Origin of the sequence: Streptomyces gardneri (assembly GCF_006539185.1) — a bacterium.
Taxonomy (GTDB): Bacteria; Actinomycetota; Actinomycetes; order Streptomycetales; family Streptomycetaceae; genus Streptomyces; species Streptomyces gardneri.
Map to the genome: position 1 here is coordinate 1 of NZ_BJMN01000025.1, position 54406 is coordinate 54406.

The window sequence follows — 54406 nt, forward strand, 5'->3', positions numbered from 1 at the left end:
CCGTCAGGCCGGTGTCACCAGTTGGGTGTCGTAGGCCAGGATGACCGCCTGGACGCGGTCGCGGGCGCCCGTCTTCGCGAGGATGCGGCCGATGTGGGTCTTCACCGTGGACTCCGCGAGATGGAGACGTTCGGCGATCTCCGTGTTCGTCCAGCCCTGGCCGACGACCGTGAGGATCTCGCGCTCCCGTTCCGTGAGGGAGGAGAGACGCGGGTCCTCCTCGGGCGGGGCCGCCTCCGCGGCGGGCTGCGGCAGGTGGTGGATGTAGGCGTCCAGAAGACGGCGCGTCAGGCTCGGGGCCACGACCGCGTCGCCGCTCGCGACCGCGCGGATGCCGGCGAGGAGCTCCTCGGGCTGGGCGTCCTTCACCAGGAAGCCGCTCGCTCCGGCGCGCAGTCCCTCGTACGCGTACTCGTCGAGGTCGAAGGTGGTGACGATCAGGATCCGGGTGCGGGCGCCCGTCGTGACGATGCGGCGGGTGGCCTCGATGCCGTCGAGGCCGGGCATCCGGATGTCCATCAGGACGACGTCGGGGTGGTGACGGTCGACCAGGCGGATCGCCTCCGTGCCGTTCGAGGCCTCGGCGACGACCGTCATGTCGTCCTGGCTCTCGAGGAGCATGCTGAAGCCGAGGCGCTGCATCGGCTGGTCGTCCGCGATGAGTACGGTCGTCACGAGGGGGAGCCTTCCAGGGGGAGTCGGAGACGGACGTGCCAGCCGCCGGCCGACAGGGCGCCGCAGGTGAGCAGGCCGTCGTAGAGGGCGGCGCGTTCGCGCATGCCCGTGAGGCCCTGGCCCTGTCCCTGGTGGGGTCGGGCGGTCGTCGGAGTGCCCGTGTCGACCACCTCCACCAGGAGTTCCTTCGGGGCGTAGGCCAGGAGGACGGTCGCCCGGGCCGAGTGGCCCGCGTGCTTGAGGGTGTTGGTCAGGGCTTCCTGGATCACGCGGTAGACCGTCAGCTGGGCGCCAGGGGCGAGGGGTTGAGGGGCCGGCTCGTCGCGGACCTCCAGCTCCACCGCGAGGCCCGCCTTCCGTACGCCGGTGAGGAGCGTGTCCAGATCGGCCAGGGTGGGCTGGGGGTCGCGGACGGCCTCCTGTTCGTCGTCGCGCAGGACGCCGAGGAGGCGGCGGAGGTCGTCGAGGGCCTGGCGGCTCGTCGTACCGATGGCGTCGAGGGCCTGGGTGGCGCGCTCGGGGTTCTTGGCCGCCGCGTACCGGCCGCCGTCCGCGAGTCCGGTGATGACCGAGAGGTTGTGGCCGATGATGTCGTGCATCTCGCGGGCGATCCTGGTGCGTTCGGCGGCGGCGGCGAGCCGGACCTCCTGGTCGCGTTCGACCTCCAGGCGTCGGGCCCGGTCGACGAGGCCGGCGGTGTGGTCCCTGCGGGAGCGGACCACGAAGCCGAGGAGGGCGACGAGCGCGTACGCCCAGAGGGCGGGGATGACGCGCTGGTCCCAGGTCTCCTGGGGGAAGCGGACCGCGCCCGTCACGAGCGGCGGCAGGATGAGGGCGAAGGCCCAGAGGAGTGCGCGGGGCTGGCGGGTGAGCGCGAGGTGGAAGACCGGGATCGCCTGGAGGTACGCGGCCTGGAGGAAGGCCCCGGAGGCGTCGCTGACGAGGGCCGCGCAGGCCATCACGGCGAGCGCGGTCATGGGGCGGCGGCGGCGCCAGTACAGCGGCAGGGAGAGGGCCAGGCTGAGGACGAGGACGAGCCCGCCCGGTACCGACGGGTCCCGGGCGGTGTTCTGCCAGCCGCCCGCCCCGTCCACGAGGGCCGCCCCGGCCCAGGAGAGCGTCAGCGTGGCGTCCCACACCCAGGGGTGTCGGGCGTCGAAGGCGCGCGTCCGGGTCAGCAGGCGCTGGATGTGCCTGCTGAGGCCCGTCGCCCCGGCGGTGTGCGGTGTCTCCTCCGTGATCATCCGGCCATCATCCTCATACGTCGCGGCGCTTGAGCAACAGGGCGGGGACGGTGAGTGCCGCGGCCGCCCAGAGGAACAGGGCGAGGAGTGCGGCGCCGGGGGAGGCCGCGCCGGGGATCGGGGTGGCGGAACCGAGGGCTCCGGCCGCCTGGGTGGGGAAGTACCGGATGGCCGTGTCCAGGGCGTCGTACGGGAGCATCCCGAGGATCTCGGGGACGATCAGGACCCCGCCGACGAAGGCGCCGATGGCGCCGGGGACGGAGCGGAGGGCGGCGCCGAGGCCGAGGGCGATGACGCCGAGGAGGGTGACGCCCGCCGCGTTGCCCGCGACGGCGGCGAGGACGCCGTCGTCGGTGAGGGAGGCGGCCTGGTCGGTGCCGTCGAGGAAGAACCGGGCCGTCAGGAAGGTCAGCAGGGCGGTGAGGAGGGAGAGCGTGAACACGACGGCGGTGTAGACGGTCGCCTTCGCCCACAGGACGGGGAGGCGGCGCGGGACGGCGGTGAAGGAGGCGTGGGCCATGCCCGTCGCGTACTCGCCGGCGGTGACGAGGATGCCGAGGACGGCGAGGGCGATGCCGCCGAGCTGGGAGCCGTAGAGGGTGAGGACGACGGTGTCGACGTCGGAGTCGCCGCCGTCGGAGGTGTAGGTGGAGCCCATGAGGATGCCGACGCCGAGGACGAACGCCACGGCGGTGAGGACCGTGATCCAGGTGGAGCGGACGGTCCACAGCTTGTGCCACTCCGAGCGGAGGATGCGGGTGGTCGTGAGGCCGTAGGTGGTGGTGGGTGCGGTGGTGGCGGGTGCGGCGGTGGTCGTCATGCGGGGGCTCCCTGGTATTCGACGGAGTCGCGGGTGAGGTCCATGAAGGCCTGCTCCAGCGAGGCGGCCTGCGGGGTGAGTTCGTGGAGGGGGATGGCGTGGGCGGCGGCCGCGCGGCCGATCTCCGAGGCTTCCAGGCCGGTGACGAGGAGGGTGTCGGGGGCCTCCGTGGTGAAGCGCGCGTCCGGGAGGAGGTGGCGGAGGCGGTCCGCTTCCGGGGTGACGACCTTGACCGAGGCGCCGCCGGAGGCCCGTACGAGCTCGTCGACCGTGGTGTCGGCGAGGAGGCGGCCCTTGCCGATGACGATGAGGTGGTCGGCGGTGAGCGCCATCTCGCTCATGAGGTGGGAGGAGACGAGGACCGTACGGCCCTCGGCGGCCAGGGACTTGAGGAGGGTGCGGATCCAGAGCACGCCCTCGGGGTCGAGGCCGTTGACCGGTTCGTCGAGGACGACGGTCGCCGGGTCGCCGAGGAGCGCGGCGGCGATGCCGAGGCGCTGGCCCATGCCGAGGGAGAAGCCCTTCACGCGCTTGCGGGCGACGTGGGTGAGGCCGGTGAGGGCGAGGACCCGGTCCACGCGGGTGTGGGGGATGCCGTGGGTGTGGGCGAGGGCCATGAGGTGGTGGTACGCGGAGCGGCCCGGGTGCAGCGAGCGGGCTTCGAGGAGGGCGCCGACCTTGGTGAGCGGGGCGCTGTGGCCGGCGTAGGGGCGGCCGTCGACGGTGGCGTGGCCGCGGGTGGGGGCGTCGAGGCCGAGGATCATGCGGAGAGTGGTGGACTTTCCGGCGCCGTTGGGGCCGAGGAAGCCGGTGACGGTGCCGGGGCGGACGGTGAAGCTGAGGTCCTGGACGACGGTGGTGTCCCCGTACCGCTTGGTGAGGTTCTCTGCTCGGATCATGTCGACGACGCTACGGAGCGGGCGGCGGCCGGACGTCCGACCGTGGGAGTGTGCCGGGGCGCGGGCGTAGTACCGGGGTACGACGGCGGGTGGCGGGTGGGTGTGTGAGGGAAAAGGCCTTGTCAGGGGGGTCTCGCCGTGGCGAGGATCCATGGCATGGACTATTCGATTCGTACCATCCGCGCCGACGAGTGGGAGCAGGTCCGTGCGCTGCGGCTCGCCGCCCTCCAGGACCCGGTCGCGCACCTGGCGTTCCTCGATACGTACGCGGACGCCGAGGCGCGGCCGGATTCCTTCTGGCAGGAGCGGACGGTGAATTCCTCGGAGAGCGGGCCCGGTGGTGTGCGCCAGTTCGTCGCGGAGGCGCCGGACGGACGGTGGGTGGGCACGGTGACGGTGCTCGTGGAGCGGGCCGCGGCCGAGACGTACTTCGGGGATGTCCCGGTGGTCGAGCAGACGCATGTCGTCGGGGTGTTCGTACGGGACGAGGCGCGTGGCTCCGGGGTGATCGACGCGCTGTTCGAGGCGGCGACGGAGTGGTCCTGGTCGCTGGAGCAGCGGATCGAGCGGGTGCGGCTGTACGTCCACGGCGAGAACGTCAGGGCCCAGGCGGCGTATCAGCGGCTCGGGTTCGTGGACACCGGTGTCAGGGTCGCCCTGCACGGCAGCCCGGTCGCGCAGGAGTTGGAGTACGAGCTGCTGCGGTCGGCGGGGTAGGTCCGTTCCTCAGCGGCTGAGCGAGTTCTCCGGCCAACGGGATCTGGCTTGTTCGGGGGACCGCATCAGGGCCAGGGTCGGGAGGCCCTGGTCGTGGCCGGTGGCGAGGAGCTCCGGGAGGTGGGGGAGCGGGGCCACGGCGGCGACGTCGTCGAGGACGAGCGTCAGTGGTGGGTCGAGCCGACCGTCGGATGACCGTGCGGCCATGCGGCGGCCGTGCTCGACCACGCTTGCGGCGAGGGCCGTGAGGAGCGGCATCGCGCCGGGGTGGGCCCGGGGGTTCTCGATCGGTTCGCCCACCACGTAGAGCGTGCCCCCTTCGGCGAGGAAAGATGCGAGGGCCAGCGAATCCGTTCGATTCGGTACGCAGGCCTCGCGGATGTGGATCGAGGACAGGGCGGCGAGCGCACGGGCCGTCAGTTCCTGGGCGAGCCTGCGGCTTTCGGGGTGGGCGGTGAGCGCCGATTCGAGGAGGCCGGCGAGGCCTGAGGCCGCTTTGGGGTGGCTGCGGAGGATGCGTACGGGCTCGTGGGCGCCGGCTCCCTGGGCCCAGCGGTGGACCTGGCGGAAGGGGCGGCCGTCGACGGCGGCGGCGTGCAGCCAGCAGCGCAGAAGCGTTTCGGCGGTGTCGGCGGTGGCCGCGTCGAGGCGGGAGAGCGGGCGTACGGGGGCGAGCAGGGCGGCTGCCCGCTGCTGCGCGACGGCCGGGTCCTCGCACTGCTCGGACGGGGACCAGTGGAGACGCCCGGGGGTGTCGCAGAGGTGGCCGGGGTCGTGGACGAGGACCGGGCCGAGCTTGCCGCGCGCGTCCTTCGTCGAGGACCAGACCGTGGGGTCGGAGGTGACGACCAGGACGGGGCCCTCGGCGTCGCGGATCGCCTGGACGGCGACGGGGTGGCGGGTTTCCGGGGGGCCGTAGACGAGGCGGGTGGTCGGGCCGGGGGTGGGGGCTGGGGCTGTGTACGTGGCGGGTGCGGGTGCGGGTGCTGTGTACGTGGCCGGTGCGGGGCCGGTCGTCGGTGCCGGTGCGGGTGCTTGTGTGGCGGGGAGTGACTCGTTGGGCGGCTGGGCCGGTGGGGCGGTCGGGGGCGTCTCCGTGCGGGGTGGGGCGATCTGCACGGTCTCGGCGGGTGCCGCCGGGGCCTGGGCCGGGGTCGGGGCCGGTTCCTTCCGTACCCGGGCGGCGGCGGTGTGCGCGTACGCGCCCGCCTTCCGGTTGGTCCTCACCGCGCGCCAGCGGGTGATCGTGCCGAGGGCGAAGATCGCGAGGACCAGCAGGACCATCGCCTCGCCGATGAGGAGGCCCCAGAAGAGCCCGTATCCCGAGAGCTGGTCCGGCGGGGTGGCCGGCCAGGCCGCCGCGAGGTCCGTGGGGGCCGTGGCCAGGGAGCGCAGGGCCGCGGGCGTGCCCATGAAGGCGACGCCCCGCGGCCAGGCCCCGTGGGAGAAGAGGCCGGCGAGGCCGGTCGCCGTCCACACCAGGGCCGTGAGGCAGAGGAGGAGGCCGAACAGGCCGAGCAGCAGCCCGTCGGAGACCCCTCCTCCCTTCCGCGCCGTGTCCGTCCTGTCCATCTATGCCACCGTCGACTGCGAAGTGCCGTTCATCTGCTGCTCGATGAGGATCGCGCGCTGCTCCGTCTCCCACTCCAGCTCGGGATCGACGACCGAGGACTCGGTCATGGCGCGGTCGGTGTAGACGAGGGGGCGTTCCTTCTCGGTGATGAGGTGTTTGACCACCTGCACGTTGCCGTTGACGTCCCAGACCGCGATGCCGGGGGTGAGGGTCGGGATGATCTCGACCGCCCAGCGTGGCAGGCCGAGGACCCGGCCGGTGTTGCGTGCCTCGTCGGCCTTCTGGGCGTAGATGGTCCGGGTGGAGGCCATCTTGAGGATCGCCGCGGCCTCCTTGGCCGCCGCTCCGTCGACGACGTCGGAGAGGTGGTGGACGACGGCGACGAAGGACAGGCCGAGGCGGCGCCCGAACTTGAGAAGGCGCTGGAACAGCTGCGCCACGAACGGGCTGTTGATGATGTGCCAGGCCTCCTCGACGAGGAAGATGCGCTTCTTCCGGTCGGGGCGGATCCAGGTGTGCTCCAGCCAGACGCCGACGATCGCCATGAGGATCGGCATGGCGATGGAGTTGCGGTCGATGTGGGAGAGGTCGAAGACGATCAGGGGCGCGTCGAGGTCGATGCCGACGGTCGTCGGGCCGTCGAACATGCCCCGGAGGTCACCGTCGACCAGCCGGTCCAGGACGAGGGCGACGTCCAGGCCCCAGGCCCGTACGTCGTCTATGTCGACGTTCATCGCCTCGGCCGATGCGGCCTTGGGGTGGCGGAGCTGCTCGACGATGTCGGTGAGGATCGGCTGCCGGTCGGTCTTGTGCTCGGTGACGAAGGCGTGGGCGACCTTGAGGGCGAAGCCGGAGCGCTCGTCGAGGCCGTGGCCCATCGCCACCTCGATGATCGTGCGGAGCAGCGCCAGCTGGCCGGTGGTGGTGATCGAGGGGTCGAGGGGGTTGAGGCGGATGCCGGAGTCGTTGGCGACCATCGGGTCGAGCCGGATGGGAGTTATTCCCAGCTCCTGCGCGATGAGGTTCCATTCGCCGACGCCGTCCTCGCCCTGGGCGTCGAGGACGACGACCTGACGGTCCCGGAAGCGGAGCTGGCGGAGCACGTACGTCTTCTCCAGCGCCGACTTGCCGTTGCCGGACTCGCCGAGGACCAGCCAGTGCGGGGCGGGGAGCTGCTGCCCGTACAGCTGGAAGGGGTCGTAGATGTACCCCTTGCCGCTGTAGACCTCGCGGCCGATGATCACGCCGGAGTCGCCGAGGCCGGGGGCGGCGGTCGGCAGGTAGACGGCCTGGGCCTGTCCGGTGGAGGTGCGGACGGGCAGACGGGTCGTCTCCACCTTGCCGAAGACGAAGGAGGTGAAGGCGTCGGTCAGGACGGACAGCGGATCTCGCATCGGTCGGTGCCCCTTCGGCCTTAGCGGCGGATGCCGGTCGCGAACGGCAGGGTGTTCACAAAGGCCCTGTGGTGCTCGCGGTCGCACCACTCCAGCTTCAGGTACGACTTGCCGGCGGAGGCCCTGATCGTGCGCTTGTCCCGGGCGAGGGCCTCGGGCGAACGCGACGACACCGTGATGTACCCGACCAGGTTGACTCCGGCAGCGCCGCTGGCGAGATCTTCACCCCGCTGGTCGAGCCGGCCGTGGGCGGCGATGTCGCGGGGGTCGACGGTGCGGTTCATCTTGGCGGCGCGGCTGGCGTCGGCCTCGTCGTTGGTCTTCTCGGTGAGCATGCGCTCGATGGCGACCTCGGTGGGCTCCAGGTCCATGGTGACGGCGACCGTGCGGATGACGTCGGGGGTGTGGACGAGGAGCGGGGCGAGGAAGTTGACGCCGACCGGGGTCATCGGCCACTCCTTCACCCAGGCGGTGGCGTGGCACCAGGGGGCGCGCGTGGAGGACTCGCGGGTCTTGGCCTGGAGGTACGTCGGTTCCATCGCGTCGAGTTCGGCGGGCCAAGCGTTTCGTTTCGTCATGGCCTGGATGTGGTCGATGGGGTGGTCCGGGTCGTACATGGAGTGCACGAGGGAGGCGAGCCGGGACTGGCCGAGGGGCTGGCGTACGCGGATGTCGGCCTCGGCGAGGCGGGCGCAGATGTCGGTGAGCTCGCGGGCCATGACGACGGCGAGGCCGGCGTCGCGGTCGAGCTTGCGGGCGCCGGAGGCGTGGCGGGCGGCGCGGGCCATGACGTTGGCCTCGGCGGCGAGTTCGCGGGTGTAGTGCATGCAGGCGACGAGGTAGGCGCGGTGCTGCTCGCTGGAGGTGGAGACCATCGACTGGAGCTGCTCGTACGACTCCTTGAGCCAGGCGGGGGCCGTCGTGTCGCCGCGCTGGGAGACGTCCTTGGCGTGGGCGTCGGGGTCGGCGGGGAGGGTGCGGGCCAGCATCTGGAGGCGGGTCACGAAGCCGTCGCCGTTGGCGACGTGCTTGAGGAGGGTGCCGAAGCGGTCGACGAGGGCTTCCTGGTCCTCGCTGTCGCGCAGGCCGACGCCGGGGCCCTCGATCTCGATGGCGGCGGTGACGGTGCGGCGGTCGGCGTGGAGGAGGACGGCGATCTCGTCGGGGCCGAAGGGGGCGGCGAGCCAGCCGACGCGGCCGATGCCGGGGGGCGGGCCGATCTCGACCTCGCGGCCGTCGAGGTGGGTGCCGGATTCGGCGGCGACGGAGCGGTAGGCCGTACCGCGCTTGAGCATGCGCTTGTAACTGCGGTTGATCTCGAACCACTTGTAGAAGGTGCGGCCCTTGTACGGGAGGTACACGGCGGCGATCGCGACCATGGGGAGGCCGGCGAGGAGCGCGATCCGGAGGGGGAGGACGGGGACGAGGAGTCCGCTCATCATGCCGAGGAACGCGCCGACGATGATGAGGGCGATCTCGCCCGTCTCACGGTTCTTGCCGACGATCGCGTTGGGCCGGGCACGGCCGACGAGATACGTACGGCGGGGCGCGACCGGCTGGGACTGGGTCGTCAACGCCCTCCACCTCCAGAGTTGCGGTTGCTGTGCGGGGTACCCGTGGTGGGACTGCTGCTACGGGGCGCGGGTGGGGGCGTGGCCCCGCCGCCGCGGTTGTCGCCGCCGCGGCTGCTGTGGGCGGCGACGCCGCCGGCGAGGGGGTTGGCGGGGCGGGGGGCCTGGGAGCCCTGGGCGCCGCCGCCTCCGCTGTCGCGGGTGCTGTGGGTCTTGATGCCCTGCGAGACGAGGGAGGCGGGGGAGGAGATGACGGCGGCGGCGGTGTTCTCGCCGGCGCGGTGGAGCCGGTTGTTGCGGGAGGCGGCGATCTCGTCGCCGAAGCCGGGGACGAAGCGGTAGATCACGCCGGAGGCGAAGATGGCGAGCAGGATGATCGCGAGTCCGGACACGACGGCGGAGAACGAGTCGGGGCCGGTGCCGGAGGAGAGTGCTCCGGCGAGGCCGAGGACGATCACGATGACCGGCTTGACGAGGATGACCGCGATCATGATTCCGGCCCAGCGGCGGACGTGGCCCCACATGTTCTTGTCGACGAGGCCGGAGTAGACGACGACGCCGAGGAGGGCGCCGACGTAGAGCATGACGGCGCGGAGGAACAGCTCCAGGTAGAGCACGCCGGCGGCGAGGACGGTCACCAGCGACACGATGATCAGCATGATGGGGCCGCCACCGATGCTGTCGCCCTTCTGGAGGGCCTGTTTGAAGCTGCCGAAGAAGACGTCGGTCTGCTGGCCGGTGCCGGAGGCGATGACCTCGGTGACGGCGTCGGTGGCGTTGACGACGGTGTAGAGGATGAGCGGGGTGAAGGCGGAGGCGAGGACCGTCAGCCAGAGGAAGCCGATGGCCTCGGAGAGGGCGGTGGCGAGGGGGACGCCCCGGATGGCCCGCTTGGCGACGGCGAGGAGCCAGAGGAGGAGGGTGAGGACGGTGGCGGCGGCGAAGACGATCGCGTACCGGCCGAGGAACTCCAGGTTGGTGAAGTCGACGTCGGCGGTTTCCTTGACGGCCTTGGAGAGGTAGTCGATGGTCGCGACGGCGGCGTCGGCGCAGCCGCGGGCTAGGGAGGAGAGGGGGTCGAGGGCGGTGGTGGGGTTGGGCAGGGGTGCCTGGTCACCGCCGCCGGACTCGCTCCTCTCGCAGAGCTGCCGGGCCGTTCCCGTGAGGAGGTCGCACTCCTTGTTGCCCACGGTCGGGGTGGGCGTGGGGGCGGTCGGCGTGGGCGTGGGGGCCGCCTGGGCGGCCGGGGCGAGCAGGAGGGGTACGGCGAGGAAGGCGGCGAAGGCCGCCGTCGACGCGCGCCCGGCCAGGCTTCGGCTAGCGGGCATAGGTGAACCCTCCGTATCCCTCGACGGCCTCGGCGATCTCGTCGGCTGTGGAGGCGCGGCTGTCGCCGTTGACCGGTGTGGGTCCCTCGCTCTGGCTGAAGGACTCCACGCGCCAGTCGTTCCCGACCCACTTGAGCTTCTGCGTGATGGTGAACCAGGTGGAGGTGACGGGCTTGGTCGAGCCCGCTCCGGCGAGGCCGCCCAGGCCGGTGCACCAGACCTCGACCGTCGCGGAGTTCTCCGTGTAGTCCCGGACCTTGGTGCCGATCGGGACGGTGCGTGAGACGAAGGTCAGGCCGGAGGGGGCGGTGCCGTTCTCGTCGAGTCCCATGCCGGCCATGAGGCCGGCGGAGTAGGAGGCGTCGAGCTTCTTCAGGAGGTCCTCCACGACCGCGGGGTCGTGGATGGCGCGCACGATCTCCGCGCGGGGGCCGTCCTGGAACATCTCGGCCGAGCCGAGGACCACCGCGTAGTTCGTCGCCGCGCTCTGCGCGCCCTGCTCGTCGTGGGCGTAACCCGTCGGGATCTGGCCGTTCTTGCCGTTGACCGGGCGGACGCCCGTTGCCGCCGTCGGGGCTGCGGTGCCCGGGGTGCCTGTCGTGGGGGCCGCGTCCGCCGGGTCTCCGCCGCCGCGGTTGGCGAAGGCGATCGCCGCGATGAGGAGGACCACCACGCTCACGACCGTGATCAGGGAGCGGGAGCTGCGGACGGGGCGGCGGGCGCCGCCGTAGACGTCGCCGCTGTTGCCCTCGGGCAGGCGGGTCCGGGTCTGGCCCGAGCCGCCCACGCCGCCGAAGCCGTCGTGCTCGTCGCCGAGGCTCATGCCGGGTACGCCCCCTCACTCGTTCGCGGGTACGACAGTGCTGCAACATGGCTGGGCATCAGGGAACGCAAACACGACATCAGCAGGCCTCAGGGGGATGGAGTCCGACGGGGGATCAGACGGCCATCCCGTACACGATGGTGAACAGCGTCCCCAGCGATCCGATGATGAAGACGCCGGTGAGGCCGGCCACGATCAGGCCCTTGCCCTGTTCCGCGCTGAAGGTGTCGCGGAGCGCGGTCGCGCCGATGCGCTGCTTGGCCGCTCCCCAGATGGCGATGCCGAGGCAGAGCAGGATGGCCACGGCCATCACGACCTCGATCATGATCTTGGCTTCGGCGCCCAGGCTGCCGAAAGGGCCCCAGTTCGGGGCGATTCCACCGATGATGGTGGTGATGTCGCCCTTTTCTGCCGCCAGGTACATGTAACTCACCGCCCCTGTTGGGTAGTTAACTGCCCCTGCCGGACGGCATGGGTCATCGCCCTATCTTCGCTGATGAAACCGCTCGTGTGTGACGCCTTGACGGGTCTCTTTACCCGATCCCCGCACACTTGACCGGTCTGACCGTCTTGACCTGCGGTGGTGTGGCCGGTTTCCATGCGAAGAAGCGTATGGTCACTCTGTGTATCACGGAGGGTGACTCCGGGCAATGATTGTCGTTGTTGCACTCTTGGGGCGCCGTCGCCCCGCCGCCGCCCCGCCGTCGCGTGAGTCTCAGGCGTACGAGGCGATCAGGCGCGACAAGTGACGGCCCGCCAGGAGGAGGGGGTCCTCGCTGCGGGTGACCTGGGCGGTCACTTCCGCGCCTTCGAGCGTGTTGATGACGGTGGCGGCCAGGTCGCGGGCTTCGGGGGAGGGGAATCCGCAGCCGAGGAGCTTTTCGGCGACCAGGTTCTGCCAGGTGCGCAGGGCGTCGGCGCAGGCCTGCTGGATGGGGTTGTCGGAGCCGAGGGTCTCCAGGGCGGCGGCGGTGACCGGGCAGCCGTCGGTCCAGCCGGAGGTGCGGAGTTCGCGGGCCAGGAGGCGTGCGCAGGCGTCGACGGCCTCGGCGGGGCCGTCCTCGCCGTCGAGGGCGGTGCGCAGGAGGTCGGCGAACTCCTCGCGGCCGTGCGCGATGGCCGCGACCGCGACGGCTTCCTTCCCGCCCGGGAAGAAGTGGTAGACGGAGCCGAGGGTGGCGTCCGCCTCCTTCGCGATCTGCTTGATGCCCGTTCCGACGTAGCCCTGGCGCTGGATGAGGCGTGAGGCGGCGACGACGATCCGGTCGTGGGTGCTGCTGGTCTGCATGGGGCGAGTTTAGTCGGTGCAGTGAGTAGAGCGTTCGTTTTAGTGCGTGCTACGGTCCTGCCCAGTCGCTAAGTAGAGCGTTCGTTTTAGAGTGCGTATCGATGGGGGACCCCTGTGCAGAACGACCGTTCCGTCACCACCGCCACTGCCGTCACCGTCATCGGCCTCGGGCCCATGGGGCGCGCCATGGCCGGCGCCTACCTCGACCAGGGGTACGAGGTCACCCTCTGGAACCGGACCCCGAGCCGGGCCGCCGAGCTCGTGCGCCGCGGGGCGTTCCTCGCCGCGAGCCCCTCCGAGGCCGTCGCCGCCAACGAGCTCGTCGTCCTCAGCCTCACCGACTACGACGCCTTCTACGGCGTCCTCGGCGCGGTCGACCCCGCCGTCCTGGCGGGCAAGGTCCTCGTCAACCTCAGCTCCGACACCCCGCTGCGGGCCCGGGAGGCCGCCGCCTGGGTCGCGGAGCGCGGCGCCGTCCAGCTCACCGGCGGCATCCTGACCCCGCCGTCCGGCGTCGGCGACCCGGCGAGCTCCGCCTTCTACAGCGGCCCCCGGGAGGTCTTCGAGGCCCACCGCGGCACGCTCTCCGTGCTCACCGGCACCGACTACCGCGGTGAGGACCCCGGGCTCGCCGCGCTTTTCTACCAGCTCAACATGGTCATGTTCTGGACGGCGCTCTCCGGTTACTGGCAGGCCATCGCCCTCGCCGACGCGCACGGCATCACGGCCGGCGAGCTCCAGCCGTACGCCCGGAGCGCCCTCGACCTCGACCGGTTCGTCGACTTCTACGCACCCAGGGTCGACGCCGGCCACCACGGCGGTGACGTCGACCGCCTCGCGATGGGCCTCGCCAGCGCCGAGCACGTCCTGCACACCGTCACCGACGCGGGCGTGGACGGTGCCCTGCCGGCCGCGATCGTCGACCTGTTCCGGCGCGGGGCGGAGGCCGGGTACGGGGACGGCAGTTCCTCCAGTCTCGTGGAGTTGCTCAAGAAGAACTGACGGCACGTCGCGCAACCACCCCGTCGGACGGCCCGCCGCCTAGACTGGCCCCCGGGGCGTACTGCCATGAACCGAGGGGTGGTTGACGGTGCGTAGGGCTGGCAAGGCGTGGCTGGTGGCCGGAGGGTCCCTCGGGGTCTGCCTCAGCTTTGTCGCACTGCTCGTCGTCGGGACGTACTCCGCGGCGGCCGGTCTCATCGGCGGCGCGGGCAGTGGCAAGAACGGCACCGTGGGTCTGGCCAAGGGCTCCGTTCCCGCCCTCTACCAGGGGCTCGTGCAGAAGTGGGGCAACCTCTGCCCCGCGATCAACCCCGCCCTCCTCGCCGCGCAGCTCTACCAGGAGAGCGGCTGGAACCCGCGGGCCGTCTCCTCCGCCGACGCCCGCGGCATCGCCCAGTTCATCCCCGGCACCTGGGCCGGGCACGGCATCGACGGCGACGGGGACGGCGACCGGGACATCTGGGACCCCCAGGACGCGATCCCCTCGGCCGCCTCGTACGACTGCGAGCTCGCCGGCTACGTGAAGAACGTGCCGGGGGACCCGGCGAACAACATGCTGGCCGCGTACAACGCGGGCGCGTACCGGGTCATCAGGCACGGCGGGGTGCCGCCCATCAGCGAGACCCAGAACTACGTGCGGATCATCCGCTCCCTGGAGCAGAGCTTCGCCCGGCCGGTGGGCCGCGTCGACCCGTCCCGGCAGGCCGCCGGGGCCATCCACTACGCCCAGGGGAAGCTCGGCACCCCCTATCTCTGGGGCGGTACGGGCACGGCCGCGCAGGGTGGCCGGTTCGACTGCTCCGGGCTGACCCAGGCCGCGTACCTGAGCGTCGGCATCGAGCTGCCGCGCGTCGCCAACGACCAGTACAACGCCGGGCCGCACCCGAGCCGGGAGGAGCTCCTCCCCGGCGACCTCGTGTTCTTCTCCGACGACCTGACGAACTCGCGGGCCATCCGGCACGTCGGCATCTACGTCGGCGGCGGGTACATGATCGACGCCCCGCGCACCGGTGCGGTGATCCGCTTCAGCCGGATCGACGGCCCGGACTACTTCGGCGCGACCCGCGTCACGAAGGAAGGCGCCGCCGCGCTGCCCACCCATCTCCCGCAGACGTAGGGGCAGGAGACGGACCGTCGGGTCGCAAGGCAGTCGTAGCAGTCGTAAGGGACATGGCTGGAACTCTCCGTCATGCCCTGGCCCTGAGCTGCGGTGAACCGTCACTCTTCGATAACGTCGTCATGATCCACCGGAGAGAGCGGAACGTACGCCTCAAGCAGTTCGTTCCCTGATCCGAACGCTCTGACCACGGGGGTGGGAAGACAGACACGAGAAGCAAGGGGCCGCAGCACATGGCTGGACTCGCATCGGACGGTGCCAACCCCGATGTCAGCCTGCTCTACGACATCAACGGGCTGGCGAAGGCCGCTCCGCCGTGGTTCGACCGCGTCATGGAGTTCGTCGGCGAGTACGGGATCATGCTCGGGATGGTCCTCGTCGTGCTCTGGTGCTGGTGGAGCGTGCGTCGCAGCGGCACCCTCGCGGACTCCGTCTCGGCAGTCGCCGGACTCGTCTGGGCCCCGCTGGCCGCCGGTGTCGCCCTTCTCGTCAACATCCCCATCCGCGGCTTCGTCGAGCGACCCAGGCCGTTCAACGACCACCAGGGCCTCGAGGTCCTCGTCGCGGGCAAGACCGACTTCTCGTTCGTCAGCGACCACGCCACCATGGCCATGGCGCTCGGCGTCGGCCTCTTCGTCGCCAACCGGAAGTTCGGCCTCGCCGCCATCGGCCTCGCCCTCACCGAGGGCTTCGCGCGGGTCTACATGGGCGTCCACTACCCCACCGACGTCATCGGCGGCTTCGCCCTCGGCACGGCGGTGGCGCTGCTCCTCGCGCCCGTCGCGCTCGCCCTGCTGACCCCCGTCGTCTCCGCCGTCGCCCGCTCCCGCCGCGGCGCCCCGCTCGTCCGCTCCCGCAAGGCCGCGGGACCTCAGCAGCCGGAGACCGTCGGCATCCCCGAGCCCCGGCTCGGCGGCCCCGCCACCGGAACCACCCAGAACGACCTCGCCGCCTAGACCACGGGCAGGGCCCTCATAGGGCAGGGCCCTAATGCTGGGGGCCGCCGGCGGACGTCGTCGCGACGAGGTGTTCCGAGGCGTCCGTGCGGGCTCGCTCCCGCGATCTGCGGGCCGGTCCCGACCAGCCGCAGCTGCACCTGGCCAGCGCGAACGAGCCGCGCTCCGTCGTCGTGGTCGTGTGGGGGGAGGACTCCGCGTGCACACCACCACCGTACTGCGCGTGACGGCTCGCCCGGGCCGTCGTTATCCGGATCGGGTGTCCCCGGTCCCGCGGGACCGGGAGGCGTGCGGGTCCCGAGCAAACAGCGGTGAGGCGTTGGGGGTTGGCAGACGATGGTGGTGCAGGGGTACGGGCGACCGCACGGTCGCGGGAGCGGGGCGTTCGCCGTCACCGCGGCCCTGGTCGGCTCACTCGTCGGGAGCTCGGCGGTCGCCGGCTGCGGCGCCCCTGAGGACCCGAAGCCCGCGGTGGACCCCCTCCGCGCCGTACGGAACGCGGCCGACGTCCTGACCAGGGCCGGCACCTCCAAGGCGAGCACGTCCATGGAGATGGCCGCCGGCGGGACCCGGGTCACCATCCGCGGCGAGGGCGGCTACGACTTCCGCCGCCGCACCGGCCGGCTCCAGGTGGTGCTGCCCAAGGACGCCGCCGGGGCCGACGAGCACCGGCCGATCACCGAGCTCCTCACCCCCGGCGCCCTCTACATGAAGAACCGGGGCGCGGGCGTGCCCGCCGACAAGTGGGTCCGCGTCGACACCACGACCCTCGACGACGGCAACCTCGTCACGGGCGGGGCCACCGACCCGGCGGCCGCGGCGGAGCTGCTGCGGGGCGCCCGGGAGGCCACGTACCTCGGCGAGGTCGATCTGGCAGGGGTGAAAGTCGGCCACTACCGCGGCGTCGCCGACATCGCCCACGCGGCGCGCGTCGCCTCGCCGCAGCTGCGCGGGGCGCTCGCCGCGGCGGCGAAAGGGTTCGCCAAGGACACGGTGCCCTTCGACGCGTATCTGGACGCGGAGGGCCGGCTGCGGAAGGTCCGCCACCAGTTCAGCTTCAGCAATCAGGGCCGTACGGTCGCGGTCGCCTCGACCACCCTGCTGTACGGCTTCGGGGTGTCCGTGCAGGTGACGCTGCCGGACCGGCGGGACATCTACGCCGGGAAGATCAAGGCCTGACCGGGGACGCGACGGGGCCCGGGTGGTTCGGACCATCGCCAAATGGTCCGGACGTGTCATGCGCCCCGAGTGGCCCTCTCCCTACGCTGGGAGACCGCCGGGAACCTGGGAGACAGAAGCCGGCAGGAAGAGGTGACCGCACGTGGCCCCGCCCGGTACAGCGACCGTTTCCGCGGACCCGGACCGCATCGCCCTCGCCGAGATCGAACTGTGCGGCGAACTGATCATCGCCGCCTCCACCGCGGACGGGGAGCGCCTCAGCGCCGACCGGATCGACGAGGTCCTGCGGGTCGCCGCCGAGCGGGCCGTACGGGAACGCTGACCGCACGGCCCCCCGTCTCGTACGACGACGACGGGGACGCCCGCTCAGGTGCGCATCATGCGGGCGATGGCCTTGGTGGCCTCCTCGACCTTGGCGTCGATGCCCTCGCCGCCCTTGGTGGCCGCGTCCGCGACGCAGTGCCGCAGGTGCTCCTCCAGGAGCTGGAGGGCGAACGACTGGAGCGCCTTCGTCGACGCCGACACCTGGGTGAGTATGTCGATGCAGTAGACGTCCTCGTCGACCATCCGCTGGAGGCCGCGAATCTGGCCCTCGATGCGGCGGAGCCGCTTGAGGTGCTCGTCCTTCTGCTTGTGGTAGCCGTGCACGCCGTGGTCGTGGCCGGCCGGCTCGACAGCCTCGACGGGCTCGGGGGTGACCTGGTCCGCCTCGGTGGTCGTCATCGCGTCCTCCCGTTGTCCAGAAAGGGGGTGTATACCCCTCGTGGGTATATGGTACCGATCCCCGCCGATCCGGGCGGGGGCCCGTGCAGTTCACTGTGCCTGATGGGCGACACTGAGAGGACGCCGGTTAGCCGTGGCTGGATGATGCGCCTAGCATCAGCCTGACCGAAACCCAGCACCCCGAGGACCTCACGTGCGATTTCGTCTGACCCCCAGGGAGACGAGCTTCTACGACATGTTCGCCGCGTCCGCGGACAACATCGTCACGGGCTCCAAGCTCCTGATGGAACTGCTCGGAGCGGAGCCTTCCGCCCGGGCCGAGATCGCGGAGCGGATGCGGGCAGCGGAGCACGCCGGCGACGACGCCACCCACGCGATCTTCCACCAGCTGAACTCCTCCTTCATCACACCCTTCGACCGCGAGGACATCTACAACCTCGCTTCGTCCCTCGACGACATCATGGACTTCATGGAGGAGGCCGTCGACCTGGTCGTCCTCTACAACGTCGAGGAGCTCCCCAAGGGTGTCGAGCAGCAGATCGAGGTCCTGGCCCGGGCGGCGGAGCTGACCGCCGAGGCCATGCCGAACCTGCGGACGATGTCCAACCTCACCGAGTACTGGATCGAGGTCAACCGTCTGGAGAACCAGGCCGACCAGATCCACCGCAAGCTGCTCGCGACGCTCTTCAACGGCAAGTACGACGCCATCGAGGTGCTCAAGCTGAAGCAGATCGTCGACGTGCTGGAAGAGGCGGCCGACGCGTTCGAGCACGTGGCCAACACGGTGGAGACCATCGCGGTCAAGGAGTCCTGAGGCTTCGTGGACACCTTTGCTCTGATCGTGACCATCGGTGTCGCGCTCGGTTTCACGTATACGAACGGCTTCCACGACTCCGCCAATGCCATCGCCACCTCGGTGTCGACCCGGGCGCTGACGCCCCGGGCGGCGCTGGCGATGGCCGCGGTCATGAACCTCGCGGGTGCCTTCATGGGCAGCGGGGTCGCCAAGACCGTCAGTGAGGGGCTCATCGAGACCCCGACCGGCGACAAGGGGATGGGCATCCTCTTCGCCGCGCTGGTGGGCGCGATCATCTGGAACCTCGTCACCTGGTACTTCGGTCTGCCGTCCTCCTCCTCGCACGCCCTGTTCGGCGGCATGGTGGGCGCGGCGCTGGCCGGTGGCACCGAGGTGATCTGGGGCGGCGTCCTCGACAAGGTCGTCATCCCGATGTTCATCTCGCCGGTCGTCGGTCTCGTCGCCGGTTACCTGGTCATGTGCGCGATCATGTGGATGTTCCGCAAGGCCAACCCGCACAAGGCCAAGCGCGGCTTCCGTATCGCGCAGACGGTGTCGGCGGCCGGCATGGCGCTCGGTCACGGTCTGCAGGACGCGCAGAAGACCATGGGCATCGTGGTGATGGCCCTGGTCATCGCCGACGTGCAGCAGTCGGGCGACGACATCCCGGTGTGGGTGAAGATCGCCTGTGCCGTGATGCTCTCGCTGGGTACGTACGCGGGCGGCTGGCGCATCATGCGGACGCTCGGCCGCAAGATCATCGAGCTGGACCCGCCGCAGGGTTTCGCGGCGGAGACGACGGGTGCGTCGATCATGTTCGGCTCGGCGTTCATCTTCCACGCGCCGATCTCGACGACGCATGTCATCACCTCCGCGATCATGGGCGTCGGCGCGACGAAGCGCGTCAACGCGGTGCGGTGGGGCGTCGCCAAGAACATCATCCTCGGCTGGTTCATCACGATGCCGGCCGCGGCGCTGGTCGCTGCGGCGAGTTATTACGTGGTCAAGCTCTTCTTCGGCTGACGAGCGGCCGTCTGACTGACGGCAGCCGTTCGGTCGGTGGCCGAAAGTGGTCGGGCCCGGCTCCCCTGTGGGGGAGCCGGGCCCTTCGTCTTACGGTGGCACCGCCATGCAGCACCGCAGGACGAGTCTTTATCCGAAGCGGCCGGAGATGTAGTCCTCGGTCGCCTGGACGCTCGGGTTGGAGAAGATGCGCTCGGTGTCGTCCAGCTCGATCAGCTTGCCGGGCTGGCCGACGGCCGCCAGGTTGAAGAAGGCCGTGCGGTCCGAGACGCGGGCGGCCTGCTGCATGTTGTGCGTCACGATGACGATCGTGAAGCGCTCCTTCAGCTCGCCGATCAGGTCCTCGATGGCGAGGGTGGAGATCGGGTCGAGGGCGGAGCACGGCTCGTCCATGAGCAGGACGTCCGGCTCGACGGCGATGGCCCGCGCGATGCACAGACGCTGCTGCTGACCGCCGGAGAGGCCGGAGCCCGGCTTGTTCAGACGGTCCTTGACCTCGTTCCAGAGGTTCGCGCCCTTGAGGGACCTCTCGACGATGTCGTTGAGCGCGGACTTCTTGTACTTGCCGTTGAGGCGCAGGCCCGCCGCCACGTTGTCGAAGATCGACATGGTGGGGAAGGGGTTGGGGCGCTGGAAGACCATGCCGACCGTGCGGCGCACGGCGACCGGGTCGACGTTCGAGCCGTACAGGTTCTCGTCGTCCAGCATCACCTTGCCCTCGACGCGGCCACCGGGGGTGACCTCGTGCATGCGGTTCAGGGTGCGCAGGAAGGTGGACTTGCCGCAGCCGGAGGGGCCGATGAAGGCCGTCACGGAGCGGGGCTCGACGGTCATCGAGATGTCGTCGATCGCCTTGTGGGTGCCGTAGAAGGCGGAGAGGCCGCTGACGTCGATTCGCTTGGCCATGTGAATCACTTCCAATGAGCCGCGGTCAGCGGCCGGTCTTCGGGGCCTTCCAGCGGGCGATGCCGCGGGCCACCAGGTTGAGGATCATGACGAAGGCGATCAGGACGAGTGCGGCGGCCCAGGCACGGGCCACCGAGGCGTCGGTGCCGACCGCGTACTGCTCGTACACGTAGAGCGGCAGGGAGGACTGGGCGCCTTCGAAGGGGTTCGGGTTGATGAGCTTCGTACCGAACACGAGGAGCAGGACGGGGGCCGTCTCACCGGTGATGCGGGCGACCGCGAGCATGACGCCCGTGGTGATGCCGCCGATCGCGGTGGGCAGGACCACCTTCAGGATCGTGCGCCACTTGGGGATGCCGAGGGCGAGGGAGGCCTCGCGGAGCTCGTTCGGGACGAGCTTGAGCATCTCCTCGGTGGAGCGGACGACGACCGGCATCATCAGGATGGCGAGGGCCATCGCGCCGGCGAAACCGGAGGGGCCGAAGCCCAGCATCAGGTTCCAGGTGGCGAGGATGAAGAGGCCGGCGACGATCGACGGGATGCCCGTCATGACGTCGACGAAGAAGGTGACGGCCTGGGCGAGCTTCCCGCCGCCGTACTCGACGAGGTAGACCGCGGTCAGCAGACCGATCGGGGCCGCGATCAGGGTCGCGATGCCGACCTGCTCGATGGTGCCGAGGAGGGCGTGGTAGACGCCGCCGCCGGCCTCGGTGTCGAGGACGCCGTTCATCGAGTGGGTCAGGAAGTAGACGTCGAGGACGGCCATTCCCTTGCTGATCGTGACCCAGGCGAGGGAGAGCAGCGGGACGACGGCGAGGACGAAGCAGACCCAGACGAGGCTGGTCGCGACGCGGTCCTTGGCCTGGCGGCTGCCTTCGACCTTGGTGGTGACGGCGTACGTCGTGAGGACGAAGAGCAGGGCGGCGAGCATGCCCCACTGGACCTTGCTGTGCCAGCCGGCGGCGAGGCCGATCCCGATGCCCGCGGCGATGGAGAAGACGGCGACGGCGGCCGGGGTCCAGCGCGGGAGGCGGGCGTGGGAGAGGGGTCCGCGCCGGGGGGCGACGGAGACCGGACGTTCCTGTATGGCGTGGCTCATGCCGCGGCCCCCGAGTACTCCTTGCGGCGGCCGATGATCCAGCGGGCGGCGCCGTTGACCAGCAGGGTGATGACGAAGAGGACGAGACCGGACGCGATGAGCGCGTCCCGGCCGTACTCGTTGGCCTCGTTGAACTTGGCGGCGATGTTCTGCGCGAAGGTGCCGCCGCCCGGGTCGAGGAGGTGGCCCGAGATGAGGAAGCTGGGGGAGAGGACCACGGCGACGGCCATGGTCTCGCCGAGTGCGCGGCCGAGGCCCAGCATGGAGGCGGAGATGATGCCGGAGCGGCCGAAGGGCAGCACCGACATGCGGATGACCTCCCAGCGCGTGGCGCCGAGGGCGAGGGCGGCCTCTTCGTGCATCTTCGGGGCCTGGAGGAAGACCTCGCGGGTGACGTTGGTGATGATCGGCAGGATCATGATCGCCAGCAGGATGCCCACGGTGAAGAGCGAGCGGGCGGGGCCCTCGTTGGCCTTGTCGAAGAGGTACGTCCAGCCCAGGTACTCGTCGAGCCACTGGTTCAGGCCGTCCAGGTACGGGACGAGGAAGATCGCGCCCCAGAGGCCGTAGATGATGCTGGGCACGGCGGCGAGCAGGTCGACGACGTACGCGAGCGGCTTGGCCAGCTTGCGCGGCGCGTAGTGCGAGATGAAGAGCGCGATGCCGATCGCGACCGGCACGGCGATGAGCATCGCGATGATAGAGGAGACGATCGTGCCGAAGGCGAGGACGGCGATGCCGAAGACCGGCGGGTTGCCGGCGGGGTTCCACTCGAAGGTGGTGAAGAAGTTGGTGCTGTCCTTCGAGATCGCGAGGATCGCGCGGTAGGTGAGGAAGCCGGCGATCGCGGCCATGATCACGAGGAGGGTGATGCCGGAGCCTCGGGACAGACCGCTGAAGATGCGGTCACCGGGGCGGGACGCGCTCTTGGCGCGCCGGCTCCTCTGTATGTCTGGTGTGGTGGTAGCCATCTGCTTCTCCGGTCTGCGGTGCCCGTACGGGTGTGCGGGCTCCTGGCGGCGGTGCACCGGATGCCGGGGCCGGCCCCTAGGGGAGGGGCCGGACCCGGCCGGGGGTCAGGACAGGGCGGGGACGATCGCGCGGACCTTGGCCGCGATCTCGGCCGGGAGCGGGGCGTAGCCGGCGTCGGCGAGGACCTTCTGGCCCTCCTCGCTCACGGTGTAGTTGAGGAACGCCTTCAGGGTCGGCAGGGTCTCCGCCTTGTTGCCCTTGTCGCAGGCGATCTCGTACGTGACGAGGACGATCGGGTAGGCGCCCTCGGCCTTGGTCTTGTAGTCGAGGGAGAGGGCGACGTCGTTGCCCGTGCCCTTGACCTTGGCGGCGGCGATGGCCTTGGACGCGTTCTCCGAGGAGGCGGCGACCGGGGTGGCGGCACCGGTGGCGATGCTGACCGTGGAGGACTTGTTCGCGGTGGCGTACGAGAGCTCCATGTAGCTGATGGAGCCCTCGGTGTCCTTGACCGCGGTGGCGACGCCGGAGGAGCCGTTGGCGGCCTGGCCGCCCTGGGCGGGCCACGACTTCGACTTCGGGTCGTGCTTCCAGTCGGCCGGGGCGGCGGTGGAGAGGTACTTGCCCAGGTTCTGGGTGGTGCCCGACTCGTCCGAGCGGTGGAAGGCCTGGATCGTGCTGTCGGGCAGCTTGGCGCCCGGGTTCAGCTTGGCGATCGCCGGGTCGTTCCACTTGGTGATCTTGTTGTCGAAGATCTTGGCGATGGTGGAGGCGTCCAGGACGAGGTTGTCCACCCCGTCCAGCTTGTAGGCGATGGCGATGGGGCCGCCGACCATGGGCAGGTTGACGCCCTTGCCGCCGCCGGTGCAGATCTTCTGGGACTCGGCGACCTCTTCGTCCTTCAGGGCGGAGTCGGAGCCCGCGAAGGCGACCTGGCCCTGGTTGAACTTGGTGATGCCGCCACCGGAGCCGATGCCCTGGTAGTTGATCTCGACGCCCTCGCAGGCGGCCTGGAAGTTCTTGACCCACAGGTCCATCGCGTTGCGCTGCGCGCTGGAGCCGGCGGCGAGCAGCTTGCCCTTGGCGCCGGCGCAGTCGATGTTCGAGGCGGCGGCGGAGGTCGTCGTCTTGCCGCCCTCCTTCGCCGGGGTCTCCGTGTTGTTGTCCGAGCCACACGCCGAGAGGACCAGGGCGCCGGAGACGACGAGGGCACCGATCGCGGAGGCGCGAAGCCCGTTCTTGCGCGAAAGCTTCACTTTCGGGTGTTCCTTCCAGAAGCCGCCTTGCCGCGGGCCCGATGTCCCGATCGTTCTACGGCGGCGTGTGTCGGTTGGTGGTGCATCGCAGTGCTCCGTGCACCGTGTGAGTCCGAAATTAGGCAGAACAGGTGAAGCGGTCGACGGAGGAGAGTGAACGGGAAGTGAACCGTGCCGGAAGCCCGGGTGCGGTCGCTCCGGAGGGCGTCAGTGGCGTGAGGTCGCCATGGCGGCGTCCAGCAGCTCGCGGTCGCGCGGCTGGGTGAGGCGTGCGCGGGCCTCGCCCGGCGGCAGCCAGACGAGGAGGTCGATCTCGCTGTTCGGCTCGAACACGCCGCCGAGGGCGCGGGCCGCCCAGTAGACGACCTCCTTGGGGCGGCCGGCCACCGTGTAGCGGGCCGTGGGCAGGCGGGGGCCGAGCGTGCACCGCCGGCCCGTCTCCTCCAGGACCTCGCGCAGCGCGCAGGCCTCCGCGGTCTCCCCGCGCTTCCGCTTCCCCTTCGGGTGCGACCAGTCGTCGTACTTCGGCCGATGCACGAGGGCGATCTCGATGCCGTGGCCGGAAAGCGCCGGGCGCCAGAGCACGCACCCGGCGGCGAGGATCGGCGGTGGCGAGCTCACGGGACCGGGGCTGTCGCTCTTCGCCAGGCGTGCTGGAAGGCGAAGCGGGCCGCTTCGACCTCGTGGCGCTGGTCGGCGTGGAGGACCCCGAGGGCGTACGCCGTCGCCGGGGCGATGCGGGGGGTGCGGGCCGCCGCGGCGGCGGCCGACGCGGCTTCGGCGGCGTCGCGGTGCCGGTCCAGGGCGCGGGCGGACTCGTACAGGACGGGGTCGGGCTCGCCGCCGGTGTGCAGGACCTCGGCGGCGTACCGGTGCAGGCGCAGCAGGTGCCGGGTCCGGTGCCAGGGCGCGTCCTGGGACTCGCCGGTGGCGAGGGCGAGGGCGTCGGCGTTGTACGGGTGGGCAGCCCTGGTCAGCGGGAGTGCGGCCACCGATTCGAGGAGGCGCCGCTCGGCGACCGCGGCGGGCGCGTCGACGACCTCCATGGCGGGGGACGCGCCGGCGGGGCCGAGCGGCACGTCGGAGGCGAGGAGGGCGACGGAGTCGGCGACCGCGTGGAAGCGGGCGGAGCCGAGGGCCTGGAGGGCCGCGGAGTGGGCGCGGGTCCGGGCCAGGGTGAGCTGGCGTTCGAGGAGGGCGCCGGCCCGGGCGGCGCCGACGGTGAGGCCCGCACCGGCCCCCGCCCCTGCCCCCGCACCGGCCCCGGCGGCTGCGCCGGAGCCTGTGCCCGTTCCGGGTCCCGTGCCGCTGCCGCCGCGGGCCGCCGGTACCGGGCCGGCCGTGCTCGACAGGCGGGACAGTGCGTCCACCAGGCGGACGAGCCGGGAGGTGTAGGCCTGCTCCAGGGCCAGGGTCCCGGAGAGCCACGCCAGTTCGGTCCGCAGCTGGTCGGCCCAGGCGGTGTCGAGCAGCGGCCGGAAGGTGTGGAGGGTGCCGCTGATCCGGCGGGCGGCGGCCCGCAGCGTACGGGCGGCCTCCTCCGCTCCGGCCGAGTCGGAGCCGCTCTCGCCGTGGATCCGCAGGCCGCGGAGGAAGTCCGCGGCCCGGGCGTGGAGATAGGGGGCCACGACCTCGCCCGCAGTGACGTCCCGCAGGGGGTCAAGGTTGTGCACGCCGGCGCCTCCGCGCGTCGATGAGCATCTCCTGGACGTGCCGCAGCGGCCGGCCCTCGGGGTCGGTCGCGTGCCGCGTCCAGTTCCCGTCGGGGCCGAGGTGCCAGGAGGAGGTGGTGTCGGACATCCCGGTCTCCAGGAGCCGGGTGAGTGCCGCCCGGTGGGCCGGGTCGGAGACCCGTACGAGGGCCTCGATCCGGCGGTCCAGGTTGCGGTGCATCATGTCGGCGCTGCCGAACCACACCTCGGGTTCGCCGCCGTTGCCGAAGGCGAAGATCCGGGAGTGCTCCAGGAAGCGGCCGAGGACCGAGCGGACCCGGACGTTCTCGGAGAGGCCGGTGACCCCGGGGCGCACGGCGCAGATGCCGCGGACCCAGATGTCGACGGGCACTCCGGCCCGGGAGGCCTGGTAGCAGGCGTCGATGATCGCCTCGTCGACCATCGAGTTGACCTTGATCCGCACGTACGCGGGCCGGCCGGCCCGGTGGTGGGCGATCTCCTTGGTGATCCGGGAGACCAGGCCGTCCCGCAGCGACTTGGGCGCGGTGAGCAGGCGCCGGTACGTCTCGCGGCGGGAGTAGCCGGAGAGCCGGTTGAACAGGTCGGACAGGTCCGCGCCGACCTGGGGGTCGGCGGTGAGCAGGCCCAGGTCCTCGTACAGGCGGGCCGTCTTCGGGTGGTAGTTGCCGGTGCCGACGTGCGAGTACCGGCGCAGGAGCTCGCCCTCCTGGCGGACGACCAGCGACAGCTTGCAGTGGGTCTTCAGACCGACGAGGCCGTAGACGACGTGGCAGCCGGCCTCCTCCAGCTTCCGCGCCCACTTGATGTTGGCCTGCTCGTCGAAGCGGGCCTTGATCTCGACGAGGACGAGGACCTGCTTGCCGGACTCGGCGGCGTCGATGAGGGCGTCGACTATCGGGGAGTCGCCGGACGTCCGGTACAGCGTCTGCTTGATCGCGAGGACGTCCGGGTCGGCCGCCGCCTGCTCCAGGAAGGCCTGGACGGAGGTGGAGAAGCTGTCGTACGGGTGGTGCAGGAGCACGTCCCGCTCGCGCAGCGCCGCGAAGATGTCGGGCGCGGACGCCGATTCGACCTCGGCGAGGTCACGGTGCGTGCCCGCGACGAACTTCGGGAACTTCAGCTCCGGCCGGTCCTGCCCGGCGATCCCGAAGAGGCCGGTCAGGTCGAGCGGGCCGGGCAGCGGGTAGACCTCGGCGTCCGAGACCTTCAGCTCGCGCACGAGGAGGTCGAGGACGTACGGGTCGATGGACTCCTCGACCTCCAGGCGGACCGGCGGGCCGAAGCGGCGCCGCATGAGCTCCTTCTCCAGCGCCTGGAGGAGGTTCTCGGCGTCGTCCTCCTCGACCTCCAGGTCCTCGTTCCTCGTCACCCGGAACATGTGGTGCGCGAGCACCTCCATGCCGGGGAACAGCTCCTCCAGGTGTGCCGCGATGACGTCCTCCAGGGGGACGTACCGCTGCGGGGAGGCCTCCAGGAAGCGGGAGAGCAGCGGCGGCACCTTCACGCGCGCGAAGTGGCGGTGGCCGCTCACCGGGTTGCGTACGACCACGGCGAGGTTGAGGCTCAGGCCGGAGATGTACGGGAAGGGGTGGGCCGGGTCCACGGCCAGCGGGGTGAGGACGGGGAAGATCTGCTGCCGGAACAGGGTGAAGAGCCGCGCCTGCTCCTTCTCCGTGAGCTCGGGCCAGCGGATGAGGTGGATGCCCTCGTCGGCCAGGGCCGGCGCCACGTCCTGCTGGTAGCAGGCGGCGTGCCGGGCCATGAGCTCGCGCGAGCGCGTCCAGATGAGCTCGAGGACCTCGCGGGGCTGGAGGCCGGAGGCGGAGCGGGTGGCGACGCCGGTGGCGATGCGGCGCTTGAGGCCGGCGACCCGGACCATGAAGAACTCGTCGAGGTTCGAGGCGAAGATCGCGAGGAAGTTCGCCCGTTCGAGGAGGGGGGTGGTCGGGTCCTCGGCGAGTTCGAGGACGCGTTCGTTGAACGCGAGCCAGCTTCGTTCCCGGTCGAGGAAGCGTCCCTGCGGCAGCTCGTCGCCGAGTGAGCCGTCGGCGACGTACGTGTCGGGGTCGGCGTCCATGCCGGCGACGGTGGCCGCGTCGTTCGCGTCCGCGGGGAGCGGGCGGTGTGCGGCTATCGAACCGAGGGAGGCCTGGGCGGACGTCTTCGCGGACGACTTCGTGGTCGTCTTCGCGGACGACTTCCCGGAGGTCTTCGCTGACGACTTCGCGGAGGCGTTCGCGGACGTCTGGGCGGACGGCGTGGCGGAGGACTGGACCGGGACCTCGGCGGGCTGCTGGCTCATGGCCCCATTCTTCCGCGCGAAGAGGTCGTCGTGCGCGTCGGAGCGGGCCGTGGGGGAGGGGAGTCTCCCTTTGGGGAGGACCGCCCTGCCGGGCGTGGTCACGGAGCGCTTCATTGCGTGAGCGTCGCAAGCGCGTCTGAATGGCCGGTAACGGCGACATGTCGTACGGGAATCGGGGTCCGATCGGGGGCGGGGCCGTGTGCGGGCCCCCGCCCCCTCATGATCGGTCGAACGCTTTACGGGGTGAACGCTTTACGGGTGCCGGGCGCGCAGGACGCGGAAGGCGGCGTACAGGGCGAGGGCGGCGAGGGCGAGGTAGATGCCCGTCTCGATGAGCTGGATGGGCCAGTAGTGGGAGGAGGGGTGGTATTCCCAGTACTGGCCGACGACGTTCAGGTCGGCCGGGCAGACGTCCCACTCCTTCGTCCGGTTCCAGCAGGCCTCGGCGGGCAGATGGTCGCCCGAGGCGGTGAGGAGCCCGTAGCCGCCTTGCCAGGAGGAGGCGGGCACGCCGGGGAACAGGTTCCCCACGTTGAGCGGTCCGGTCCCGGTCAGGACCGGCATGAGCGACCAGCGCAGCTGCCCGACGAGGAGCAGGGCGAGGCCGGTGACCAGGCCGGTGAGGGCCATGGCGGTCACGGTCCGGCGGATCAGCTGGCCGATCAGGGCTCCGAGGCCGAGGGCGAGCAGGACCTGCCCGACGAGGACGGGGCCGGTGGACACGTAGGTGTCCGGGGCGTACCAGAGGAACGACCAGGTGCCGGCGACGCTCCCCCAGCCGAGGCGGTAGACCCCGATCAGCGCGAGCGTGGCGGGGACGATCACCGCGCCGGCGGTCAGGAGCTTCGAGCCGAGCCAGCGGGCCGGGCTGACGGACTGGGTGAGGGCGAGCTTGTACGTGCCCGATTCCAGCTCCCGGGCGACCATCGGGCCCGCGACGAACGCGCCGACGAGCAGGGGCAGCACCATCATGGCCGTGGCGGCCCAGTCCATGGCGACCCGGAGGACGGCGTGGCCGTTGTCCTGGTTGGTGCCGACGGTCTGACCGTCCCAGTACCGCAGCCAGACCATGCTCACCAGGCTGAGCAGGACTCCGCCCGCCACCAGCCACAGCGTCCGCCGGTACTGCCGGACCGTCACCCAGTAGGGGCCCTTCAGGGTGAGGGTGCTCATGCCGGGACTCCTTCGGGGGTGGTGCGGAGGTGGGCGAGGAGGAGGTCCTCCAGGGAGGGTTCCTGGGTGTCCCAGGGGCCTTCGATCGGGCCCTCGTGGCGGATCAGGGCCGTGAGTTGACGGCCCGTCGTGCGGGACTCGACGACCGTGTGCGGGGCGAGGTCGGCGACGGGGCCCCTGAGCAGGGTGTGGGCGGCGAGGAGGTCGTCCACGGCGCCGTCGAGACGGATCTTGCCGCCGTGGAGCAGGAGGAGGTGGTCGCAGGCGCCCTCCAGCTCGGTGAGGATGTGCGAGGACAGGACGACGGTCGTCCCGTGTTCGGCCGCGTCGGCCATGAGCAGGCCCATGAGCTGGTGGCGGGCGAGCGGGTCGAGGTCGGCCATCGGCTCGTCGAGGAGCAGGAGTTCGGCGCGCTTGCCGAGGGCGAGCGCGAGGGCGACGCGGGTGCGCTGGCCGCCGGAGAGGTCGCGTACGAGCGTGTGGGGGTCGAGCTCGTCGGCCATCACGCGCTGCGCCGCGGTCTCGTCCCAGCGGCCCGGGTTGAGCTCGCGGCCCATGCGGAGGGTGTCGGCGACGGAGAGCCGGGGGTGGAGCGGCTTGTCCTGGGCGACGTACGCGAGGTGCTCGCGGGGCGGGGCCTGGATCGTGCCCTCGGTCGGACGCAGGAGCCCTGCGGCGAGGGCGAGGAGGGTGGACTTGCCGGCGCCGTTCGGGCCGACGAGGGCGCAGACCCGGCCGGCGGGGAGGGCGAAGCCGCATCCCCGCAGCGCCCAGCCGCGGCTCCTCCCTCCGTAGGTCTTGCCCAGGAGATCGGCCTCCAGCGCGATGCCGTCTCTCGTCATGCGTCGTCCCCCTCGAAGTGTTCCTTCAGTACGGATGTGAAGAGCGCGGACACGTCCTCGCGGTCCAGTCCGGCGGCGCGGGCGCGGCGGGCCCAGTCGGTGAGTTCGCCGCGCAGGGGCGAGTCGGCGGGGCCGGTGCCGAGCGTGGCGCGGACGAAGGTCCCGAGGCCGCGGCGGGCCTCGACGAGGCCTTCGCGTTCGAGCTCGCGGTAGGCCTTGAGGACCGTGTTGGGGTTGATGGCCGTCGATTCGACGACCTCGCGTGCGGTGGGCAGTCGGTCGCCGGGCTCCAGGAGGCCCATCCGGAGGGCCTGTTTCGTCTGCTGGACGATCTGGAGGTAGGTGGCGACGCCACTGCGCCGGTCGATGCGGTACTCGACCACGTTCCCTTCCACCACCCTTTCACTAATCAAGTAGTGAAAGGGTGGTGGAAGGGAGGGGGCGGTGTCAACCGCCCCCTGGGAAACAGGTGTTACGACCCGCTGGAAACAGGCGTTACGACCCGCTTCGGTACGTCACGACTCCGTGCGGTACATCAGGTCCACCTCGTGCGTCGCGAAGCCGAGGCCCTCGTAGACCCGTACCGCCGCCGTGTTGTCCGCGTCCACGTACAGCATCGCCGTCGGCAGCCCCTGCGCCGCCAGGTGTCGCAGGCCGATCGCCGTGAGCGCCTTGCCGAGGCCGCCGCCCTGCGCGTCGGGCAGGATGCCCACCACGTACACCTCGCCGAGCTGCTCCTCGGCGTGCGTCTTCGTCCAGTGGTAGCCGATCAGCTTCCCGTCCTTCTCCGCGAGGAAGAAGCCCTTCGGGTCGAACCACGGCTCGGCCGTCCGGTCGTCCAGGTCCCGCTGCGTGAGCGAGCCCTGCTCCGGGTGGTGCGCGAACGCCTTCGCGTTGACGGCGAGCCAGGCCGTGTCGTCCTGGCCGGGGACGAAGGTACGGACGGTGACGCCCTCGGGCAGGACCGGCTCCGGGATGTCGAGGGGCGTCAGGGAGCGCCGCAGCTGGCGGAGTTCGCGGAAGAGCGTCAGGCCGAGGACCTGCGCGAGGTGCCGGGCCGCCGACTTGCCGCCGTGCGCCCAGACGCGCAGCCGCTTGCCGGAGGCGGCGAGCAGCGCGGCGCCGAGCGCCCGGCCGTGGCCGCGGCCGCGGTGGGACGGGTGGACGACGAGCTCGGCGGCCGGGGCCTCGATCGGGTCGGTCTCCTCCAGCTGGGCGTAGCCGTAGAGGTGGGGGCCGACGGAGAGCAGGAAGTGACGCACGCCCTCGCGGCGGCCGTGCCGCAGGTAGAGCCGCCCCTGCTCGGACACGGCGTGCAGGCCGTCGGCCCGGTCGGCGGCCTCGAGGAGCTCCAGTACGTCCTGGACCTGCTCGGGGGAGAGCTCGTCATACGTGTGGATCTGCCGTCCCGGTTCGAGGGCCGGCGCCGCGTCGGAAGTCATGGGTACGAGCCTACGGCGACAGCTCGTCAGCAAGAGGCAACTGTCTTGTAACCGGCTACCCCCTGTTGCGCTACGCGCGTTGACTCTAGGCTGCACGCGCAACGGGGGAGTAGATCAAGGCCGCGAAACGGGGCAAGGGGACTAGGGGAGAGATGGCAGCGACACCGAGGAAGAACAAGACCGGGCGGCGGATTCTGGCCGCGGGCGCGGGACTCGCGACCGTCGGGGCGCTTTTCGCCGCGATGCCGTCGTCGGCGGGGGCCGCCGGGGACGCGTTCGACGCCGAGAGCGGGTACGGGAACGGCAAGGGCTGGGGCCGGATGGTCGACGTCCAGCTGCTGTCCTTCAACGACCTCCACGGCAACCTGGAGCCGCCGACCGGCTCCTCGGGCAGGCTCACCCGCCTCAAGGAGGACGGCACCACCGAGCTCGTCAACAACGTCGGCGGCGCCGAGTACCTCGCCACGCATCTGCGGCAGGCCCGCAAGGGCCACCGGTACTCCGTCACGGCCGCCGCCGGTGACATGATCGGTGCCTCGCCGCTGCTTTCCGGGCTGTTCCACGACGAGCCGACCATCGAGGCGCTGAACAAGCTGAAGCTCGACGTGAGCTCGGTCGGCAACCACGAGTTCGACGAGGGCGCCCGCGAGCTGGCCCGCATACAGAACGGCGGCTGCCACCCGACCGAGGGCTGTTTCGAGGAGGGCAAGACCTTCAAGGGGGCGAACTTCCCCTACCTCGCGGCCAACGTGACGAACGAGAAGAGCGGCAAGCCGCTGCTCGACCCGTACTTCATCTGGGAGCGCGACGGCGTCAAGATCGGCTTCATCGGCGTCACCCTCGAAGGCACGGCGAACATCGTCTCCGCCGAGGGCATCAAGGGCCTGAAGTTCGGCGACGAGGTCGAGACGATCAACAAGTACGCCAAGGTGCTGGAGCGCAAGGGCGTGAAGTCGATCGTCGCGCTGCTCCACGAGGGCGGCCTGCCCGCCTCGGGCGCGTACAACTACGACTGCGACACCCCGGGCGCCGGCGCCGGCATCTCCGGCCCGATCGTGGACATCGCCAAGAACGTCACCCCGCAGGTCGACGCCCTGGTCACCGGGCACACGCACCAGGCGTACGCGTGCACGATCCCGGACCCGTCGGGCAAGCCGCGCACGGTCACCTCGGCGGCCTCCTTCGGCCGGCTCTACACCGACACGACGCTCACCTACGACCGTCGTACGAAGGACATCGTCCGCACCGCCGTCGCCTCCGCGAACCACGTCGTCACCCGTGACGTGGATCCGGCCGATGACATCAGCAAGCTGATCAAGCGCTGGAAGGACCTGGCCGCGCCGATCGCGAACCGTCCCGTCGGCCACATCGCCGCGGACATCGACAACCCCCTCGACGCGGGGGCGTACGAGAAGCCGCTGGGCAACCTGATCGCGGACGCGCAGCTGGAGGGCATGGCCCCGGCGGACAAGGGTGGTGCGCAGCTCGCCCTGATGAACCCGGGCGGCGTCCGCGCGCCGCTGACCCACAAGGCGTCCGGCGCCGAGGGCGACGGGGTCGTGACCTACGGCGAGGCGTACACCGTCCAGCCGTTCACCAACATGATGACGGCGGTCGACCTGACCGGTGCCCAGCTCGTCACCACGCTCCAGCAGCAGGTCAGCGGCCTCAACCTGGCGGCCCCGAAGATCCTCCAGGTGTCGAAGAACTTCACGTACACCCTGGACATGACGAAGACCGGCGCCGACCGGATCGTGGTCGACTCGGTGCGGCTGAACGGTGAGGCGATCGACCCGGCGAAGACCTACCGGGTCGCGATGAACGAGTTCCTGTCCGGTGGCGGCGACGGCTTCGCTGTCCTGAAGGAGCACAAGAACAAGCTGGTCGGCGCGTCCGACCTGGACATGTTCACCGCCTACCTGGGTGCCCACTCCTCGGCCGCCGCGCCGCTGCCGGTGCCGGCGACGGACCGCATCACGGTCATCAAGTAGCCCTTCCGGGCCCCTGAGCGAGGGGGCGGCGGACCGTTCCGACGGGCCGCCGCCCCCTTTCGCGCGCTCCGGAGGCCCTCTGGTGTATTTGTCGTGACCCTGTCATTATCCGGGTCATGGAGCGACGACGCTTTCTCGTGGGGGCCCTCGCCACCGGGGCCGGAGTCATGCTCGGGGCGCCCGCAGCATCCGCCGTGGACGTACAGGCCTGGATGGCGGCACACGGCGACGGGACCGACCTACGGCGGCTCACCATCCCCGGCACCCACGACTCCGGCGCCCGCTTCGGCGGCCCCTGGTCCGAGTGCCAGAACACCACCATCGCCCAGCAGCTGGACAGCGGCATCCGGTTCCTGGACATCCGCTGCCGGGTGACCGGCGGGTCCTTCGCCATCCACCACGGCCCCTCCTACCAGAACATGATGTTCGGCGACGTCCTCGTCGCCTGCAGTGCCTTCCTCGCCGCCCACCCCTCCGAGACCGTCCTCATGCGGGTCAAGCAGGAGTACTCCTCGGACTCCGACGCCACCTTCGGCGCCGTCTTCACCGACTACCTCGACAACCGGGGCTGGCGCTCGCTGTTCCGCATCGGCGACACCGTCCCCACCCTGGGCGAGGCCCGCGGCAAGGTCGTCCTCATCGCCGACAACGGCGGCCTGCCCGGCCTCAAGTGGTGGGACGGCGGGGCCATCGCGATCCAGGACGACTGGAACGCCCTGCCGAACGCCAAGTACCCCAAGATCGAGGCCCACTTCCGCAAGGCCGTCGAACAGCCCGGCAAGCTGTACATCAACTTCGTCAGCACGTCCGCGTCCCTGCCGCCGCGCTGGAACTCCGACAACCTCAACCCCCGGGTGCACGGCTTCCTGGACGGCACGGCGAACACCTGGAAGGGCCTCGGCATCGTCCCCATGGACTACCCGAACACCCGCTCAGGCCTCGTCGCGTCCCTCATCCGCCACAACTGACGGCGGCGGGGTCGGCGCGCCCGGCAGCCGGAGCGTCGCCACCGTGCCGCCGCCCGGGGCCGGGGCGAGGGTCGCCGAGCCGCCCGCCTGGTGGACCGTACGGGCGACGATCGAGAGCCCCAGGCCCGAGCCCGGCAGGCTGCGGGCCGACGGGGAGCGCCAGAAGCGGTCGAAGACGTGCGGGAGCTCGTCCGGCGGGATGCCGGGACCGTGGTCCCGGACCGCCAGCTCGCCCCGCATCAGGGTCACCTCGACCGTGCCCCGGGGCGGCGAGAACTTCACCGCGTTGTCCAGGACGTTGACGAGGGCGCGCTCGATCGCCGCCGGTTCCGCCCGGACGTACCAGGGCGCGAGGTCCGTGACGAAGGTCAGCTCCGGGCCGCGCAGCCGGGCCCGGTCCAGGGCCGAGCGGAGGATGCCGTGCAGCGGTACGACCTCCAGCGGGCCCGGCCGCGCCGTGTCCGGGCGGGCCAGCTCCTGGAGGTCGCCGATCAGCGCCGCCAGCTCCGTCATCTGCGCCTTCACCGAGGCCATCAGGGCCCGCCGGTCGTCCGCCGGGATCGCCCGGCCGGTCTCCTCGCTCCGCGCGAGCAGCTCGACGTTCGTCCGGAGGGACGTGAGGGGCGTACGGAGTTCGTGGCCGGCGTCCGCGATCAGCTGCGCCTGCCGGTCGCGGGAGGTCGCGAGGGCCGCCGTCATCGCGTTGAAGGAGCGCGACAGGCGGGCGATCTCGTCCTCGCCGTCCACCGGGATGCGGACCGTCAGGTCCTCGGTCGCGGCCACGTGCTCGACGGCGCCGGTCAGCCGGTTCACCGGTTCGAGGCCGGTCCGCGCCACCCACAGGCCGGCCGCGCCGGCGCCGACGACGCCGATCCCGGAGACCAGGAGCAGCACCCAGCGCAGGGTGGACATCGAGTTGTCGACCTCGGCGAGCGGGCGGGCGACGGAGACGGCGAGCCCGGGCGGACCCGGCTGCGGGTAGGTGTAGACCCGCATCTCCCGGCCGTCCTCGTCCTTCACCGTGTGCAGCGCGTACGTCAGCCGGCCGCGCGCCACCGCGAGGTCGGCGGGGTCCGCCGGGATCGGGGCCTGGCCGGAGGTGCAGACGAAGCCGTTGGCGAGGATCACCTGCACCGTGTACGAGCCGCCCGCCATCGGCGGCGGCGTCGTGCCCTGGCGGCACAGGGTGAGCAGAGTCTCCACCGAGCCGGAGTCCAGCTTGCTGTTGCGCAGCGAGGAGTCCAGCTCGGCCTCCAGCTGGGCCCGCGTCACGAACCAGCAGGCCAGCGAGACCGCCGCCACCGCGACCGCCACCGCGAAGGCGGTGAGCAGCGCGAGCCGCGACCGCAGGGGCCGCGAGCGGAACCAGGCCAGGGGCCGCGAGCGGAACCAGGCCAGGGGCCGGAAACGCGTCACTCGCCGCCTCCTCCACGCAGGACGTAGCCGACGCCCCGCACTGTGTGCACGAGGCGCGGCTCGCCGCCCGCCTCCGTCTTGCGCCGCAGGTACATCACGTACACGTCGAGCGAGTTCGAACTCGGCTCGAAGTCGAAGCCCCACACCGCCTTGAGGATCTGCTCGCGGGTCAGGACCTGCCGCGGGTGCGCCAGGAACATCTCCAGGAGCGTGTACTCGGTGCGCGTCAGCTCCACCGTCCGCCCGCTCCGGGTCACCTCGCGCGTCGCCAGGTCCATCCGCAGGTCCTCGAAGGACAGCACGTCGTCGTCGGCCGGGGCCGCGGAGGCGGAGGCGTACGAGCTGCGCCGGAGCAGCGCCCGGATCCGGGCGAAGAGCTCGTCGAGCTCGAAGGGCTTCACGAGGTAGTCGTCGGCGCCCGCGTCGAGGCCGGTGACCCGGTCGCCGACGGTGTCGCGGGCGGTCAGCATGAGGATCGGCACGGTCGAGCCGGCGGCCCTGATCCGCCGGGCCGCGGTGAGCCCGTCCATCCGGGGCATCTGGACGTCGAGGACGACGAGGTCGGGGGCGTACGCCTCGATCCGCGCGAGCGCGTCGAGCCCGTCGACGGCGTCCTGCGTGTCGTACCCCTCGAAGGCGAGGCTGCGGCGGAGGGCCTCCCGCACGGCGGGCTCGTCCTCGACGATCAGGATGCGCTCGGCTTCGTTCTGCTGGGCAGTCATGGCGTCAGCCTCGCACGACGCCCGTTCGCCGGTCAGCTGTCGCCGCCCGCGCGCAGGCTGTCGAGGTCGGCCTTCACCGTGTCGACCGGAATGGCGAATCCGAGGCCGACACTTCCGGCCGTCGAACCGTTCGAAGAACTGGGCGAATACATGGCCGAATTGATTCCGATGATCTCGCCCTTCATATTGATCAACGCGCCGCCGGAATTCCCCGGGTTGAGCGAGGCGTCGGTCTGGATCGCCTTGTACGTCGTCTTCGACGTGCCCGTGTCGCCGTTGAACTGCTGCCCGCCGAACTCGAACGGCCAGCCCTGCCGCGGGTCGTACCGCTGCCCCTGCTGCTGGTCCTGGCTGCCGCTGTCGTCGTCCTTGGCGACGGTCACGTCCCGGTCGAGCGCCGAGACGATGCCGCTCGTGACGGTGCCGGTGAGGCCCTCGGGGGAGCCGATGGCCACGACCTCCTCGCCGACCTTCACCTTGGACGAGTCGCCGAGCGTGGCGGCCTTCAGGCCGGAGGCGCCCTGGAGCTTGATCAGCGCGAGGTCCTTGTCGGGGTCCGTGCCGACGACCTCGGCCTCGTACGTCTTGCCGTCGCTGAGCTGGACGGAGGTCGAGGAGGCGCCGGAGATCACGTGGTTGTTGGTGACGATCTCGCCGTCGGAGGTGATGATCACGCCCGAGCCGGTGGACTTGCCGGAGTTCGAGCTCGCGGAGATCTCGACGATGGAGGGGGAGACGGCCTGGGCGACGCCGGCGACCGTGCCCACGCTGCTCGCGGAGACGTTCGTGCCGTTCACGACCGAGGAGGCGGTGACGGGGCTGTCGGAGGTCAGCTGCTGGACGAGGGTCGCCGTGCCGCCGCCGACCGCCGCGGCCGCGATGGCCACGGCCGCGAGGAGCCCGACCCCGCGCTTGGCGCGGCGGCGCGGGGCGCCCATGGCTGCGCCCGGCGGGTCCAGGGGCGGCGGCGGGAGGTGCCCGCCGGCCGGGGGAATGTGCCCGCCGGGCGGGGGGACCTGCCCGCCGGACGGCCAGATCGTGGTCCCCGGCTCGGTGGTGATCGGCCGGGTCGACTCGTACGGCTGCGTGGCGTCGTACGGCTGCCGGTCACCCTGCTGCGGCGTCGGGGCGTACGGGGGCCTCGGGGGCTGCGGCGGGTAGTACGGCTGCTGCGGCTGCTGCTCCTGGAAGTCCGTCATGGCTATGACTCTCGGAGCCGTACATGAGAGCCGTCTGAGGACCGGCTGAGAAGCCCGACAGAACCCTGTATGCCCGAAATAAGGATCCCCCCTGGATGGGGCTCCGTCCGAGCCGTCGTCTACCGTGCGCGGAGCGCCTGGCGCACCGGCGCACGGGCGCGGGGAGGGGATTCGACCTTGCGCAAGACGACCAGAAGACTGCTCGCCTCGCTGACCGGCGTCCTGGCCGGGGGCCTGTTGGCGGCGGCGCTGCCCGCTCAGACGGCCCAGGCCTCGTCGTGGATGGACCGCTGCCCTTCGGGGTACTTCTGCGGCTTCACCGGGACGGCCGGCGACGGCAGCATGTTCAAGACGAACAAGAGCATGGCCACGCTGGGCACCTGGGATAACAAGATCCGCTCGTTCACCAACAAGTCGTCGGAGATCGCGTGTCTCTACTCCGACGCGAACTACTCGTTGAACGGTCCGGACTCCACGTACTGGTCCCAGGGCCCCGGTGGCGCCGGGAGCTACAGTTCGAGCCTCGATCGGAAGATCAGCTCGGTCAAGATGGTGCGGACCGAGCGCGAGTGCACCGGGCGCGCCTACCCGTGGTGGTACGCCGACCCCGCCACCAAGGCCGCCGGCTTCGGCGACCTCGACGGCAATCGCAGGCCTGACCTGCTGGTCCGGGACCTGGTGGGCCGGCTCTGGTTCCTGCCGGGCGACGTTCTGTCGACCGACGGCGCGGGCCGCCTCGTCGGCAGTGGCTGGAACGCCATGACGGCGATGACCCGGCACGGCGACTTCACCGGCGACGGCCGCGAGGACCTGGTGGCCCGCGACCGCGACGGCAGGCTGTGGCTGTACCCGGGCAACGGCGCCGGCGCGTTCGGCGCCCGCAAGAACATCGGCACGGGCGGCTGGAACGGCATGTCCGTCCTGACCGCCGCCGGTGATCTGTCCGGCGACGGCAAGGCCGACCTGGTCGCGCGCGACACGGCCGGGAAGCTGTGGCTCTACCCGGGCCGCGGCAACGGCACCCTGGGCGCCCGCAAGCTCGTCGGCGGCGGCTGGCAGGTCATGAACCGCCTCGTCGGCAGCGGCGATCTGAACGGCGACGGCAAGGCCGACCTGGTGGCGCGGGACACGGCCGGGAAGCTGTGGCTCTACCCGGGCCGGAACAACGGCACCCTGGGCGCCCGCGCGCTCGTCGGCGGCGGCTGGCAGGACATGCAGCACCTGCTCGCGGTCGGCTCGTACGACGGCGGCAGCACCAACGACCTGCTGGCCGTCACCAACGAGCGGTACGCGGGCGGTCAGCCCGGCCGGCTCCTCGGCTACCGGGGCACAGGCACCGCGCCGACCGTCCTCAAGGGCGCGGAGATGATCGACAGCGGCTGGTGGAAGCTGAACGGCGTCTACTGATCCCGCAAACCCGTGCGGGGGCGGCGACGTCCCCGCACGGTACGGGCGGACGCCTCGCCGTGCCCGTACCGGCGTGAAGGACTACTCGCCGCAGCCGCAGGAGCGGCGGACGACCAGGGTCGACGGGAAGAGCTTGAGCCGCTCGCGGCGCGAGCCGGCGACGCGCAGGCCGTCGTCCAGGACCAGGTCCACCGCGGCCCGGGCCATCGCCGGGCGGTCCGAGGAGACCGTGGTCAGCGGCGGGTCGGTGAGCGCCGCCTCCTTCACGTCGTCGAAGCCCGCGACCGCGAGCTCCGTGGGCACCTCGATGCGCAGCTCGCGCGCCGCCCGCAGGACGCCGAAGGCCTGGTCGTCGGTGGAGCAGAAGATGGCCGGCGGCCTGTCCGGGCCGGAGAGCAGCTTCAGGGCCACCTGGTAGGCGTCGTAGCGGTTGTACGGGGCCTGGAACAGCCGGCCCTCGATCGACAGGCCCGCCTCCAGCATGGCCTGGCGCCAGCCCTCCTCGTGGTCGGCGACGGGGTCGCCGACGGCGGGGGTGTTCGGGATGCCGCCCAGGCAGGCCACGTACGCGTGGCCGTGCTCCAGGAGGTGCCGGACGGCGAGCTTGGCGCCGTCGATGTCGTCGGTCACGACGGCCACGTCGTCGATCGCCTCGGGCCGCTCGTGGAGCAGCACCACGCGCGCGTCCCAGGCCTCGATCTCGCTCGCGGCCTGCTCGCTCATGCCCTGGCTGACCAGGATCAGTCCGGAGACCCGCATCCCGAGGAAGGCGCGCAGGTAGTGGATCTCGCGCTCGGTGCGGTAGTCGGAGTTGCCGACGAGGACCATCTTCCCGCGCTCGGCGGCGGCCTGCTCGACCGCGTGCGCCAGCTCGGCGAAGAACGGCTGCCGGGCGTCCGGGACGATCATGCCTATGAGGTCCGTGCGTCGGGACGCCATCGCCTGGGCCACCCGGTCGGGGCGGTAGCCCAGCTCCTTGATGGCGGCGAGGACACGCTCGCGCGTGGCCGGGGCGACCGGCCGGGGTCCGTTGTTGATCACGTAGCTCACGACCGCGGTCGAAGTACCTGCCAGTCGAGCTACGTCATCCCGCGTCACCTTGGCCACGCGCGGCAGTCTACGCGGGGTGACCTACCTACCGGCAGGTCGCACTGTGGCGTCCGCCACGTTCCTGTCCTCCGCAGGAGTGACGTCCCGGTCGGCCTCCTTGACACGGGCGGTGCGGGCGGCCTCCGCCGATCGGGTGTCCTTCGCCCGGGCGTCCTCGGCGGCGCGCTCGACCTTCTCCGGGGTGACGAAGCGATAGCCGACGTTCCGCACGGTGCCGATCAGCGACTCGTGCTCGGGGCCGAGCTTCGCGCGCAGCCGACGCACATGGACGTCGACCGTACGGGTACCGCCGAAGTAGTCGTACCCCCACACCTCCTGGAGGAGCTGGGCCCTTGTGAAGACCCGGCCCGGGTGCTGGGCCAGGTACTTCAGCAGCTCGAACTCCTTGAAGGTCAGGTCCAGGACCCGGCCCTTGAGCTTCGCGCTGTACGTCGCCTCGTCGACCGACAGGTCGCCGTTGCGGATCTCCATCGGGGAGTCGTCGGACACGATCTGCTGGCGGCCCATCGCGAGCCGCAGCCGTGCCTCGACCTCTGCGGGACCCGCGGTGTCGAGGAGGACGTCGTCGATGCCCCAGTCGGCGGTGACGGCCGCGAGGCCGCCCTCCGTGACGACGAGGATCAGCGGACAGCCGGGCCCCGTCGAACGGAGCAGCTGACAGAGGGAGCGGACCTGGGGGAGGTCGCGCCGGCCGTCGACGAGGATCACGTCCGCGCCGGGGGTGTCCACGAGGGCCGGGCCCTCGGCCGGGGCCACCCGGACGTTGTGCAGCAGCAGGCCGAGTGCGGGCAGCACCTCGGTCGACGGCTGGAGGGCGTTGGTCAGGAGCAGCAGAGAGCTCATACCGCGCCACCTGCCATCGGTCGGACGTGCTGCGTTCGCTCGCTCATAACGTCGGTTCCTCCTCGGTCCCTGCGAGGACGTGCACTGCTTCGTACAGATCACTGACGGCTCTCGCGCCCTGAGAGCCTTTGTTCACCTATCCGTAACAACGGTCGGAAAACGCAAAAGGACCCGGGGGCTGCGTTGCCCGGATCCTCTGCCCAGCAGAATAGCCCACATGAGTTCAGAGGGAGAGAGCCGATTTCACATGGTGGATGTCTCATCGCTCACTTCTGTACATCACGGTGATCCGTGTGATGGTCCTCGGCGTGTGATGTTGCGTACGGATGACGGTGTCCGTATCGAGGCGGTTTACGAACCCTCCGCTGCAAGTGTCACCGATACGGCGGTCACCGGGACGGCGGTCACCGGGACGGACGCGGTCGCCGGGACGGACGTCACCGGGACGGACGCGGTCGCCGGGACGGCCGTGGTCGTCGCGCACGGCTTCACCGGATCGGCCGACCGGCCCGCCGTCCGCCGCGCCGCCCGCGCCTTCGCGGAGCGCGGCGCGGCCGTCGTGACCTTCTCCTTCCGCGGGCACGGCGGCTCCGGCGGCCGCTCCACCGTCGGCGACCGGGAGGTCCTCGACCTGTCCGCCGCCGTCCGCTGGGCCCGCGAGCTCGGCCACGCGCGCGTGGTGACGGTCGGCTTCTCCATGGGCGGGTCCGTCGTCCTGCGCCACGCGGCCCTGGAGCGGGGCACGGAGGGCCGCGTGGACGCGGTGGCAGCCGTCTCCGCCCCCGCACGCTGGTACTACCGGGGTACGGCCCCGATGCGCCGCCTCCACTGGGTGGTCACCCGCCCCGCGGGCCGGCTGGTCGGCCGCTACGGGCTCCGCACCCGGATCGACCGGCGGGCCTGGGACCCCGTACCCCTCTCGCCCGTCGAGGCGGTCCCGCTGATCGCCCCGGTACCTCTGCTGATCGTGCACGGTGACCGGGACGCGTACTTCCCGCTCGACCACCCCCGCACGCTCGCCGCCGCCGGGGGCGGGGCCGCGGAGCTGTGGCTGGAGCGGGGGATGGGCCACGCCGAGAACGCGGCGGACGAGGAGCTGCTCGCCCGGCTGGGGGACTGGCTCACGCGCCGATAGCCCATCATGGGGGGCGGCGCGCACACGAACGAAGGGAGCGCCGCTATGGCAGCGGGAACCATCCGCTACTGGGCCGCGGCCAAGGCCGCCGCCGGTGTCGCCGAGGAGCCGTACACCGCCGAGACCCTGGCGGAGGCCCTGGACGCGGCCCGCGAGAAGCACCCCGGCGAGCTCGTGCGGGTCCTCCAGCGGTGCTCGTTCCTGATCGACGGCGACCCCGTCGGCACCCGGAGCCATGAGACCGTACGGCTTGCCGAGGGCGGCACGGTCGAGGTGCTCCCCCCGTTCGCAGGAGGGTGAACCCCAGAGCATGAGCAACGACCAGCAGTACGACCCGTACGCGAACGGGCACGGGCAGCAGGGCCAGCAAGGGCACCCGCAGCAGGGCCACGACGTCACGCAGACGTGGGAGGGCCAGACCTGGGACACCCAGTTCCAGCCCACGGTCCAGCCCGTGGCCCGGCCCGCGGCCCAGCAGCAGCCCGCGGCGTACGAGGCGCCGTACCAGGACCCGTACGCGCAGCCCGCGTACGAGCCGGCCTACGACGCCACGGCGTATCTGACGCCGCAGGGCGTGACATACGAGCAGCAGCCGCACCAGCAGCATCAGCAGTACGCGGAGGCCCCGGCGGCACCCGTGGCGTACGACACGCCGGCGCCGGAGCCCGTGGCCCCCGCGCCTGCCCCCGCTCCCGCCCCCGTGGCCGACGCGGCGGCGCCCGGCTGGTCGTCGCCGACCACCTCCGGGAACACCCGGATCACCGACGCCCAGCGCGCGCGTGCCGAAGGCCGCTCGCCCGTGATCGAGCCCGGGTTCCAGCCGGCGGCCCTGACCGCCGTCCTCGGCCTCCTGCTCGCCGGTGGCGCCGCCCTCGGCTCGTACGGGCTGCTCGTCCCGCTCGTCCTGCTCCAGGGCCTCACCGCCGCCGGCTGGTTCCGGCTCAACGGCATGTGGCCGGCCCGGCAGGGCATCGCCCTCGCCTTCGCCGGCGGTCTCGTCGCCGACGCCGCCCTGCTCGCCGTCGGCCGGGAGCACGCGGCAGCCGCGATCCTGGGCACGCTCGGCGCCTGGGTCCTGCTCTGTCTCGTCCTCCAGCTCCGCAGCCACGCCGACCCGGACGAGCGGATGTACGGCCTGATGGCCACCATCGCCTCGGCCGCGCTGACGGTCGTCGCCGCCGGGCACCTCGGCGCCGACCCGGACACGGTCGTCGTCGGCGGGATCGCGGTCGCCGCGACCGTCGTCGCCCGGGCGCTCCCGCTGCCCGGCCCGGTCTCCCTGATCGTCGCGCTCCTCGCGGGCGCGGGCGCCGGGATCGCGGCCGGCGGCCTGAACGACCTGGGCACCTCCGGGGCGCTGGTCGGCCTCGCGGCCGGGGTCTGCGCGCTGATCGGCCTGCGGGTGGCCAGCTACGACTACCCGTCGCGCTTCGTCCACATGACCGCGGGCATCGCGCTGCCGCTGACGGCCGCCGCGCCCGCCGTCTACCTGCTGGGCCGCGCCCTGGCCTGAGCCCGGCCGGCAGCGGCAGGGGAACCAACCGGCCCCTCGACACGTCGATCTTCGTGTCGGGGGGCCGAATACTTGTCCAGACGCGTAACTGTCTATCGGGGAGACGCACAACGCATGCGAGCACTGCGGATTCTGTTGATCGTGGCCGTCGTGCTGGGCGGGGTGCTCGTCGGGATCGACCGGCTCGCCGTGGCGTACGCCGAGTCTGAGGCGGCGAGCCGGGTGAAGCTCTCCGGGGCGTCCAGCGAATCGTTCGAGGTCGACATCAAGGGCTTCCCCTTCCTCACCCAGGTCGCGGACAAGCGGTTCGGCGAGGTCGACGTGGTGGCGAAGGGCGTCGAGGCGACGGCGGGCAGCCGGAAGATCAAGATCACCGAGCTGACGGCCGACCTCCGGGACGTGACCGTCACCGGCGACTGGGCGGGCGCGCGGGCGGGCTCGGCGTCCGGCACGGCCCTCATCTCGTACGCGGACCTCACGGCGGCCTCCGACCGCGAGGCGACCGTCGCGTACGGGGGCGACGGCAAGCTGAAGGTCACGGGCGGGGTCGAGATCATGGGCCGCACGCTGACCCGTTCGGTGCTGTCCACCGTGACCATCGTGAACGGCGACACGATCAAGGTCCGCGCCGACGAGGTGCCGGGCGAGGGCATCCCGGGTGTGGAGGAACTGGTCCGTCAGCGGACCGACTTCGAGCGGCCGATCGGTCTGATCGCCGGGATGAAGGTGGAGAAGGTCGAGGCGACGCCGGAGGGTCTCGCGGTCGCGGTCTCGGGCAAGGACATCGCGCTGGCGGGCTGAGGCCCCCGGACTCACCGGAACAGCCAGGGGGAGGCCCCCCGACTCGCCGGAACGGCCAGGGGGAGGCCCCCCGACTCACCGGAACGGCCAGGGGCCCTCCGGAAACGGCCCTCTGGCCACATGTTGAGACACCCCCGTCCGATCCGCAGAAACAGAACCGGACAGCGCTGTACGGAGGCGTCCGGAGCCGACTCGTACGGTGATCGCGTCTCGCATCTCGGACGATCGCGTCTCAAAATACGACACACCGGTGACACGGCCGCATGTCCGTCCCTACGATCGAGGGCATGAAGCGACAGGCGGATCTCACGAAGCGGCGGGCAGTAGACCTGTGCCGCGTCGCCGCCATGCTCTGTCGTTCAGTCTGAGCGGGAGCATCGACTCCCGTATTCCCTCAGGCCCTTCGACCGCGGTCGGGGCCGACCTGTGCAGCCGTACGTACGTCCGTCGTACGCCACGCGACGACGCGTACCGCATCACAAACCCGCACCAACCGCACCACACCGCCGCACACTGCCCCGGAGGAGAACAGCATGGCTCGCAGCGACGTCCTGGTCGACGCGGACTGGGTCGAGGCCAACCTCGACAACCCGCAGGTCGCCATCGTCGAGGTTGACGAAGACACCTCGGCCTACGAGAAGAACCACATCCGCAACGCCATCCGGATCGACTGGACCCAGGACCTTCAGGACCCGGTCCGCCGTGACTTCATCGACCAGGAGGGCTTCGAGAAGCTCCTCTCGGCCAAGGGCATCGGGAACGACACCACGGTCGTCCTCTACGGCGGCAACAACAACTGGTTCGCCTCCTACGCCTACTGGTACTTCAAGCTCTACGGCCACCAGGACGTGAAGCTCCTCGACGGCGGCCGCAAGAAGTGGGAGCTCGACTCCCGCGACCTGGTCGACGGCTCCGCCGTGCCGGCCCGCCCGGCCACCGAGTACAAGGCCCAGGCCCAGGACTCCTCGATCCGCGCCTTCCGCGACGACGTCGTGGCCGCGATCGGCGCCCAGAACCTGGTCGACGTCCGCTCGCCCGACGAGTTCTCCGGCAAGCTGCTCGCCCCGGCGCACCTCCCGCAGGAGCAGTCGCAGCGCCCCGGCCACGTGCCGAGCGCCCGCAACATCCCGTGGTCGAAGAACGCCAACGACGACGGCACCTTCAAGTCGGACGCCGAGCTCAAGGCCCTCTACGAGGACGAGCAGGTCGACCTGGCGAAGGACACCATCGCGTACTGCCGCATCGGTGAGCGCTCCGCGCTCACGTGGTTCGTCCTGCACGAGCTGCTCGAGGTCACGAACGTCAAGAACTACGACGGTTCGTGGACCGAGTACGGCTCCCTCGTCGGCGTGCCGATCGAGCTCGGCGCCAACAAGTAGTACCGGTCGCGCGACCCCCGAATCCTCTAGGACAGGACAGAGAACATGTGTGGAGCTCAGGTCGGCGGCCCCGACGTCAGCACGCTCAAGCCCGGTGAGACGGCCATCCAGGGCCAGGTGACCAAGGACGGCGAGCCCGTCACCGGTTACGTGCGCCTCCTCGACGGCTCCGGCGAGTTCACCGCCGAGGTCCCGACCTCGGCCACCGGACAGTTCCGCTTCTACGCGGCCACCGGCGAGTGGACCCTGCGCGCCCTGGTTCCGGGCGCCCAGGCCGACCGCAAGGTCGTCGTCACCGAGGCCGGAAGCCTGACGGACGTGGCCATCGCGGTCTGATCCGCGAGCGCGGTGACACACCGCACCCGAACGGCCGGAGGGCCGTGCCTCCTGGGGGGTTGGACGCCATCACCAGGACTTGAGGCACGGTCCTCCGGTCATTTTCTTCTCCGTGCCCGCCGCGCCGCCCGGACGTACGCTGAAGGTGTGTACGCACGCCGTCGCCACGTCTACTTCTGGATGATGGGCGCCTGCCTGGTGCTTTTCGTGGGCGCCTGGGCCGTCGTGCGGCTCTTCTCGATGCCGGTGGCGGTCGGGATGTGCGTCGTCGCCATGGTCATCCCCCCGTTCGCCGCGATGATGGCGAACCGTCGGGGACCGGAGGACCGCTGGTGGGACGACCCTTCCGGGGACCCGAAGTCGGACGAGTGGTGGGACGAACTCGACGGCAAGAAGCGGCCCCGCGAGCGCTGAGGGCTCGCCGGCGCCGTCAGTAGACGAGGGCCTGGGTCCCGTCCGCCATGACCTCCTGGACGAAGACCTGGGCGCCCGCGATGCGGATGCCGTCCAGGACGTCCTTCTCCGTGATCTCGCGGCGGGTCGCGCACTGCGTGCAGAGCGTCACGCGGCCGGCCGCCAGGACCGCGTCGATCAGGTCCGGCAGGGGCGCGGCGTGCGGCAGCTCGAACTCGGCCGCGCGGCCCGGGAGGGCGAACCACGAGGACTCGCCGGTCAGCCAGAGCGACACCTCGACGCCGCTGGCGACGGCGACGGCGGCCACCGTGAAGGCCTGCGAGCAGCGTTCGGGGGCGTCGGCCCCTGCGGTCACCTTGATCACGAGCTTCTTCGCCATATGCCGAACTGTAATGCGCGCCGCCGCAACCCCTTGTGCCCCTCGCGTGTCAGCTGGGTACGCGGGTGATCGGAAACCGCGCTTCAGGTCTCGTGGGGGGACTCTTGAGCATCGAAGAAAGTATCCAAAGTCCGGATACGGCACCGCCGCCGGAGTCGGAGACGGCGACGGAACCAGCACCTCCGGTCATCCGGCCGCGCCGTCGTGTCCTCCGTACCGTCGGGCTCATCGCCGTCGCCGCCGTCCTCGGCCTCGTCGGCGGCACCGCCGTCGGCTACGGCATCCAGGCCGAGCGCGAACCGACGCCGCTGGCGGCGCTGAACCAGCCGCCCCTCGTCCACCCGAAGCCGCTCCCGAAGGGCCAGGAGCCCGAGCCGCTCCCCGAGGCCGAGGACCGCCAGGCGAAGTGGGACGGAGACCTGCGGAAGCTGTTGGTGCCGCGCCCGAAGGGGGCGCGGGCCGACGGCCAGGACGGGTGGCAGTCGGTGGCCGAGTACGCCAACGGGTTCACCCGGCCCGAATGGACGCTGAGATCCGAACTCGCCCTGGGCGTCCGGCGGATCGCGGCCCGGTCGTGGCGTACCGGCGAGGACCGGTGGGTCAAGGTCAGCCTCGTCCAGTACCGCGCCAAGTCCGTGGTCGGTGCGCTGAGGCACGTGACGCATGAGCAGGCCTTCGCGAGCCGGGAAGAGGAGGCAGGCGACTTCGGCGAAGAGGTGAAGGGCTCCGGGAACGGCCGCTATTACGTCTACCCGGTGCGGCGCAAGGCGGGCCACCTCGACTTCCACCATGCCCGCGCCGTGATCCAGCGCGGGGACATCGCGATCATCATCCTCATGTCCGACTCGCGGAAGATCGCCGAGAAGGACATCCGTTCCCTGGCCGAGCAGCAGCTGGAGCGCCTGTGAGCGAGCAGACCACGGGCCGCACGCGCCGGCTCCTGGCGAACGCCCTGACCGCCGCGCTCGTGCTCGGGGCCGTCGGCGGCGGTGTCGCGTACACCGCCGGCGCCGTCGACCGCGCCGACCGGACGGCGCCCACCGTGGGATGGGCGGAACACTCCGCGCCCCCGACCCCCGAGGATCCGGCCGCCGGCTTCGCCGAGGGCCGGGCCTCGACGCCGCTGAGCAAGCTCCTCCTGCCCGTACCGGACGGCTATGAGCTCGGTGCGGACATCGAGGGGCACGGAAACGACGACGAGATCGCGGCGGAGAAGGCCGTGGCGCTGTTCAAGCAGACCAGCAGGGGCCTCTACGGCAAGGAGCGCCGCGAGTACGAGAAGGAGATCGACAAGCTCGGGATCCAGGGCATGGCGATGCGCTCGTACGCCACGGAGGAAGGGACCCTCCACGCGGAGGTGGAGGTCCTGCGGATGAAGGACAGGAAGGCGGTCCGTGAGTTCTTCGAGTTCCGCAAGGACTTCCTCGACTTCTTGAAGCTGCGCAAGGGGCCGAAGGTCAAGGGCCACACGAAGAACTCCGCCTGCCACCTGGGGCCCGAGCCGAAGGCCCCCGAGGGCAGGGACGGGGAGGTCCCGCTGCAGGAGATGGTCTGCGCGGCGTACGACGGCGAGATCCTGGTCACCGTGAAGGCGGCCGGCGCCGAGCCCTTCGACAAGAAGGCGGTCGCGGAGCTCCTGGAGAAGCAGCTCCGTCACATCGAGTCCCCGGGGGAGTACGTATGACCGAGCAGCTCGCGGAGGAACGGGCGGAGGCGGAGCCGCAGGCCGAACCGGCGGCACCGGCCCCCGCCGCCCCCGGCAGGACCCGCCGCGCCCTGTGGGCCGTCGCCCGCTGGACGGCCGCCGTCGTCGTCTGCGGAGGCGTCGGCGCCGGTACGGCCATGGGGATCACCGCCCTCGACCGGACCGACGTGCCCGGACTCGCGACCGAGAGCGACGGCCGCTGGGAGTACCCGCGGCTCCGGCTGCCCGCCCTCCCGGCGGAGCGGCCGCGCCCTTTCACGGACGGCAACGAGGGCGAGATCCACTACGCCGACGTACGGCAGCTGCTGCTGCCCGCTCCGGCAGGCGCCACCGTCGACCCCGGGCTGAACGGCGGCTGGGTCACCGAGGAGGCCTTCCTCTCCGGATACGGGAAGGAGCAGCGCGCCAGGGTGGCACAGGTCCTGCGGGACTCGGCCCTCCGCCACATCACCGCCCGCGCCTGGACGATGCCGGACGGCACGACGACCCGGGTCCATCTGCTGAAGTTCACCTCCGTGGCCTTCGCCGACCAGTTCAGGGTCGATGCCGTGCAGGCCGGCGAGGCGGAGGAGGCCCTGCCCGCAGGGGTCTCCGAAGGAGAGATCGTCGAAGGGTCGGCGGGTGACGTGCGGATTCCGGACGTCACCGCGTACGCGTACCGGGAGGCGAAGCCGTACGGCCCCGAGCAGACCCTCTGGGCCTACGTCACGGCGGGCGACACGGTCGCGCTGATCACCCAGACCCGGAAGGGCGGGGCGCTCGCCGTGCCCTTCCAGCAGACCCTCGTCCTCCAGGCGCAGCTGCTCGGCTGAGCGAGATCGTGACGCCGCGTCGCTAGACCCACCTCACAGAGTGGGCCGGGCCCCCGCCCACTAAGCTGGGGTCCGGCCCGTTCCGCCTTCACCGCTCAGTCGAGGAGCACCCTGTGATCATTTTCTTCGAAGTCCTGCTGGTCCTCGTCGCTGTCGGCGTGCTCGCCTTCACCGGACTGGCCGTGAAGAAGCTGTACCAGGGCCAGCGCTAACCACTTCTAGAGAACGCCAGAGCTGCTCATGATCGAGATCCCGTCCGACCTCAACCCGGACCTCGTCCCCCTCGCGTTCCTGCTCGGTACGTGGGAGGGCGCGGGCGTCTCCGACTTCCCCGGCGCCGAGAAGTGCAACTTCGGCCAGTCCGTGACGTTCAGCCACGACGGCCGGGACTTCATCGAGTACCACTCGCACTCCTGGGTCCTCGACAACGACGGCAACAAGGTCCGTCCGCTGGAGAGCGAGAGCGGCTACTGGCGCATCGACAAGAACCGCCAGGTCGAGGTCGTCATGGTCCGTGACCAGGGCATCGTCGAGATCTGGTACGGCGAGCTCGCCGACCAGAAGCCGCAGATCGACCTCGCGACGGACGCCGTCGCCCGGACCGAGGCCGCGAGCCCGTACAGCGGTGGCAAGCGTCTCTACGGCTACGTCAAGAGCGACCTCATGTGGGTCGGCGAGAAGGCGACCCCCGAGGTCACGCTCCGCCCCTACATGTCGGCGCACCTGAAGAAGGTCGTGACGCCCGAGGAGGTCGCGGAGATGGCCCGTAACCTCGGCGACCTGCCGGACGACGGCATCGCCTTCTTCCGCTAGGCATCTGGGGGTGGCGCACCGCGCCCTCCTACACTGGAGGGCGTGGTGACCACCGACAGCACCGACTGGAAGAGCGACCTGCGGCAGCGCGGCTACCGGCTGACCCCGCAGCGCCAGCTTGTCCTGGAGGCCGTCGACGCGCTGGAGCACGCGACGCCCGACGAGATCCTGGTCAAGGTCCGCAAGACGGCCTCCGGGGTGAACATCTCCACCGTGTACCGGACCCTGGAGCTCCTGGAGGAGCTCGGGCTCGTGAGCCACGCGCACCTGGGGCACGGGGCTCCGACGTACCACCTCGCCGACCGGCACCACCATCTGCACCTGGTCTGCCGCGACTGCTCCGGCGTCATCGAGGCGGACGTCGAGGTGGCCGCCGAGTTCACCGGGAAGCTCCGCGAGACCTTCGGCTTCGAGACGGACATGAAGCACTTCGCCATCTTCGGCCGGTGCGCCGAGTGCGCCGCGAAGGCCGCGGCCGCGGAAACGACCGTGACCGCCGTGACCGCCGTGACCACCGAGAAGTAGGTCGTCGCCCGGCGGGTCGTAGGCTGGCTTCCATGAAGAGCCCTCTGCTGTCCCTGCCCGGCGCCGTCGCCGCCGAAGGCCGCGACGAAGGCGTCGCCGCCCACTACGGCGATCTGTTCCGCGAGCAGCGCGCCCTCGCCGACGGCTCCGGTTTCGTCGACCTCTCCCACCGCGGTGTCGTCGCCGTCACCGGTGACGACCGGCTGAGCTGGCTGCACCTGCTCGTCACCCAGCACATGACCGACCTGGCGCCCGGGCGGGCGACCGAGGCGCTCATCCTCTCCGCGAACGGGCACATCGAGCACGCCCTGTACCTCGTCGACGACGGCGAGACCGTGTGGGCGCACGTCGAGCCGGGGACGCGGGACGAACTCGTCGCGTACCTGGAGTCGATGAAGTTCTTCTACCGGGTGGAGGTCGCCGACCGTACGGACGACATCGCGGTCGTCCACCTCCCGGCCGGCTCCATCGCCGAGGTCCCCGAAGGCGCCGTCGTACGGGAGACCCCGCACGGCCGCGACCTGTTCCTGCCCCGCGCCGACCTGGAGTCCTTCGCGGCCTCGCACGGCCCCGCCGCCGGCGTCCTCGCGTACGAGGCGCTGCGTGTCGAGGGGCACCGGCCGCGGCTCGGCTTCGAGACCGACCACCGGACCATCCCGCACGAGGTCGGCCTCATCGGCAGCGCCGTCCACCTCCAGAAGGGCTGCTACCGGGGCCAGGAGACCGTCGCCCGCGTGCAGAACCTGGGGAAGCCGCCGCGCCGCCTGGTCTTCCTGCACCTGGACGGCAGCGAGGTCCTGCTGCCCGCCCACGGCGCGCCGGTCCGGCTGGCCGCCGACGGCGAGGAGGGCCGGCAGCTCGGCTTCGTGACGAGCGCCGTCCGCCACTACGAGCTGGGCCCGATCGCCCTGGCGCTGGTGAAGCGGAACGTCCCGGTGGACGCCCCGCTGCTCGTCGGGAACACGGCGGCCGCGCAGGAGACGGTCGTCGAGCCCTGACGGTCACACGTCGATCAGTACCGTGAACGGGCCGTGGTTCGTGAGCGAGACGCGCATGTCCGCTCCGAAGCGGCCCGTTTCCACGCGCGCCCCCAGGTTCCGCAGCTGCGCGACGACCTCGTCGACGAGGGGCTCGGCGACCGGGCCGGGGGCAGCGGCGTTCCAGGTGGGGCGGCGGCCCTTGCGGGCGTCTCCGTAGAGGGTGAACTGGGAGATGACGAGCAGCGGCGCGTTCACGTCGGAGCACGACTTCTCGCCGTCGAGCACTCGGACGGACCAGAGCTTTCTGGCCAATTGGGCCGCCTTCTCCGGGGTGTCGTCATGGGTCACCCCGACCAGGACGCACAGCCCCTCGCCGACGATCTCTCCGACGGTCTCCCCTGCGACGACGACGCTCGCGCCGTCCACTCTCTGCACCACAGCTCGCATGCGTCCCAACGTACCGGCCGGGAATCACGAGGGGCCGAACGGGTGCAGAGCGCCTGCACGTGCACGGGTGGGAGTGGCACGATGCCTGTCAGGCGGTGCGGCTCCGCACCGGTCGAGGGGACGATTCTCATGAGTGCACCTGGCACCGGGCCGACACCGTCCGGTCCCGTACCGCTGTTCCGCGTCGGAAGCGTGGGCCGAAGCCCCGGTGGAGGCGTGGGCGGCAGCCCGATCGTGCGTCCACCCGTGCAGCGGACCGCGGAGCCGGGCCTCGCGGACGGGCCGCAGCCGGACCTGGGCGCGCTGCGGCTGCCCGAGCTGCGCGCGCTGCGGCGCGAGGCACAGAGCGACGAGGCCGACCTGAGCTACGTACGGCGGATGCTCCAGGGGCGGATCGACATCCTGCGGGCCGAGCTGGCGCGGCGGACCGATCCGGAGGCCCCGGTCCTCGACCGGCTCTCCGAGATCCTCGCCGATGTGCCCTCGCGGCACCGCAGCTCGGCCCGGCACGTGACGATGTCGACGCCGCGCGGCGACGAGTACCGGCGGCTGGCGGCCGAGATGCTGTCGGAGGTCGAGCTGTCGGACCTGACGGCCCGCACGGACGAGGAGCTGCACACGGCGATGGGGCGGCTCGCGGGGTACGAGCAGCAGATCTCGCGCCGGCGGCAGCACCTCCAGCGGACCGCCGACGACTGCAGCGGTGAGATCGCCCGCCGCTACCGCGAGGGCGAGGCACAGGTCGACGACCTGCTGGCCTGAGCGTCGAGGGTCGGTGTCCTGAGGGTCGCAGGCCGGTGGCCGGAGGGTCGCGGGCTCGTGGCCTGACGGTCGCTGGCCGCCGGCCTGACGGTCGAGGACTCGTGGAACACCCCTCAGGGCCGGTGGGTGCCTGAGGGGGATGGAGGGGATGCGGGGGCGGCACAGCAGGGGGAAACCCGCGTGCGGTTCCGGTGCGGCGCTGCGTAGGGTCGAGGGATGAGTGTCGACGTGCGCGCGGTGACGGAATCCGACTTCCCGGGCTGGCTCCTCGCCCTGCAGACGGGGTTCCTCCGGCCGCCCCGCGTCCCCGACGAGCTGGTCGCCGACCGGCTCGCGAACGCGGACCTCGCGCGGACCCAGGGCGCCTTCGACGGCGACCGGATCGTCGCCACCTTCCGGTCGTTCCGGCAGGAGGTCAGCACGGTCGGCGGCGGCAGCCTCACCGCCGACGCCATCACCCAGGTCACCGTCTCGCCGACGCACCGGCGCCAGGGGCTGCTCAGCCGCATGATGAGCTCCGACCTCGCCGTGGCGAAGGAGCGGGGCGACGCGATCGCCACGCTGATCGCCGCCGAGTACCCGATCTACGGGCGGTACGGCTTCGGCCCGGCGAGCTGGACCACCGAGTGGAGTGTGGACGTACGCCGGGCCGGGCTCGACCCGCGGCGCACGGGGCGTCCGGACGACGGCGGCCGGATCGACCTGGCCGACGGCGAGGAGATCCGCAAGATCGGTCCCGAGGTGTACCGCCGGCTCGCCGGGGTCCGCGCCGGGATCACCGACCGCACCACGCGCGGCTGGGAGCTCGGCACCGGTCTCGGCTACCAGCTCGACCCGTGGACGGAGCCGTTCTACGCGGTCTACCGCTCCGAGTCCGGTGAGGTGGACGGGTACGTCGCCTACACCGCCGACGACAAGTGGGACGACGCCAAGCAGCCCGTGAACACCGCGTCCGTGCGGGACCTGATCGCCGTCACCCCGGCCGCCGAGCGCGCCCTCTGGCAGTACGTCTGCTCGATCGACTGGATCACCACGGTCCGCTCCGGCTACCGGGCGCCCGACGAGCTGCTGCCGCTGCTCCTGCCGGACCCGCGCGCGGCGAAGACGCTGACGTACGTGGACATGCTGTGGGTCCGGGTCCTGGACGTCGTCCGGGTCCTGGAGAGCCGGACGTATCCGGTGGAGGGGAGCCTCGTCCTCGACCTGCGGGACGGGGACGGCCTGGCGGGCGGGCGCTACCGCCTCGACGCCTCCCCGGCGGGCGCGAGCTGTGTCCGTACCACCGACTCCGCCGATCTCGCCTTCGACGTAGCGGAGTTGGGGACGCTGGCCTTCGGTGACGAGTCGGCGGTACGGCTCGCCCGCCTCGGCCGCGCGGACGAGCTGACGCCGGGCGCCGCGGCCCGCGCCGACCTGCTGTTCCGCACGCCGCTGCGGCCGTTCTCGCCCGACATCTTCTGAGAGGCGGAGCTCACGGCCCCGGGCGCTTCTCCGCGTACAGCGCGGTGAGTTCGGCGCCGATGCGGGCGAGGGCCGTACGGGCCTCCGGTGGGGCGAGGAGCTCCACGCGGGCTCCCAGGCCCGCCAGCCGGGCGGCGACGACCTCGGGGGAGGGGCCGTCGATCTCGACGGGGGTCCAGCCGTCCTGGGCGGGTTCCCCGTACCGTATCCGCGCGCCGAAGAGGCCTTCGAGGAGCGGCTCGGTGCCGGGGGCCACCCGGCCCTGAACCGTCGCGGCGACCATGCGGTCCTCCATGCGGGCGGCGAGCGCGCGCCAGGCGGTGGGCAGGTCGAAGCCCTCCGGGCGTACGGCGGGGGCGCCCGTCTCGGTCGCGGAGGTGACCCGGCCGACGCGGAAGGTGCGCAGGCCGCGGTCGGTGCCCGCGACGAGGTAGCGGGTCCCGGACTTCGTGGCGATCCCCAGGGGGTGGACGGTCC

Annotated in this window: 58 protein-coding genes (1 of these 58 cut by a window edge); 27 read left to right on the plus strand and 31 right to left on the minus strand. The window is 71.4% G+C overall.

The features are described from left to right. Positions 1 to 3: 3 nt before the first annotated feature. Genes SGA01_RS19040 through SGA01_RS19055 form a run of 4 tightly spaced genes read right to left on the minus strand, consistent with a single transcriptional unit; the run spans position 4 to position 3638 of the window. On the minus strand, positions 4 to 675 hold the full coding sequence (locus SGA01_RS19040) for a response regulator (protein WP_141297679.1): 672 nt from the start codon (positions 673 to 675) through the stop codon (positions 4 to 6). Further along, the gene (locus SGA01_RS19045; RefSeq protein WP_141297680.1) at positions 672 to 1919 is read right to left on the minus strand and encodes a sensor histidine kinase; all 1248 of its coding nucleotides are present in this window, start codon (positions 1917 to 1919) and stop codon (positions 672 to 674) included. The genes SGA01_RS19040 and SGA01_RS19045 overlap by 4 nt, the downstream gene beginning before the upstream one ends. A gap of 13 nt (positions 1920 to 1932) precedes the next feature. After that, positions 1933 to 2739 (minus strand): ABC transporter permease, encoded by an 807-nt coding sequence (locus SGA01_RS19050; protein WP_141297681.1) that lies wholly within the window; start codon positions 2737 to 2739, stop codon positions 1933 to 1935. Continuing rightward, positions 2736 to 3638, minus strand: coding sequence for an ABC transporter ATP-binding protein (locus tag SGA01_RS19055; protein WP_141297682.1), 903 nt, complete (start codon positions 3636 to 3638; stop codon positions 2736 to 2738). Before SGA01_RS19055 ends, SGA01_RS19050 begins: the two co-directional genes overlap by 4 nt. 156 nt (positions 3639 to 3794) lie before the next feature. On the opposite strand from SGA01_RS19055, the gene SGA01_RS19060 reads away from it, so the two are divergent. Beyond that, positions 3795 to 4355, plus strand: a complete 561-nt coding sequence (locus SGA01_RS19060; protein ID WP_141297683.1) for a GNAT family N-acetyltransferase — start codon at positions 3795 to 3797, stop codon at positions 4353 to 4355. A gap of 9 nt (positions 4356 to 4364) precedes the next feature. On the opposite strand, the gene SGA01_RS19065 is transcribed toward SGA01_RS19060, so the two are convergent. The 7 genes from SGA01_RS19065 to SGA01_RS19095 all read right to left on the minus strand — a co-directional run bounded on the left by SGA01_RS19065 (position 4365) and on the right by SGA01_RS19095 (position 12332). Beyond that, the gene (locus tag SGA01_RS19065; RefSeq protein ID WP_141297684.1) at positions 4365 to 5927 is read right to left on the minus strand and encodes a type IV secretory system conjugative DNA transfer family protein; all 1563 of its coding nucleotides are present in this window, start codon (positions 5925 to 5927) and stop codon (positions 4365 to 4367) included. Continuing rightward, positions 5928 to 7322: an ATP-binding protein gene (locus SGA01_RS19070; protein WP_141297685.1), complete on the minus strand. Its 1395-nt coding sequence runs from the start codon at positions 7320 to 7322 to the stop codon at positions 5928 to 5930. It lies immediately after the preceding gene. A gap of 20 nt (positions 7323 to 7342) precedes the next feature. After that, positions 7343 to 8896 carry an SCO6880 family protein gene (locus SGA01_RS19075; protein ID WP_141297686.1) on the minus strand — a complete coding sequence of 518 codons (1554 nt, stop codon included), beginning with the start codon at positions 8894 to 8896 and terminating at the stop codon, positions 7343 to 7345. After that, the gene (locus SGA01_RS19080; RefSeq protein ID WP_141297687.1) at positions 8893 to 10221 is read right to left on the minus strand and encodes a hypothetical protein; all 1329 of its coding nucleotides are present in this window, start codon (positions 10219 to 10221) and stop codon (positions 8893 to 8895) included. Before SGA01_RS19080 ends, SGA01_RS19075 begins: the two co-directional genes overlap by 4 nt. After that, positions 10211 to 11044 carry a hypothetical protein gene (locus SGA01_RS41115; protein WP_167534135.1) on the minus strand — a complete coding sequence of 278 codons (834 nt, stop codon included), beginning with the start codon at positions 11042 to 11044 and terminating at the stop codon, positions 10211 to 10213. Before SGA01_RS41115 ends, SGA01_RS19080 begins: the two co-directional genes overlap by 11 nt. 115 nt (positions 11045 to 11159) lie before the next feature. Then, entirely contained in the window at positions 11160 to 11468 is a 309-nt protein-coding gene (locus SGA01_RS19090) for a DUF8827 family protein (RefSeq protein ID WP_017242359.1), read from the minus strand. Between the two features lie 291 nt (positions 11469 to 11759). Next, complete coding sequence (locus tag SGA01_RS19095; RefSeq protein WP_141297688.1) at positions 11760 to 12332, minus strand: TetR/AcrR family transcriptional regulator; 573 nt, start codon at positions 12330 to 12332, stop codon at positions 11760 to 11762. 114 nt (positions 12333 to 12446) lie between these two features. Here SGA01_RS19095 and SGA01_RS19100 point away from each other — a divergent pair, with 114 nt between their 5' ends. The 5 genes from SGA01_RS19100 (at position 12447) to SGA01_RS19120 (ending at position 16908) form a co-directional block, all read left to right on the plus strand. Next, positions 12447 to 13334 carry an NAD(P)-dependent oxidoreductase gene (locus tag SGA01_RS19100; RefSeq protein WP_268257672.1) on the plus strand — a complete coding sequence of 296 codons (888 nt, stop codon included), beginning with the start codon at positions 12447 to 12449 and terminating at the stop codon, positions 13332 to 13334. 115 nt (positions 13335 to 13449) lie between these two features. Continuing rightward, entirely contained in the window at positions 13450 to 14451 is a 1002-nt protein-coding gene (locus tag SGA01_RS19105) for a C40 family peptidase (RefSeq protein ID WP_371866067.1), read from the plus strand. Between the two features lie 233 nt (positions 14452 to 14684). Continuing rightward, on the plus strand, positions 14685 to 15407 hold the full coding sequence (locus SGA01_RS19110) for a phosphatase PAP2 family protein (RefSeq protein ID WP_055642265.1): 723 nt from the start codon (positions 14685 to 14687) through the stop codon (positions 15405 to 15407). Between the two features lie 336 nt (positions 15408 to 15743). Beyond that, positions 15744 to 16586, plus strand: coding sequence for an SCO4651 family lipoprotein (locus tag SGA01_RS19115; protein ID WP_141297690.1), 843 nt, complete (start codon positions 15744 to 15746; stop codon positions 16584 to 16586). A gap of 142 nt (positions 16587 to 16728) precedes the next feature. Beyond that, on the plus strand, positions 16729 to 16908 hold the full coding sequence (locus tag SGA01_RS19120; protein WP_055642263.1) for a hypothetical protein: 180 nt from the start codon (positions 16729 to 16731) through the stop codon (positions 16906 to 16908). A 44-nt stretch (positions 16909 to 16952) separates the two neighbouring features. Here SGA01_RS19120 and SGA01_RS19125 read toward each other — a convergent pair whose 3' ends face one another. Beyond that, a complete protein-coding gene (locus SGA01_RS19125) occupies positions 16953 to 17309 on the minus strand; it encodes a metal-sensitive transcriptional regulator (protein ID WP_055642262.1) in 357 nt (118 codons plus the stop codon). A gap of 193 nt (positions 17310 to 17502) precedes the next feature. On the opposite strand from SGA01_RS19125, the gene SGA01_RS19130 reads away from it, so the two are divergent. Together SGA01_RS19130 and SGA01_RS19135 are read left to right on the plus strand one after the other, a co-directional pair. Next, positions 17503 to 18123 carry a DUF47 domain-containing protein gene (locus SGA01_RS19130; RefSeq protein WP_053643397.1) on the plus strand — a complete coding sequence of 207 codons (621 nt, stop codon included), beginning with the start codon at positions 17503 to 17505 and terminating at the stop codon, positions 18121 to 18123. Between the two features lie 6 nt (positions 18124 to 18129). Then, positions 18130 to 19128, plus strand: a complete 999-nt coding sequence (locus tag SGA01_RS19135; RefSeq protein WP_055642261.1) for an inorganic phosphate transporter — start codon at positions 18130 to 18132, stop codon at positions 19126 to 19128. Between the two features lie 129 nt (positions 19129 to 19257). Here the strand turns inward: SGA01_RS19135 and pstB are convergent, their stop codons facing one another. From pstB to mshD, 11 genes are all read right to left on the minus strand, one after another. Next, positions 19258 to 20034: a phosphate ABC transporter ATP-binding protein PstB gene (pstB, locus tag SGA01_RS19140; RefSeq protein WP_055642260.1), complete on the minus strand. Its 777-nt coding sequence runs from the start codon at positions 20032 to 20034 to the stop codon at positions 19258 to 19260. Between the two features lie 25 nt (positions 20035 to 20059). Further along, positions 20060 to 21133 (minus strand): phosphate ABC transporter permease PstA, encoded by a 1074-nt coding sequence (gene pstA, locus SGA01_RS19145; RefSeq protein ID WP_141297691.1) that lies wholly within the window; start codon positions 21131 to 21133, stop codon positions 20060 to 20062. After that, positions 21130 to 22104 carry a phosphate ABC transporter permease subunit PstC gene (gene pstC, locus SGA01_RS19150; protein WP_055642258.1) on the minus strand — a complete coding sequence of 325 codons (975 nt, stop codon included), beginning with the start codon at positions 22102 to 22104 and terminating at the stop codon, positions 21130 to 21132. The genes pstA and pstC overlap by 4 nt, the downstream gene beginning before the upstream one ends. A 105-nt stretch (positions 22105 to 22209) precedes the next feature. Beyond that, a complete protein-coding gene (pstS, locus tag SGA01_RS19155) occupies positions 22210 to 23358 on the minus strand; it encodes a phosphate ABC transporter substrate-binding protein PstS (protein ID WP_141297692.1) in 1149 nt (382 codons plus the stop codon). Between the two features lie 207 nt (positions 23359 to 23565). Then, on the minus strand, positions 23566 to 23979 hold the full coding sequence (locus SGA01_RS19160; protein WP_141297693.1) for an NUDIX hydrolase: 414 nt from the start codon (positions 23977 to 23979) through the stop codon (positions 23566 to 23568). Continuing rightward, positions 23976 to 25031, minus strand: coding sequence for a CHAD domain-containing protein (locus tag SGA01_RS19165; RefSeq protein WP_141297694.1), 1056 nt, complete (start codon positions 25029 to 25031; stop codon positions 23976 to 23978). Before SGA01_RS19165 ends, SGA01_RS19160 begins: the two co-directional genes overlap by 4 nt. Beyond that, complete coding sequence (locus tag SGA01_RS19170) at positions 25018 to 27468, minus strand: RNA degradosome polyphosphate kinase (protein ID WP_174867381.1); 2451 nt, start codon at positions 27466 to 27468, stop codon at positions 25018 to 25020. The genes SGA01_RS19165 and SGA01_RS19170 overlap by 14 nt, the downstream gene beginning before the upstream one ends. A gap of 138 nt (positions 27469 to 27606) precedes the next feature. Beyond that, positions 27607 to 28527, minus strand: a complete 921-nt coding sequence (locus tag SGA01_RS19175) for an ABC transporter permease (protein ID WP_141297695.1) — start codon at positions 28525 to 28527, stop codon at positions 27607 to 27609. Beyond that, on the minus strand, positions 28524 to 29369 hold the full coding sequence (locus tag SGA01_RS19180; protein WP_141297696.1) for an ABC transporter ATP-binding protein: 846 nt from the start codon (positions 29367 to 29369) through the stop codon (positions 28524 to 28526). Before SGA01_RS19180 ends, SGA01_RS19175 begins: the two co-directional genes overlap by 4 nt. Next, on the minus strand, positions 29366 to 29752 hold the full coding sequence (locus tag SGA01_RS19185) for a GntR family transcriptional regulator (RefSeq protein ID WP_141297796.1): 387 nt from the start codon (positions 29750 to 29752) through the stop codon (positions 29366 to 29368). Before SGA01_RS19185 ends, SGA01_RS19180 begins: the two co-directional genes overlap by 4 nt. 132 nt (positions 29753 to 29884) lie before the next feature. Beyond that, positions 29885 to 30811, minus strand: coding sequence for a mycothiol synthase (gene mshD / locus SGA01_RS19190; protein WP_141297697.1), 927 nt, complete (start codon positions 30809 to 30811; stop codon positions 29885 to 29887). Between the two features lie 152 nt (positions 30812 to 30963). Between mshD and SGA01_RS19195 the strand changes: the two genes are divergently transcribed. Together SGA01_RS19195 and SGA01_RS19200 are read left to right on the plus strand one after the other, a co-directional pair. After that, a complete protein-coding gene (locus SGA01_RS19195; protein WP_141297698.1) occupies positions 30964 to 32802 on the plus strand; it encodes a bifunctional metallophosphatase/5'-nucleotidase in 1839 nt (612 codons plus the stop codon). Between the two features lie 116 nt (positions 32803 to 32918). Continuing rightward, on the plus strand, positions 32919 to 33770 hold the full coding sequence (locus tag SGA01_RS19200) for a phosphatidylinositol-specific phospholipase C domain-containing protein (protein ID WP_141297699.1): 852 nt from the start codon (positions 32919 to 32921) through the stop codon (positions 33768 to 33770). Here the strand turns inward: SGA01_RS19200 and SGA01_RS19205 are convergent. Genes SGA01_RS19205 through SGA01_RS19215 form a run of 3 tightly spaced genes read right to left on the minus strand, consistent with a single transcriptional unit; the run spans position 33735 to position 37107 of the window. Next, the gene (locus tag SGA01_RS19205) at positions 33735 to 35186 is read right to left on the minus strand and encodes a sensor histidine kinase (RefSeq protein ID WP_174867383.1); all 1452 of its coding nucleotides are present in this window, start codon (positions 35184 to 35186) and stop codon (positions 33735 to 33737) included. The genes SGA01_RS19200 and SGA01_RS19205 overlap by 36 nt on opposite strands. After that, positions 35183 to 35908 carry a response regulator transcription factor gene (locus SGA01_RS19210; RefSeq protein WP_141297700.1) on the minus strand — a complete coding sequence of 242 codons (726 nt, stop codon included), beginning with the start codon at positions 35906 to 35908 and terminating at the stop codon, positions 35183 to 35185. The genes SGA01_RS19205 and SGA01_RS19210 overlap by 4 nt, the downstream gene beginning before the upstream one ends. A 32-nt stretch (positions 35909 to 35940) precedes the next feature. Continuing rightward, on the minus strand, positions 35941 to 37107 hold the full coding sequence (locus SGA01_RS19215) for a S1C family serine protease (RefSeq protein WP_141297701.1): 1167 nt from the start codon (positions 37105 to 37107) through the stop codon (positions 35941 to 35943). A gap of 177 nt (positions 37108 to 37284) precedes the next feature. Here SGA01_RS19215 and SGA01_RS19220 point away from each other — a divergent pair, with 177 nt between their 5' ends. Continuing rightward, entirely contained in the window at positions 37285 to 38514 is a 1230-nt protein-coding gene (locus tag SGA01_RS19220; RefSeq protein WP_141297702.1) for an FG-GAP-like repeat-containing protein, read from the plus strand. An 81-nt stretch (positions 38515 to 38595) separates the two neighbouring features. On the opposite strand, the gene SGA01_RS19225 is transcribed toward SGA01_RS19220, so the two are convergent. Beyond that, positions 38596 to 39621 (minus strand): LacI family DNA-binding transcriptional regulator, encoded by a 1026-nt coding sequence (locus tag SGA01_RS19225; protein WP_055642249.1) that lies wholly within the window; start codon positions 39619 to 39621, stop codon positions 38596 to 38598. Between the two features lie 24 nt (positions 39622 to 39645). Next, the gene (locus SGA01_RS19230) at positions 39646 to 40467 is read right to left on the minus strand and encodes a winged helix-turn-helix transcriptional regulator (protein ID WP_055642248.1); all 822 of its coding nucleotides are present in this window, start codon (positions 40465 to 40467) and stop codon (positions 39646 to 39648) included. Positions 40468 to 40684: 217 nt separating this feature from the next. Here SGA01_RS19230 and SGA01_RS19235 point away from each other — a divergent pair, with 217 nt between their 5' ends. The 8 genes from SGA01_RS19235 to SGA01_RS19270 all read left to right on the plus strand — a co-directional run bounded on the left by SGA01_RS19235 (position 40685) and on the right by SGA01_RS19270 (position 46045). Continuing rightward, a complete protein-coding gene (locus SGA01_RS19235) occupies positions 40685 to 41602 on the plus strand; it encodes an alpha/beta hydrolase (RefSeq protein ID WP_141297703.1) in 918 nt (305 codons plus the stop codon). Between the two features lie 45 nt (positions 41603 to 41647). Next, positions 41648 to 41902: a MoaD/ThiS family protein gene (locus tag SGA01_RS19240; protein WP_024756296.1), complete on the plus strand. Its 255-nt coding sequence runs from the start codon at positions 41648 to 41650 to the stop codon at positions 41900 to 41902. A 10-nt stretch (positions 41903 to 41912) separates the two neighbouring features. Next, complete coding sequence (locus SGA01_RS19245; protein ID WP_141297704.1) at positions 41913 to 43115, plus strand: hypothetical protein; 1203 nt, start codon at positions 41913 to 41915, stop codon at positions 43113 to 43115. A gap of 114 nt (positions 43116 to 43229) precedes the next feature. After that, positions 43230 to 43916, plus strand: a complete 687-nt coding sequence (locus tag SGA01_RS19250; protein WP_141297705.1) for an LmeA family phospholipid-binding protein — start codon at positions 43230 to 43232, stop codon at positions 43914 to 43916. Positions 43917 to 44203: 287 nt separating this feature from the next. Then, positions 44204 to 44284, plus strand: coding sequence for a putative leader peptide (locus SGA01_RS42930; RefSeq protein ID WP_350497993.1), 81 nt, complete (start codon positions 44204 to 44206; stop codon positions 44282 to 44284). Between the two features lie 165 nt (positions 44285 to 44449). Beyond that, positions 44450 to 45295 (plus strand): sulfurtransferase, encoded by an 846-nt coding sequence (locus SGA01_RS19260; RefSeq protein WP_055642244.1) that lies wholly within the window; start codon positions 44450 to 44452, stop codon positions 45293 to 45295. A gap of 45 nt (positions 45296 to 45340) precedes the next feature. Then, positions 45341 to 45631, plus strand: a complete 291-nt coding sequence (locus tag SGA01_RS19265; protein ID WP_030693674.1) for a DUF1416 domain-containing protein — start codon at positions 45341 to 45343, stop codon at positions 45629 to 45631. Positions 45632 to 45682: 51 nt separating this feature from the next. Next, positions 45683 to 46045, plus strand: coding sequence for a DUF3099 domain-containing protein (locus SGA01_RS19270; RefSeq protein ID WP_079037913.1), 363 nt, complete (start codon positions 45683 to 45685; stop codon positions 46043 to 46045). A gap of 16 nt (positions 46046 to 46061) precedes the next feature. On the opposite strand, the gene SGA01_RS19275 is transcribed toward SGA01_RS19270, so the two are convergent. Next, positions 46062 to 46424 carry a DsrE family protein gene (locus tag SGA01_RS19275; RefSeq protein ID WP_141297706.1) on the minus strand — a complete coding sequence of 121 codons (363 nt, stop codon included), beginning with the start codon at positions 46422 to 46424 and terminating at the stop codon, positions 46062 to 46064. Positions 46425 to 46528: 104 nt separating this feature from the next. Here SGA01_RS19275 and SGA01_RS19280 point away from each other — a divergent pair, with 104 nt between their 5' ends. From SGA01_RS19280 to ygfZ, 6 genes are all read left to right on the plus strand, one after another. Then, positions 46529 to 47332 carry a hypothetical protein gene (locus SGA01_RS19280; RefSeq protein WP_229918091.1) on the plus strand — a complete coding sequence of 268 codons (804 nt, stop codon included), beginning with the start codon at positions 46529 to 46531 and terminating at the stop codon, positions 47330 to 47332. Continuing rightward, positions 47329 to 48108: a hypothetical protein gene (locus tag SGA01_RS19285; protein WP_141297708.1), complete on the plus strand. Its 780-nt coding sequence runs from the start codon at positions 47329 to 47331 to the stop codon at positions 48106 to 48108. Before SGA01_RS19280 ends, SGA01_RS19285 begins: the two co-directional genes overlap by 4 nt. Next, positions 48105 to 48941 carry a hypothetical protein gene (locus tag SGA01_RS19290; protein WP_141297709.1) on the plus strand — a complete coding sequence of 279 codons (837 nt, stop codon included), beginning with the start codon at positions 48105 to 48107 and terminating at the stop codon, positions 48939 to 48941. Before SGA01_RS19285 ends, SGA01_RS19290 begins: the two co-directional genes overlap by 4 nt. 240 nt (positions 48942 to 49181) lie before the next feature. Continuing rightward, positions 49182 to 49754 (plus strand): heme-binding beta-barrel domain-containing protein, encoded by a 573-nt coding sequence (locus SGA01_RS19300; protein ID WP_055642238.1) that lies wholly within the window; start codon positions 49182 to 49184, stop codon positions 49752 to 49754. A 42-nt stretch (positions 49755 to 49796) separates the two neighbouring features. Continuing rightward, a complete protein-coding gene (locus tag SGA01_RS19305) occupies positions 49797 to 50279 on the plus strand; it encodes a Fur family transcriptional regulator (RefSeq protein WP_229918090.1) in 483 nt (160 codons plus the stop codon). Between the two features lie 32 nt (positions 50280 to 50311). Then, positions 50312 to 51277: a CAF17-like 4Fe-4S cluster assembly/insertion protein YgfZ gene (ygfZ, locus tag SGA01_RS19310; protein ID WP_055642236.1), complete on the plus strand. Its 966-nt coding sequence runs from the start codon at positions 50312 to 50314 to the stop codon at positions 51275 to 51277. Positions 51278 to 51280: 3 nt separating this feature from the next. Here ygfZ and dtd read toward each other — a convergent pair whose 3' ends face one another. Continuing rightward, a complete protein-coding gene (gene dtd, locus SGA01_RS19315; RefSeq protein ID WP_055642235.1) occupies positions 51281 to 51706 on the minus strand; it encodes a D-aminoacyl-tRNA deacylase in 426 nt (141 codons plus the stop codon). A 129-nt stretch (positions 51707 to 51835) separates the two neighbouring features. Between dtd and SGA01_RS19320 the strand changes: the two genes are divergently transcribed. Both SGA01_RS19320 and SGA01_RS19325 read left to right on the plus strand, forming a co-directional pair. Next, a complete protein-coding gene (locus tag SGA01_RS19320; protein ID WP_141297710.1) occupies positions 51836 to 52468 on the plus strand; it encodes an RsiG family protein in 633 nt (210 codons plus the stop codon). Between the two features lie 216 nt (positions 52469 to 52684). Further along, the gene (locus SGA01_RS19325; RefSeq protein WP_141297711.1) at positions 52685 to 53929 is read left to right on the plus strand and encodes a GNAT family N-acetyltransferase; all 1245 of its coding nucleotides are present in this window, start codon (positions 52685 to 52687) and stop codon (positions 53927 to 53929) included. A 10-nt stretch (positions 53930 to 53939) separates the two neighbouring features. On the opposite strand, the gene SGA01_RS19330 is transcribed toward SGA01_RS19325, so the two are convergent. Further along, positions 53940 to 54406: the final stretch of a helix-turn-helix transcriptional regulator gene (locus SGA01_RS19330; protein WP_141297712.1), read on the minus strand. 499 nt of this gene lie beyond the right edge of the window; only the last 467 of its 966 coding nucleotides appear in the window; its start codon lies beyond the right edge, outside the window; its stop codon occupies positions 53940 to 53942.

What these genes read in the sequence shown, in the direction of transcription:
- SGA01_RS19060 (WP_141297683.1), top strand. Translation starts at nt 3,795, where the DNA reads ATGGACTATTCGATTCGTACCATCCGCGCCGACGAGTGGGAGCAGGTC.
- SGA01_RS19065 (WP_141297684.1), bottom strand. Translation starts at nt 5,927, where the DNA reads ATGGACAGGACGGACACGGCGCGGAAGGGAGGAGGGGTCTCCGACGGG.
- SGA01_RS41115 (WP_167534135.1), bottom strand. Translation starts at nt 11,044, where the DNA reads ATGAGCCTCGGCGACGAGCACGACGGCTTCGGCGGCGTGGGCGGCTCG.
- SGA01_RS19240 (WP_024756296.1), top strand. Translation starts at nt 41,648, where the DNA reads ATGGCAGCGGGAACCATCCGCTACTGGGCCGCGGCCAAGGCCGCCGCC.
- dtd (WP_055642235.1), bottom strand. Translation starts at nt 51,706, where the DNA reads ATGCGAGCTGTGGTGCAGAGAGTGGACGGCGCGAGCGTCGTCGTCGCA.
- SGA01_RS19320 (WP_141297710.1), top strand. Translation starts at nt 51,836, where the DNA reads ATGAGTGCACCTGGCACCGGGCCGACACCGTCCGGTCCCGTACCGCTG.
- SGA01_RS19050 (WP_141297681.1), bottom strand. Translation starts at nt 2,739, where the DNA reads ATGACGACCACCGCCGCACCCGCCACCACCGCACCCACCACCACCTAC.
- SGA01_RS42930 (WP_350497993.1), top strand. Translation starts at nt 44,204, where the DNA reads ATGAAGCGACAGGCGGATCTCACGAAGCGGCGGGCAGTAGACCTGTGC.
- SGA01_RS19325 (WP_141297711.1), top strand. Translation starts at nt 52,685, where the DNA reads ATGAGTGTCGACGTGCGCGCGGTGACGGAATCCGACTTCCCGGGCTGG.
- SGA01_RS19080 (WP_141297687.1), bottom strand. Translation starts at nt 10,221, where the DNA reads ATGCCCGCTAGCCGAAGCCTGGCCGGGCGCGCGTCGACGGCGGCCTTC.
- SGA01_RS19265 (WP_030693674.1), top strand. Translation starts at nt 45,341, where the DNA reads ATGTGTGGAGCTCAGGTCGGCGGCCCCGACGTCAGCACGCTCAAGCCC.
- SGA01_RS19195 (WP_141297698.1), top strand. Translation starts at nt 30,964, where the DNA reads ATGGCAGCGACACCGAGGAAGAACAAGACCGGGCGGCGGATTCTGGCC.
- SGA01_RS19275 (WP_141297706.1), bottom strand. Translation starts at nt 46,424, where the DNA reads ATGGCGAAGAAGCTCGTGATCAAGGTGACCGCAGGGGCCGACGCCCCC.
- pstB (WP_055642260.1), bottom strand. Translation starts at nt 20,034, where the DNA reads ATGGCCAAGCGAATCGACGTCAGCGGCCTCTCCGCCTTCTACGGCACC.
- SGA01_RS19210 (WP_141297700.1), bottom strand. Translation starts at nt 35,908, where the DNA reads ATGACTGCCCAGCAGAACGAAGCCGAGCGCATCCTGATCGTCGAGGAC.
- mshD (WP_141297697.1), bottom strand. Translation starts at nt 30,811, where the DNA reads ATGACTTCCGACGCGGCGCCGGCCCTCGAACCGGGACGGCAGATCCAC.
- pstA (WP_141297691.1), bottom strand. Translation starts at nt 21,133, where the DNA reads ATGAGCCACGCCATACAGGAACGTCCGGTCTCCGTCGCCCCCCGGCGC.
- SGA01_RS19045 (WP_141297680.1), bottom strand. Translation starts at nt 1,919, where the DNA reads ATGATCACGGAGGAGACACCGCACACCGCCGGGGCGACGGGCCTCAGC.
- SGA01_RS19055 (WP_141297682.1), bottom strand. Translation starts at nt 3,638, where the DNA reads ATGATCCGAGCAGAGAACCTCACCAAGCGGTACGGGGACACCACCGTC.
- SGA01_RS19170 (WP_174867381.1), bottom strand. Translation starts at nt 27,468, where the DNA reads ATGAAGCGCTCCGTGACCACGCCCGGCAGGGCGGTCCTCCCCAAAGGG.
- SGA01_RS19110 (WP_055642265.1), top strand. Translation starts at nt 14,685, where the DNA reads ATGGCTGGACTCGCATCGGACGGTGCCAACCCCGATGTCAGCCTGCTC.
- SGA01_RS19090 (WP_017242359.1), bottom strand. Translation starts at nt 11,468, where the DNA reads ATGTACCTGGCGGCAGAAAAGGGCGACATCACCACCATCATCGGTGGA.
- SGA01_RS19215 (WP_141297701.1), bottom strand. Translation starts at nt 37,107, where the DNA reads ATGACGGACTTCCAGGAGCAGCAGCCGCAGCAGCCGTACTACCCGCCG.
- SGA01_RS19300 (WP_055642238.1), top strand. Translation starts at nt 49,182, where the DNA reads ATGATCGAGATCCCGTCCGACCTCAACCCGGACCTCGTCCCCCTCGCG.
- SGA01_RS19260 (WP_055642244.1), top strand. Translation starts at nt 44,450, where the DNA reads ATGGCTCGCAGCGACGTCCTGGTCGACGCGGACTGGGTCGAGGCCAAC.
- SGA01_RS19115 (WP_141297690.1), top strand. Translation starts at nt 15,744, where the DNA reads ATGGTGGTGCAGGGGTACGGGCGACCGCACGGTCGCGGGAGCGGGGCG.
- SGA01_RS19290 (WP_141297709.1), top strand. Translation starts at nt 48,105, where the DNA reads ATGACCGAGCAGCTCGCGGAGGAACGGGCGGAGGCGGAGCCGCAGGCC.
- SGA01_RS19200 (WP_141297699.1), top strand. Translation starts at nt 32,919, where the DNA reads ATGGAGCGACGACGCTTTCTCGTGGGGGCCCTCGCCACCGGGGCCGGA.
- SGA01_RS19230 (WP_055642248.1), bottom strand. Translation starts at nt 40,467, where the DNA reads ATGAGCTCTCTGCTGCTCCTGACCAACGCCCTCCAGCCGTCGACCGAG.
- SGA01_RS19180 (WP_141297696.1), bottom strand. Translation starts at nt 29,369, where the DNA reads ATGACGAGAGACGGCATCGCGCTGGAGGCCGATCTCCTGGGCAAGACC.
- SGA01_RS19070 (WP_141297685.1), bottom strand. Translation starts at nt 7,322, where the DNA reads ATGCGAGATCCGCTGTCCGTCCTGACCGACGCCTTCACCTCCTTCGTC.
- SGA01_RS19235 (WP_141297703.1), top strand. Translation starts at nt 40,685, where the DNA reads ATGAGTTCAGAGGGAGAGAGCCGATTTCACATGGTGGATGTCTCATCG.
- SGA01_RS19175 (WP_141297695.1), bottom strand. Translation starts at nt 28,527, where the DNA reads ATGAGCACCCTCACCCTGAAGGGCCCCTACTGGGTGACGGTCCGGCAG.
- SGA01_RS19095 (WP_141297688.1), bottom strand. Translation starts at nt 12,332, where the DNA reads ATGCAGACCAGCAGCACCCACGACCGGATCGTCGTCGCCGCCTCACGC.
- SGA01_RS19245 (WP_141297704.1), top strand. Translation starts at nt 41,913, where the DNA reads ATGAGCAACGACCAGCAGTACGACCCGTACGCGAACGGGCACGGGCAG.
- SGA01_RS19250 (WP_141297705.1), top strand. Translation starts at nt 43,230, where the DNA reads ATGCGAGCACTGCGGATTCTGTTGATCGTGGCCGTCGTGCTGGGCGGG.
- ygfZ (WP_055642236.1), top strand. Translation starts at nt 50,312, where the DNA reads ATGAAGAGCCCTCTGCTGTCCCTGCCCGGCGCCGTCGCCGCCGAAGGC.
- pstC (WP_055642258.1), bottom strand. Translation starts at nt 22,104, where the DNA reads ATGGCTACCACCACACCAGACATACAGAGGAGCCGGCGCGCCAAGAGC.
- SGA01_RS19125 (WP_055642262.1), bottom strand. Translation starts at nt 17,309, where the DNA reads ATGACGACCACCGAGGCGGACCAGGTCACCCCCGAGCCCGTCGAGGCT.